This is a genomic window from Nonomuraea sp. NPDC048892, from assembly GCF_040649735.1.
GTDB lineage: Bacteria > Actinomycetota > Actinomycetes > Streptosporangiales > Streptosporangiaceae > Nonomuraea > Nonomuraea maheshkhaliensis.
Window position 1 is genome coordinate 138,050 of the sequence record NZ_JBEZFZ010000008.1, and the last position, 55,009, is coordinate 193,058.

The window sequence follows — 55,009 nt, forward strand, 5'->3', positions numbered from 1 at the left end:
CAGCGGCCGACCCAGCGGCCGACCCAGCGGCCGACCCAGCGGCCGACCCAGCGGCCGACCCAGCGGCCGACCCAGCGGCCGACCCAGCGGCCGACCCAGCGGCCGACCCGGCAACCGGCCCGCCGTCCTGCCCGTCGCCTGGCCCGCCGCCCAGCTCGCCGGCTGCTCGGGCGCCCGGTCCGCCCAGCCGGGCGCGGTGGGTCTCCCATCGTTGCCAGAGCGCGGGCAGCTCTCCCTCCAGGAACCGGTACAACTCGTGCACGTTCTCCAGCCGTTCCCGCCGGACGGGGGAGCCGCCGGCGAGCACCCGCAGCCCGTTCTCGGTGATCTGCCGGAACGCGGCCGTCTTCGCGTAGCGGGCGGCCAGCATCCGGCTCCAGCCGTCGGCGGCGATGCGGAAGTACTCCTGCCGGTCGCCCCGCCGCCGCACCCCCTCGACCAGCCCGCTCGGCGTCAGCAGCCGGGTGGCGCTGCTGATCGAGCTGCGGCTGGCCCCCAGCGCGTCGGACAGCTGGGCCGCGCTCTGCTCGGGAGGGTCGCTGATGAGCAGCCAGCCGATCATCCGGCCGGGGATCAGCGGCATGCCCTCACGTGCGAAGAACACCGCGACGTCGTCGACGAACTCCAGCTCTGCTTCCGTGGCCATATCTCCACATTACGGTCATTGCAGTCATAACTGCAATGACTGCATCAACGGTCAGGAAGTCCCGGTACGATCCCGCGACCGCGTCCATCGTCGAGGCGGCCGCGCGGACGATCGTCAGGCGGCCTCGCGGGCGGTCGCGCCCCAGGACAGCAGCGCCTGCGCGGTGTCGAAACGCCGGCTGGAGACGGACTCGTCGAGCAGCACGCCGACCAGCGTCCGCCCGTCCGACTCACCGGCGAACGCCAGGCAGTAGCCCGCCGCCCGGGTGAACCCGGTCTTGAGCCCGATCGCCCCAGGCGTGCGGAGCAGGCGGTTGGTGTTGCGCCACTCGTAGTACCGGTGGCCGTCGCCGGCGTCGAGCTCGTGCCAGCGCGTGCCCGCCACCTGCTTGATCAGCGGCACCCGCAGCGCGGCTGCCGCGAGCACGGCCTGGTCCCTGGCGGTGGAGAAGCCGTCGCCGCGCGGCGTGGGCAGGCCGTCGGCGTTGACGTACTCGGTGTCGTTCATGCCGAGCTCGCGGGCGGTGGCGTTCATCTTGGCCACGAAGCCCTTGACGCCGGGGCCGTACGTGCGGGCCAGCGCGTGGGCGGCGTCGGCGCCGGAGGGCAGCATCAGGCCGTACATGAGCTCGCCGACCGTGATCCGGTCGCCGGGGCGCAGGTCGGCGGTGGTGCCGCCGCCGTCTTCCGCGTACGCGACGTCCTCGCGCTTGATCCGTACGACGTCCGTGGGCTTGGCGTTCTTCAGCACCACGTACGCGGTCATGGTCTTGGTGAGGCTGGCGATCGGCATCCGTTCGCCGCCGTGCTTGTTGAGGAGTACGGCGCCGGAGGAGGCGTCCATCAGGTAGGCGGCGCGGCCGCGTACGGTGGGGGCGTCATCGAGGGTGACGGCCCCCGCGGCGGTTCGGCCGATGGTCGGGGTGGCATGCGCGGGCGCGGTGAGTCCTGTGACCAGGGCAAGTGCGCCTGCCATGGCAGCCAGAAAAGCTTTCCGGTAACGCATCAGCCCAGAGTGCCGCCGGATTTGGCGTGCTCTTGCCACAATGTACGACATTTCGTGACAAATCACATGAAAAGGCCTATATAGCCGTGTAAATCCGTACGGTAAATCTTTTGCCGCAGAGGACAGTGGTGACGCGAATGTGCCCCCGGCGCGCACGTGGCGCGGGCACGCGAGATGATCAACACGACTAGCCTGGCAGGTGTCGAGGGATCGCGACCGAGGGGTGGGGCATGGACGGCGTGCGGCCGGCGGACGACATGGTGCTCGGTATGGTCGCCGGACGCCTGAGCGCGGCCATGGGCCGGCCGTGGGAGGTCCGCGACGGCCTGGCCAAAGGCCCCGGCAGGGTCGCGGTGCGGCTCGGCGGCGACGGCCACCCCGGCACCCCCGGCCATCTCGACCTCGACTTCATCCTCGACGTCGAGCACCCGGAGCGCGCCACGATCGCCGACTCTGTGGCCGGCTACGGCGTCACCACCGAGGAGGCCGTCGAGCGGGCCGTGCAGGTGTGGCTGGGCACCACCGGCAGCGCGCTGCTGGAGCTCCTCGTCCACGACGGCTCCCACGCCGGCCACTTCGCCTCCGGCGACCCCGACGGCTTCCCCGGCCGGCACGCCATCCACGGCGGCATCACCGGCTGGGGCACGGGCGACGACCACGACGCCGTCCAGCGGTGGGCGGTCCAGCACGTGCTGCTGCCGCACCTGGCCCCGGCGCTGAAGGGCGCGTTCGAACGGGAGGAGCTGGTGGGCGTCAAGGCGTTCTTCGGCGGCGGTGAAGGCGGCGAGACCGCCGAGATCCGGGTCAACGGCGACCACCACGAGGCGGGTTCGCGGGCGCTGGCCGAGCTCGACTGGCCGCGCCCGGCGAGCGGCGTCTCCTACGCCCGCACGTTCGTCCTGCTCGTCCACGAAGACTGAGCTTTCGCCGCGCCGGACGCACGTTCGCGGCCGCGCATATTGATCGCGCGCGAGCCCCCTCCGCCTGTTAGCGTTACCGCTGAGGGGGTGAGCCGCGGTGAAAGCCAAACCCGGCCGGCCGGCGGTGCTCATGGACGTCGCCGTACTCGCCGGAGTCTCCACGATGACCGTCTCGCGGGTGCTCAATTCGCCCGACCTCGTCCGCGCCGAGACCAGGGCCCGGGTGCTGGCCGCCGTGCGCGAGCTCGACTACCGGCCCAACCAGGCCGCCCGCCAGCTCGTCACCGGCCGTTCTGGCGTGCTCGGCGTGGTCAGCATCGACACCACGCTCTACGGCCCCGCCTCCACCCTCTACTGCATCGAGCAGGCCGCCAGGCACGCCGGCTACAACGTCAGCATCGCCAGCCTCAGCTCGCTCAACCGCAGGTCGATGGAGGAGGGCGTGCAGCGGCTGCGCACGCAGGCGGTCGACGGTGTGATCATCGTCGCGCCCCACGAGTCGGCCGCCGACGGGCTGCGTCACCTGCCGCCCGAGATGCCGGTGGTCGCGGTGGACGCCGGCGACGACATCCCCGTGCCCGTGGCCAAGGTGGACCAGGCGACCGGCGCCGCCCGGGTCACGCGACACCTGCTCAGCCTCGGCCACCGCAGCGTCTGGCACGTGGCCGGGCCCGCCGACTGGCTCGACGCCAACGACCGCATCGAAGGCTGGCGCGGCGTCCTGGAGGCGGCCGGGCGGCCGGTGCCCGACGTGCTGCGCGGCGACTGGAGCGCCCGCTCCGGCTACCAGCTCGGCCGCCGCCTGGCCGAGGACACCGAGGTCAGCGCCGTGTTCGTGGCCAACGACCAGATGGCGCTCGGCGTGCTGAGGGCGCTGCGCGAGGCGGGGCGGCGGGTGCCTGAAGACGTCAGCGTGGCCGGGTTCGACGACATCCCCGAATCGGCGTACTTCTGGCCGCCGCTCACCACCGTGCGCCAGGACTTCGGTGCGGTCGGCAGGCACGCCTTCCACATGCTGCTCGACCGGATGGCGGGCGCCGAGCCCGAGGCGCGGCGGCTGATCGAGCCCGAGCTGGTCGTCCGCGAGAGCACCGGCGCCGCTCCCGGCAGTACGGGCGCCGCCCCCGGCGCGGTCCCAGCCTGATCACGTCCGTCGAGCCCGAGCCGGTCGTACGGGAGATACGGGAGAGCCCCGGCGCTTACCCCAGCCTGATCACGTTCCAGGAGACCGGGGGCAGCAGGACGCGCGCCGGGTCGTGCTCGACGTCCGGGTTCGGCCTGGGCGCGATCCGGGCGGGGTCGTCGGCCGTGTTGCGGGCGTAGACGTCGGCGTCCGTGAGCGTGGTGGCCTCGACGATCCGCACCCCGCTGAGCGCCCGCGCGTCGATCTCCAGGGACATGGGCGCGTCGATCGAGCGGTTGACGGCGAACAGCGTTGTGCTCTGCCCGTCGTGCGTGGCCACCGCGTCCATCAGCGGCACCTCGCCGTACACCTTCGTCTCGTACGCCGGCGCGACCGGCTCGATCCGCAGCACGTCGCCGGCGGCGTACCGGGACGCCTGGGCGAACGGATGGAAGGTCGTCTGCCGCCAGGCCCGCCCGCCCGGCTCGGTCATGATCGGCGCGATCACGTTCACCAGCTGGGCCAGCGACGCGGCGGTCACCCGGTCGCTGTTGCGCAGCAGCGAGATCAGCAGGCCACCGAAGGCGACCGCGTCGGCCAGGTGGTACTGGTCCTCCAGCAGCGGCGGCGCCACCGGCCAGTCCTCAGGGGTGCCGGTGTCGTGGAAGCGCGACTGGTACCAGACGTTCCACTCGTCGAAGGAGATGTTGATCTTCTTGCGCGACTTCAGCCGGGCCCCGACGTGGTCGGCGGTGGCCACGACCGAGGCGATGAAGTAGTCCATGTCGGTCGAGCAGGCCAGGAAGCTGCCGAGGTCGCCGTCCTTCTCCTGGTAGTAGGCGTGGCAGGAGATGTGGTCCACCAGCTCGTACGTCTCCTCCAGCACCTCCGCCTCCCACGCGCCGAACGTGGGCATGCTCGAACTCGAACTGCCGCAGGCGACCAGCTCCAGACCCGGGTCCACCATGCGCATGGCGCGGGCGGTCTCGGCGGCCAGCCGGCCGTACTCGCGCGCCGTCTTGTGACCGGTCTGCCAGGGGCCGTCCAGCTCGTTGCCCAGGCACCACATTTTGATGCCGTGCGGCTCCTTGGCGCCGTTCGCGATCCGCCGGTCCGAGAGCGCGGTGCCGGAGGGGTGGTTGCAGTATTCGAGCAGGTCGAGGGCCTCGGCGATGCCGCGCGTGCCGAGGTTGACGGCCATCATGGGCTCCACGCCCGCCCGTCGGCACCAGCGGACGAACTCGTCCACGCCGACCTCGTTCGTCTCGGTGCTGTGCCAGGCCAGGTCGAGCCGGTGCGGGCGCTCGGAGACCGGGCCGACGCCGTCCTCCCACCGGTAGCCGGAGACGAAGTTGCCGCCGGGGTAGCGGACGGTGGACACGCCGAGCTCCCTGGTCAGGTCGAGCACGTCGCGGCGGAAACCGTCCTCGTCGGCCGTCGGGTGGCCCGGCTCGTAGATGCCGGTGTACACGCAGCGCCCGAGATGTTCCACGAACGTGCCGAAGGTGCGCCGGTGCACAGGAGCGACCTTGAAGGCGGGATCGAGGGTGAGCTTGGCCTGATGCACGGAGGCGTCTCCCGGAGTTTCGCGGCCGTTACGTGGTCCCGATTGTTAGCGTTATCACAGACCCGGGTCAAGGGGCCCGAGGCGCGGTCCGGGTCCCCGCAACCGGTTGCGAGCAGGCCCTTGACAGCCTGCTTGTTACCGCTAACACTCGGGTAACCCCGCTGAAACAACGGGGTCCGCGCGGCGACCTCCGCGACCCGGAGTGCTCGCCCACCAGCGCCTCCGTGAGAGAGGCGCCGATCACGCCTGCCTTGAATCCTCCGGTGTCAACGAGAACATAGCTGGTGCAGGAAGAGGCCCCCAGTGCACGGTCCCCCCGACATCACCCGACGGCACCTCCTCGGCGGCAGCCTGGCCCTGCTCGGCGCCGCCGCCACGGGCTGCGCCATCCCCATGGGGCTCGGCTCGTCCCAGACCCGCGTCAAGTACTGGCACTTCCTCGGCGCGAGTGACGGCATCATCATGAACAAGATGGTCGGGGCGTTCGCGAAGGACAATCCCGGCATCTTCGTCGAGGAGAACGTGCTCCAGTGGGGTGAGCCCTTCTACACGAAGGTCGCGATGGCCGGCGCGGGCGGCCGCTCTCCCGACCTGGCCACCTTCCACCTGGCCCGGCTGGCGGGGATCGGCGCCGGCCAGATCCTCGACCCGATCGACGTCAAGCTGCTGGAGGAGGCCGGCCTGCGCGGCGCCGACTTCAGCCCGCCCATCTGGGAACGCGCCCACCTCGACGGCGTCCTCTACGCGATCCCGTTCGACGCCCACCCGATGGTCGAGTACTACAACACCGACATCTGCCGGCAGGCCGGGCTGCTCGGCCCCGACGGCAAGCTCGCGCCCACCAAGGGCGTGGACGAGCTGATCGCCCGGCTCACCAAGGCCAAGGACGTGATGGGCGGCAAGCCCCCGCTGGCCTTCGACGCGCTCGGCCTGGGCACCGTCGGGCCGTGGCGGGTGTGGTATTCGCTCTATCCGCAGAGCGGCGGCACCCTTGTGTCCGACGACGGCACCCAGGTCACCATCGACGACGCCAAGGCGCTGGAGGCGCTGCGGCTCATGCAGCGGCTCGGCAAGGAAGGGCTGTGCGACTGGCGTACCGACTACGGCGCCTCCGTCGCCAAGTTCACCAACGGCGAGGCGGCGTTCCTGTGGAACGGCGACTGGGAGACCACCGGGCTCAAGGAACGCGGGACGCCGTTCAGCATGACCCGCTTCCCCAGCGTCTTCGGCACCGGCGCGGCGCAGGCCGACTGCCACGCGTTCGTGCTGCCGCACCAGCGCTCCCGCGACCCCGAGGTCGAGCGGGCCACCTACCGCTTCATCGCCTACCTGGTCAAGAACAGCGCCGACTGGGCGGTGGCCGGGCACGTGCCCGCGTACCTGCCCGCGCTGGAGGAGCCCGACTACCTGGCGCTGCAGCCGCAGTCGGAGTACCGCTCGGTCATCACCGAGGTCGCCCTCGACCCGCAGGTGTGGTTCACCGGGTCGGCCTCGCGGCTGTGGATCGAGTTCGGCGAGGCGTTCTCCCCGGTCATCGCCGGGACGCGTACCCCCGAGGAGGGGCTGGCGGCGGCGAAGGCGTCGCTGAGCCGGCTGATGTCCGCCCCGAACCCCTTCCCCGACGAGGCGCGGTCATGACCGGCCCCTTTCTCCGACGAGGAGCGCTCATGACCGCGCCGGCCGTGGAACCGACCAGGAGAGGCCTCATGACCGGGCCGGCCGTGAAACCGACCACCAAGGAGGGCTCATGACCACCACCGTCGCGGCCCCCTCGACCGCCGCCCCCGCCCCCGCGGCCAAGGCCAAGGTCCGGCGCGGCTGGACCCAGCACGGGCTGCTCTTCGTGGGGCCCTTCCTGCTGATCTACCTGGCCTTCCTGGTCTGGCCGACCATCCTCGGCTTCCAGATGAGCCTGTCGAGCGTCAACATCGCCGGCGGCAACAACCACTTCATCGGGTTCGACAACTACGCCGAGGCGTTCGCCGACCCGCGCATGTGGCGCTCGCTGTGGAACACGCTCGTCTTCACCGTGCTGAGCACGATCCCGCTGGTCCTGCTCGGCCTGGTGCTCGCGCTGCTGGTGCACAACGTGCGCTTCGTGCAGTGGCTGTGGCGGCTGTCGTTCTTCGGGCCGTTCCTGCTGCCGTCGGCCGTGGTCTCCATCCTGTGGCTGCAGATGATCTACCCGCCCGACTACGGCCTGCTCAACGGCACGCTCGGCACCGACGTCCTGTGGCTGGGCGACCCCGCCACGGCCATGTGGTCGGTGGTGCTCACCACCGTCTGGTGGACGGTCGGCTTCAACTTCCTGCTCTACCTCGCCGCACTCCAGTCGATCCCCACGCACCTGTACGAGGCCGCCGCCATCGACGGCGCCTCCTCCTGGGACAAACTCCGCTCCATCACCCTGCCGCTGCTGCGCCGCACCACAGTGCTCATCGTGGTGCTGCAACTGGTCGCCTCACTCAAGGTCTTCGACCAGATCTACCTGATGACCGGCGGAGGCCCGCAGGACGCCACCCTGCCCATCATCGAGTACGCCTACGACGTCGGCTTCACCGGTTACCGCGTCGGCTACGCCTCGGCCGTCTCGTACATCCTGTTCGTCCTGATCGTCATCGTCTCCCTGGCGCAGCTCCGGCTGTTCCGCAAGCGCGAGGAGGTCGCGTCGTGACCAAGCGGTTCAGCTTCAGCCAGCTCGTCCTGCTGGTGGCCGCTCTGGTGCTGGCGGTGATCTGGCTGGCCCCCATCGCCTGGGCCGTCGCCACCTCACTCAAGCCCGAGTCCGAGACCACCAAGCTGCCCCTGGAATGGATCGGCAGCCGGATCACCTTCGACTCCTACGCGCTCGTCCTGGAGACCGGCGGCATCGTCAAATGGGCGATCAACTCGACCGTCACCGCCGTGATCGTCACGTTCCTCACCGTGCTGTTCTCGGCGATGGCCGCATACGGGTTCGCGCGCACGCAGTTCAAGGGCCAGCGGGCGCTGCTGGGCCTGATCCTCGCCGGCATCATGATCCCGCCCCAGGTCCTCATGGCCCCGCTGTTCGCCGAGATGGTCGCCCTGGGCCTGGTGGACACGTGGTGGGCGATCATCCTGCCCCAGGTGGCGGCCCCGCTCATCGTCTACATCCTCTTCAAGTTCTTCCAGGACGTACCCCCCGAACTCGAACAGGCCGCCTTCGTCGACGGGGCCGGCCGCTGGCGGGTCTTCTTCACCATCGTCCTGCCCCTGTCGCGCCCGGTCCTGGCCGCCGTGTCGATCTTCACCTTCATCAACACCTGGAACAACTTCCTCTGGCCGTTCCTCGTCTCCACCGACCCGAACACGATGACCCTCCCGGTCGGGCTGGCCAACGTCGTCCAGGGCACGTTCGGCCTGCGCTACGCACAGATCATGGCCTCGGTGGTCCTGGCCGGCCTGCCGCTCCTGGTGGTCTTCGTCCTGTTCCAACGCCAGATCGTCCGAGGCGTGGCCCACACGGGCTTGGCCGGCCAGTGACCCTCAACACCTCACCGGGTCCGCCGGCCGGCGGCGGCAGTCGAAGGCGAGGGCCTCAAGCTCGCTCGGGCTGATCAAGAGCATCGACTCGGCAGCGAGCTGAGCGGGATGCTGTCAACCTCGGACAACAAGAAGCCCCAGCTCCCGGCGTCCGCCGTGAGCTGGGGCCTTGACTTCTGGTGGACGATACTGGGATTGAACCAGTGACCTCTTCCGTGTCAGGGAAGCGCTCTCCCGCTGAGCTAATCGTCCTTGGAGGTGGCGACGGGATTCGAACCCGTGTGGACGGCTTTGCAGGCCGCTGCCTCGCCTCTCGGCCACGCCACCGAGCTGAACCTCATCTCCGAGCGGAAGACGGGATTCGAACCCGCGACCCTCACCTTGGCAAGGTGATGCTCTACCACTGAGCCACTTCCGCGTTGCCTCGTGGACAACTCTAGCGGTTTTTTCGAGCGGATGCTGCCGCCTGACCGGGGTCAGGCGTGGAGGCGGCGGGCCAGGCTGTGTTCGGTGGCGGGGAGGCTGAGGAAGATCTCCAGGATTCTGGTGAGGCGGTGGACCTCGATGCGGTGGAAGGCCGGCCCCTCCGAGCGGGCCAGGACCAAGGAGAGGCCCAGCGGGGGCAGCGGGGCGTGGATGGCGTGCAGGCCGTCGTCCAGGGTCAGGGCCTCGGGGCGGGCCGGTGTCTCCAGAGGGAGGGCCGGATCGCGGGGGGCGCGCCAGCTCGCGTGGACGACGCGGTGGCCGGCGACGGCGGCGGCCCAGTCGGCGCTGAAGAGGGCCGGCAGTGAGTCCACCAGCGTGGTGAGCGCCCGGTCTCCTGCCGTGGTGAGGTATTTGAGGATCTCCAGCTCCGGGTAGGTGCCCGGCGCCTCGCGGGTGGGCCAGACGCTGACCGCCGTCACGCCGTCCACGCCTTGCAGGCTGCTGACCAGGGTCTGCGTGGGCGTGCCCGCCGGGCAGCAGACCGTGATGTCGTCGACGGCCCGGCCGTCGACCCGGTCGAGGACGGTCACCTGGGTGATGTCGGCGCCCGCCGCCCCCAGCACCTTGGTCACCTGAGCCAGGGACCCGGGCCGGTCGGGCAGTTCGACGCGGACTCGAAGAAGCATCCGTCCCCCTCACCGAAGATGCCGGATCACAGACTATCGGCCGAATACCGTTCACAGCCTGACCTGCGCTACAACTGACGGGGTGAAGATTGGGCCGATTGGGGTGTGGCCGCCCGTGGTGCTGGCGCCGATGGCGGGCATCACGAACGCGCCGTTCCGGGTGCTGTGCCGTGAGCAGGGCGCCGGCCTGTTCGTGTGCGAGATGATCACGACCAGGGCCCTCGTCGAGCGCAATCCCAAGACGTTGCGGATGATCAGGTTCGCCGAGTCCGAGCGGCCCAGGAGCATCCAGCTGTACGGGGTGGATCCCGACATCGTGGGGCGGGCGGTCCGGATGATCGCCGAGGAGGACCTGGCCGACCACATCGACCTCAACTTCGGCTGCCCCGTGCCCAAGGTGACCAGGCGCGGGGGCGGGTCGGCGCTGCCGTACAAGCGGAATCTGCTGCGGCGGATCCTGCGTGCGGCGGTCGCGAACGCCGGGTCGCTGCCCGTGACGATGAAGATGCGCAAGGGCATCGACGACGACCACCTGACCTACCTGGACGCCGGGCGGATCGCCGTCGAGGAGGGCGTCGCCGCGATCGCGCTGCACGCCCGCACGGCGAAGCAGCACTACGGAGGCGTGGCCGACTGGGAGGCCATCGCCCGGCTGAAGGAGGCCGTCCCCGAGATCCCCGTGCTGGGCAACGGCGACATCTGGTCCGCCGACGACGCCGTCGCCATGGTGCGGCGCACAGGGTGCGACGGCGTCGTCGTCGGGCGGGGCTGTCTCGGGCGGCCGTGGCTGTTCAAGGATCTCGAGTACGCCTTCGACGGCAGCCCCGAGCGGGTACGGCCGACACTCGGCGAGGTGGCTGACGTGATGGCCAGGCACGCCGAGGGGCTGACCGAGTGTTTCGACATCGAGCGGTACGCGGTGGCCGACTTCCGCAAGCATGTCGGGTGGTATCTGAAGGGGTTCACGGTCGGGAGCGAGCTGCGGCGCGAGCTGGCCACGGCCGAGTCGCTCGACGGGTTGCGGGAAGGGCTGGCCAAGCTGGAACGCGACCAGCCGTGGCCGCCGAACACCGACACGCCTCGGGGCAAGTCGGGCGAACGGTCGAAGGTGCTGCTGCCTGACGGGTGGCTGGACGATCCCTGGGACTGCCCCATCCCTGAGGAGGAGTCGGACGTTTCCGGCGGCTGACCCACTCTTGAGCCGCGTTAGTGGGGGCCGGTGATCTCCGTGCCGCAGGGGCCGCCGCCGACCGACGCTTCGAGCCGTACGGGCTCGCCCGTCATCGTCAGCGTCGGGTAGTACTCGGCGATCCGCTCCGCCGAGCGGCCGGTGTAATGACAGATGAAGCTGCGGCGGAAGCGGTCCTGGGTGCCGTTGGGCTCCGAGCCGTGCACCAGGCTGCCGTTGAAGAACAGCACGTCGCCGGGGTTCATGTCCACGGGCACCTTCTCCAGGCCCGGCGGCGGCGGCACGTACTCCCTGGTGAAGGAGACTCCCTCGTCGGCCTCCTCCGGGCAGAACAGGTCCATCAGATGCGTACCGGGAACGACCTCCAGACCGCCGTTGGCCCGGTCGACCCGGTCGAGCGCCACCCAGGCGGCCACGCAGGTGCCCGGCTCGACCCGGAGGTAGAAGTTGTCCTGGTGCAGCGCCTGCCCCCTGGCGCCCGGCGGCTTGAAGTAGAACATGCTCTGGGCTGCTATCGGCTCCTCCCCGAGCAGCTCGCGCAGGATCGCGCCGACGCGGGCGTCGAGCAGGTAGCGCAGTGCCACGTCGCTCACCTGGTGCGGGTGCATGATCCGGGGATAGTCGCGCAGGATGTCGTACGGCCGCCCCGGCTCCTGCGGCTGCGGCGTGAAGTGGCCCGGGATAGGGCCCCTGGCGTGCATGCCCATGAACTCGTCGCGCAGCTCGGCCACCTCCTCGGGGGAGAGGAGTGCGGGCACGATCGTGTACCCCTGCTCGTGGAAGTCGTTGTAGCTCATGTCTGTCACGGTAGGCGGCCGGGATGTGCCACGGTATGCCCATGACCGCTGAGGACATGTCTGTTCCTGCTGCCGAGCTGATGATCGTGGGCCACTACGACAGGGCGCCCGGCTACGCGACCCGCCGCCCCGGCGGCTCGCCGAGCTGGCTGCTGCTGTGGACCGAGGCCGGGGCCGGAGCCGTCGAGCAGGGCGGGGCGGCGTTCGCGGTGGGGGAGGGGGATCTGGCGGTGCTGCGGTCGGGGGTGGCCCAGCACTACCGGGTACGGCCGGGGGCGGGGCGGTGGCGGTTCTGGTGGGTGCACTTCCAGCCCCGGGCGAGCTGGGCGGCCTGGCTGGGCCCGTACGCGAGGGAGGGCGGGTGTCACCTGGTGGCGGGCGTGCCCCGGGCCGTGCATCCCCGGATCGACCTGGCCTTCCAGCGGGCCCTCCAGGACGCCCGCTGGACGCCCGACACGACGCCGGCCGCTCCGGCCGGCGACCTGGCCGAGGCAGGGGTGAGCGTCCCTTCGGACGGTGATGCGGGCGTGGCGCGGGGGTCGGCCGGTCCGGATGGTGGTGCGGGTGAGGTGCGGGGGTCGGCCGGTCCGGACGGTAGGGCGGGTGAGGTGCGGGTGCCGGCGGTGGTGGTGGGCAGGGCGGCGCGGGAGCTGGTGCTGGGGGCCGTGGAGGAGGTGCTGGTGCTGGCCACCGCCTCCGCGCGGCCCGAGGGGAAGGGCGAGGAGGGGGACGAGCGGGTACGCCGCGTGCTGGCGAGGATCGCGGCCGAGCCCGGTGCGCCGCATTCGGTGGCCTCGCTCGCCCGTACGGTCGCGCTCTCCCCGTCCCGTTTCGCCCACCTGTTCGCCGAGGAGACCGGCCAGACGCCGATGCAGGCGGTGCGCCGGGCCCGGGTGCGGCACGCCGCGAGCCTGCTGGAGGTGACGGACATGGACGTCGGCCAGGTGGCGGCGGCCTCGGGTTTCGTCAGCCCGTTCCACTTCAGCCGCGCCTTCAGACGGGAGTACGGCCTCCCGCCCCGCGACTACCGCGCCCGCCTCCGCCCCATCACCGACTGAGCAACGCCGCCACCTGCCCCGTCGGCCTGCCGGAGATGTGGCAAGGGTTCATCCGGGCTTCAGCGGAATGTCCCCTTCTGAACGCTCTCCGCAACCCGCCGCACGTCAGGCTGTCCGCGCCGGCACCCCAGCCGCACACCCCACCCCTGCGTAAGGACCCCCATGCTCACCCGGCGTGCGCTTCTCGCCGGGGGCGCGAGCCTGGCTGTCTCCGCCGCGACGGGCCCGAGTCCCGTCCGTGCGGTCGCCCGGCGCGCCCCGCTGCGCGATCTCTTCCGGCTCGGCGTCGCCTCCGGTGAGCCCGCGCCCGACGGCGTCGTGTTGTGGACGCGCCTGGCGACGGACCCGCCGGCCCTGGACGGGCTGGGCGGGATGCCACGACGCCACGTGCCCGTGGAGTGGCAGCTCGCCAGGGACGAGCACTTCCGCCACGTCGTACGCCACGGCACCGAGATCGCCCGCCCCGAGGCGGCGCACAGCGTCCACGTCGAGCTCGAAGGACTGGAACCGGGCGCCGAGTACTTCTACCGGTTCCGCGCCGAAGGCGACCTGTCGGAGACCGGCCGCACCCTGACCGCCCCCGCCCCGGGCAGCCGCAGCCGCGCGCTGAACCTGTCGTTCACCTCCTGCGCCGACTACCAGACCGGCTGGTTCACCGCCTACCGCCGGATGGCCGATGACCACCCCGACCTCATCGCGTTCCTCGGCGACTACATCTACGAGTACGGCGACTATGAGCACCGCGTCCGCGACCAGGCCGGCGGCGAGTGCCTCGACCTGGCCGGCTACCGCCTGCGCCACGCCCAGCACAAGACCGACCCAGACCTGCGCGCGGCCCACGCCATCGCCCCCTGGGCCGTGGTCTGGGACGACCACGACGTCAGGAACGCCTGGGCCGGCGACGTCCCCAGGAGGCGCAGGGCGGCGGCGTTCCGCGCGTACTACGAGAACATGCCGCTGCGCCGCGCGCAGCGGCCGCACGGGGCGGCGCTCAGGCTGCATCGCAGCATCCGCTGGGGCGCGGTGGCGAACCTGCACCTGCTCGACACCCGCCAGTACCGCGACCCGTACGCGTGCGCCGGCCACAGCGGCACCGTCGGCCCCGACTGCGTGGAACGCCTCGCCCCCGGCCGCACCATCCTCGGACAGGAGCAGCAGACCTGGCTCGACGCCCAGCTCAGGGACTCGCGCGCCACCTGGGACCTGCTCGGCCAGCAGGTGTTCATGATGGAGATGGACTGGGCCCGCGGCCCGGCCGAGGGCTGGTCCAACGAGGGCTGGGACGGCTACGTCGCCTCCCGCGACCACCTGGCCGCCACCATCCACGCCCACCGGCGCAACGCCGTCGTGCTGACCGGCGACGTGCACTCCCACTGGGCCGGCCAGGTCAGCCGCGACCACCGCGACCCCGGCGCCGAACCCGTGGCCGTCGAGCTCGTCACCACCTCGGTCACCAGCGCCGGCGACGGCCTCGACGAGTATCCCGACACCCGGAACCTGCTCGCCGAGAACCCGCACGTCTCGTTCTTCGACGGCCGCCGCGGCTATGTCAGGACCAGGATCACGGAGCGGGAGATGACGGTCGACTTCCGTTCACTGGCCTACGTCACGCGACCGAACGCACCCGTCCGCACCTCCGGCTCGTTCGTCATCGAGCCGGGCGACCCGACGCTCTACCCCGCCTAGCCGGGCCGAACCCGCCGGAATCCGCTCAGATCTCCACGTGGCCGCCGCTGCGCCAGTAGACGTTGCCCTCGCGCGACAGCAGCTCCTCGTCCACCAGGTAGCGGCGCAGCGCCGCGTAGTCGTCGTGGAAGGCCCGCAGCGCCACGTTCACGTCCTTCTCCGCGTAACGCACGCCGGGCTCGAAGACCGCCGCGATGTAGTTGAGCACGATGAGCCGCTTGTCCCGCCGGATCGCCGTGGTCGTCAGCCGCCCGTCCACGAGGAAGGCGCGCAGCACCCGCTCCTCGGCGCTCAGCTCCTCGGCCGGCTCGGCGTGCGCCCGCAGCAGGTCGCGGAAGCGTTCGGGGGTGGCGCGCCACGTGCCGCTCTCGTCGCATGCGGCGAGTCCGCCGCTGGCGAGCTTGTGCAGGGACTTGGGGGAGAGCCCGTCGGTGGTTCCGAGCACCAGGGAGGCGAACGTCTTGAGCGTGTCGTCCTGGTAGAGGAGTCCGAGAACGCGCCTGATGTCTTCGTCGTTCACTCGTACCATTTTGTCCCATGATCACAGCACTGTTGCTCGCGGCCGCCGTCGCCGTCCCGAACAACTTCCTCCTGTACGAGAAGGCCGCCGCCAAGAAGGACGCCAACCCCGAGACGAGCTGGTCGGTCAGCGGCAAGAGAACGGCCCGGCTCGTCGTCAACCCGTGCCAGAAGACCGCATTAGGCCAGCGCGGCCGGACCTCGGCCAGGACGCTCATCTACACGGCGGTGCCCGACTACGCCAAGTCCGAGCAGGTCGTCCTCTACCGGTCCGCAGCCGCCGCGGGCCAGGCTCTACGTGACCTGCGGGCGGCCGTGAAGTCCTGCGGCACGTCCGGCTACCGCTACTCCTCCGCACCGATCGCCCTCGGCGAGACGGGGCTGTCGGTCACCGGGCAGGCGTACCAGGACGGGAAACCGGCCATCGGCGGCGACCGGGCGATCGTGACCCGGCGCGCGAACGCCCTGATCCTCTACACCGTGTCCGGCGAGTGGGGCAAACCGGCCAAGGCCGACTTCAGGCAGCAGACGAAGGACACCAAGCGCATGCTCGCCAAGATCTGCGCCATCGCCGCATGCTGACGCCGGCGCCGGCGTCAGGGCCGAGGCGAGTGCCGGTGAGGGGGCCTGTGACGAGGGAATGTCTCGATCTTGAGACATGGTCATGACACGACCTCGACGTTCGGCGAAGGAGAATCAATCGACAGGCCTGTGCCGGGGCGCCCTTGCCAGTCCGTTCCGGCACAGGGCTTGTCGTTTCTTCTTCAGAGCCGGTCTTCTTCAGAGCCGGTTGAGCCCCTGGACGTACAGGACCGCGCGGCCCTCCTCGTCGGACGCGGCCAGGTCGACCTGGGCGTCGATGCCCCAGTCACCGTCGCCGGCCGGGTCCTTGACCGTCTGGCGCACCTTCCACAGCCCGCTCTCCTCCTCGATGCGCAGCAGCGCGGGCCCGCGCGCGTCGGCGTCGGTGTGGATCTCCTCGTGCTCGTCGTAGTAGGCGTCGAGTGCCGCGCCCCAGTCGACGTCGGGGGCGAGCTCCTCCAGCTCGGCCTCCTTCTCCAGCGCGCACAGCTCGACCAGCCGGAACATGGCGTTGCGCACCAGCACGCGGAAGGCCCGCGGGTTGGCGGTGACCGGCCGTACCTTGGCCTCCAGCTGCTGATGCTCCTCCAGCGCCGCGGCCGGGTTGGTGAGCTTCTCCCACTCGTCGATCAGCGAGGAGTCGACCTGGCGGACCAGCTCGCCGAGCCACTCGATCAGGTCGACCAGGTCGTCGGTCTTGAGGTGCTCGGGCACCGTGCGCGACAGCGTCCGGTAGGCGTCGGCCAGATAGCGCAGCACCGTGCCCTCGGAACGGGCCAGCTCGTAGAACTGGATGTACTCGCCGAACGTCATCGCCCGCTCGTACATGTCGCGCACCACGGACTTCGGGCTGACCGTGTAGTCGCCCACCCACGGGTGGCCGCGCCGATACGTCTCGTACGCCCCGAGCAGCAGGTCGTCGAGCGGCATCGGATACATGACCTCGGCGAGCTGCTCCATGCGCTCTTCGTACTCGATCCCGTCGGCCTTCATCTGCGCGACGGCCTCGCCCCTGGCCTTCTTCAGCTGGGCGGACAGGATCTGGCGCGGGTCGTCGAGGATGGACTCCACGATCGAGACCATGTCGAGCGCGTACGCCGGCGACTCGCGGTCGAGCAGTTCGAACGCGGCCAGCGCGAACGTCGACAGCGCCTGGTTGAGCGCGAAGTCCTCCTGCAGGTCGATCGTCAGCCGGGCCCGGCGGCCCTGCTCGTCGGGCTCGGCGAACTGCTCGACGATGCCGCCGGCCAGCAGCGAGCGGTAGATGGCGATGGCCTGGCTGATGTGCCGGCGCTGCCACTTGCGGTCTTCGTGGTTGTCGGTCAGCAGGTGTTTCATCGCCTGGAAGCAGTCGCCCGGCCGGTTGATCACCGCGAGCAGCATGGCGTTGCTGACCTTGAACCGGGAGTTGAGCGGCTCCGGCTCGGCCTCCTGGAGCTTGGTGAAGGTGTCCTCGCTCCAGCCGACGAAGCCCTCCGGCGGCTTCTTACGGGCGTAGCCGCGCCGCCGCTTGGGATCGTCACCGATCTTGGCCAGCGCCTTGGCGTTCTCGATGTCGTGCTCGGGGGCCTGGCAGGCGACGTAGCCGATGGTGTCGAAGCCCGCCCGGCCCGCGCGGCCGGCGATCTGGTGGAACTCGCGGGCGCGCAGCCGCCGCACCTTGTTGCCGTCGTACTTGGACAGGGCCGTGAACAGCACCGTCCTGATCGGCACGTTGACGCCGACGCCCAGCGTGTCGGTGCCGCAGATGACCTTCAGCAGCCCGGCCTGGGCCAGCCGCTCGACCAGGCGCCGGTATTTCGGCAGCATGCCCGCGTGGTGCACGCCGATGCCGTGCTTGACCAGCCGCGACAGCGCCCGGCCGAAGCGGGTGGTGAAGCGGAAGCCGCCGATCATGGCGGTGATGGCCTCCTTCTCGGCCTTGGTCGCCATGTTGATCGACATCAGCGCCTGGGCCCGCTCCATCGCCGCGGCCTGGGTGAAGTGCACGACGTAGACCGGCGCCTGGCCGGTCGAGAGCATCTCCTCCAGCGTCTCGTGCAGCGGGGTCATCCGGTAGGAGTAGATCAGCGGCACCGGCCGCTCGGCGTGCTTGACCACCGACGTCGGCCGCCCGGTGCGCCTGGTCAGGTCGCGCTCGAACATGGACACGTCGCCGAGCGTGGCCGACATCAGCACGAACTGTACGTTGGGCAGCTCCAGCAGCGGCACCTGCCAGGCCCAGCCCCGGTCCGGCTCGGCGTAGAAGTGGAACTCGTCCATGACGACCTGGCCGATGTCGGCCGCGGCCCCGTCGCGCAGCGCCACGTTGGCCAGGATCTCGGCCGTGCAGCAGATGATGGGCGCGCCCGGGTTGACGCTGGCGTCGCCGGTCATCATCCCGACGTTCTCGGTGCCGAAGATGGCGCACAGGTCGAAGAACTTCTCCGACACCAGCGCCTTGATCGGCGCCGTGTAGAACGTACGCAGGTCGCGGGTCAGCGCGGTGAAGTGGGCGCCCGCGGCCACCAGTGACTTGCCCGAGCCCGTCGGCGTGGCCAGAATCAGGTTGCTGCCGGAGACCACCTCGATGAGGGCCTCCTCCTGGGCGGGATAGAGCGTGAGCCCCCGCTCGGCGTTCCAGGCGACGAACGCGTCGAAGATGGCGTCCGGATCGGCGTCGATGTCGTCGGGCAGGCGGTCGATGAGAAGGCTCACACTCCTATCCTGCCGAAGTTTGCCGGGTGGTCGAACCGCTCGCGGCCAACTCGGTCAAGCGACCTCGCCCCCGCAGCCCTCAGGTGCGGGCGCGGGGCACGGTCGGTAAGCCGTCAGGCGCGGGCGCGGGGCACGGTCAGCAGCAGGCCGCCGAGGAGGGCGAAGACCGCCAGGAACGGGCCGCCGCCGGGCGCGAAACCGCCCACGGTCAGCGTCAGCACCCCCGCGCCGACCAGTCCGGCCGCCGTGAGCGCGCCCCGCCAGCCGCCCGCGCCGAACGGCAGCGCGGGCGGCGTCTCGAACCTGGCGAACCCCTTCAGCAGCGGCCACAGCACCAGGCAGAGCAGCCCGAACCAGATCGGCCAGCCGAGGAACCACAGCACGCTGCCCGGCCGCGGCGTGTCCACGCCCAGCAGCACCACCACGACCCCGGTCACCGCGAACAGGGCCGGCATGTGCCACAGGTACACCGTCATGATGCGCGGGCTCGCCCAGTCCAGCAGGCGGGCCGGCGCCAGCCGTACCAGCACCGGGCGCAGCAGCGCGGCCAGGCCGATCTGGCCGAGGCCGACGGCGAGCATGGCCAGCGTGGGCGGCGCCATGTTGGACACCTCCGCGCCCGGCAGGCCGATCATGCTGCCCGGGTAGGGGCCGTGGGCCACCAGCAGCGCCGCCGCCCCGAAACCGCCTGCGGCGAGCAGCCACGGGTGCCGCAGCCGGCCGCCGGCGTAGAAGAAGCCGAGCTGGTGCACGGCCAGCCAGACGAACAGCACGTTCACATAGCCCAGGGCGTCGATCCCGGAGGAGAAGCGCACCACGTCCGTCAGCACCGCCCCGGCCGACAGCAGGACGGGCACGCGCCAGCCGTGCCGCTCGTGCAGGCGCAGCGCGTACGGCGTGACCGTGACGGCGATCAGGTAGACGGCCAGGAACCACAGCAGCTGGCCCGTCAGCTGCGCGCCCACCCCGAGCGGCTGCGCGGGCACCCCCAGGCTGAGCAGCACGTGCGGCAGCGGGATCCACACCGCGGCCAGCGGCAGCAGCGGCCAGGCCAGGCGCCGCAGCCGGATCGCCAGCCACAGGGGAGCGGGCTTCGACGAACGGCCGAAGCTGATGGCGTTCGCCGCCCCGCCCGCGAAGAACACCAGCGGCATCACCTGGCTGATCCACGTCACCACCCACACCCCGGGCGTCGACAGCGCGTTGCCCGTCGTCAGCCGCCCGCCCTCGTACGTCAGCACCGGGATCGTCCAGTGCTGCAGCACGATGAGCGCCATCCCGGCCACCCGCAGCAGGTCGATGAAGGGGTCGCGGCCCGCCGGGCGCGCGTCCGCCGGGCCGCGCGGCCTCGCGGGCGCGGCAGTGGGGCGGTCCAGCAGGGCGGTCATGGGGAGCCTCGATTCCTGGGGGAGCGGATGGCTCAAGGCTCCCGTCCAGGGCGCTCGCGCACATTGCCGCGAGCCGCCGTCCTGGGGTCGAGATCGCACCACCGGCCCGGGTAGGGCTGGCCCTACCCCCATACACCGGCGCACCCGCTCGTCCGCGCGAGCGGCCCGGCATACGGTGGTGGCCATGCGCTCCCTGACGAGGCGTGTCCTTCTCGACACCCGCTACACGCTGGTCGGTTTCCCGACCACTCTCATCGGCTTCGTGCTCATGATCGCGGGATTCGCGGCAGGGGTGGGCACGGCGGTCGTGTGGATCGGCGTGCCGCTGCTGGCCGGCACGCTGCTGGTGGCGCGGGGCTTCGCCGACGCCGAGCGCGGCTGGCTCTCCGACGTGCTGCGCAGGCCGCCCGTACGGCCGCGCTACAAGCCCGCGCCGCCCGGCGCCGGCCGCTTCCGCCGCCTCGTCAACCCGCTGACCAGCGGGCAGTCCTGGCTCGACCTGCTGCACGGCATACTCAACCTGCCGTTCGCGATCATCGCTTTCGTGCTCACGGTGGTGTTCTGGGCGATCCCCATCTCCGGGCTCACCTATCCCCTGTACGGCCTCATCACCTCCCGCATCCCCGGCAACACCGAGCTGCCCGAGCTGCTCGGCCTGGGCGACTCCTACGGCATCAACGTGCTCTTCTACGTCTCGGTCGGCCTGGTCTTCACGCTGCTCATGCCGTTCGTGGTCCGCGGCGCCGCGCTGCTGCGCTCAGGCCTCGGCCGGGCCCTGCTGACCGGCGTGGCCGAGCTGCAGGAGCGCATCGACGACCTGGCCCAGGGCCGCGCCGCCGCCGTCTCCGCCGAGGCCAACGCGCTGCGCAAGCTGGAGCGCGACATCCACGACGGGCCGCAGCAGCGGCTGGTGTCGCTGGCCATGGAGCTGTCCAGGGCGCAGCGGCAACTGGCCAAGGATCCCGAGGCGGCGCGGGCCACGCTCAGCGCCGCGATCGGCGCCACCCGCGAGACGCTCGACGAGCTGCGTGCGCTCTCGCGCGGCATCGCCCCGCCGATCCTGTCCGACCGCGGCCTCGCGCCCGCGCTGGCCGCACTCGCTGGCCGCTGCACGGTCCCCGTCGACCTCGACGTGCAGACCGTCGAGCGCTACCAGGCCGCCGTCGAGAACGCCGTCTACTTCGTCTGCGCCGAGACCCTGACCAACGTGGCCAAGCACAGCCGCGCCACCATCTGCACCGTCCAGCTCATCCGCATCGATGACGTGCTCATGCTGACGATCGGGGATGATGGGGTCGGCGGCGCGCACGTCGCCAAAGGACATGGGCTCGCCGGGCTGGCCGACCGGCTCCGCGCCGTCGACGGGGAGCTGACCGTGCAGTCGCCCGACGGCGGGCCCACGATGATCGTGGCGGAGGTGCCGTGCGGGTAGTCGTGGCCGATGACGCTGTTCTGATCAGGGAGGGCCTGGTCAGATTGCTGGAGGAGTTCGGCTGCGAGGTGGTGGCCACGGTCGGTGACGGTGACGCGCTCGTCGCCGCGGTCGCCGAGCACAGGCCGGACGTCTCGGTGGTGGACGTACGCATGCCGCCCTCGTTCACCGACGAGGGGCTCAAGGCGGCGGTCGAGGCCAGGCGCCGGGTGCCCGGCGCGCCGGTGCTGATCCTCTCCCAGTACGTCGAGGTCTCCTATGCCGACGACCTGCTGGCCGACGCCCGTGGCGCGGTCGGCTACCTGCTGAAGGACCGGGTCGTCGACGTGGAGGAGTTCCTGGAGGGCCTGCGGCGGGTGGCCGCCGGTGGAACCGTCTTCGATCCTCAGGTGGTGTCGCAGTTGATGGTGCGCAGACGCAAGGACGACCCGCTGGCCGAGCTCACGCCGCGCGAACGCGAGGTGCTCGGCCTGATGGCCGAGGGGAAGTCGAATCCGGCCATCGGGCGGCAGCTCGTGATCAGCGACGGGGCCGTGGAGAAGCACATCAGAAGCATCTTCAGCAAGCTCGGCCTCTACGCGGAGGACAGTGACCAGCATCGCCGGGTGCTCGCCGTCCTGACCTACCTGCGTTCGTGATCCCGTTCCCGGCCGCCCTGACCTGACGTTCACGCGAACCCTCCCGGGCCTGGCCCGCCGGCCGAGCGGGGCGGCTCCGCCCGCCGGTCCCTCCTGCCAGTGAGAGGGTCGCTGGCCGGTCCGCGCGCCGCTACGCGCGGACCTGGCCGCTCGGGGTTCTACCCGAGCGCGTCGACCAGCTTCTTGCGCTGCTGGGCGCCCAGGCCGCCGAGGCGGCGCTTCTCGTCGACGCCCGCCTCCTCCATCAGCGCGGTGGCCTTGGCCGGACCGACGCCCTTGACGGCGCGGAGCGCCTGCGACACCTTGATCTTCTTCGCGATGTCGTCGTCGCGCTCGAGCAGCTGGGCGAACGTCAGCTCGCCGGCCTTGACCTTCGCCAGCAGCGCCGTGCGCGCGGCACGGGCCTCGGCGGCCTTGGCCAGAGCCGCCTGACGCTGCTCGGGGGTGAGAGTGGGAAGTGCCATCTCTGTTCTCTCCTCGGGGAGTTGAGCGTTCGGGTTCTGTTACCCGTGGTGCAGTGGCTAATCATGGCGGATACCAGCGGTTCGTGTTGCGGAAAGTGCGTGGTCAGCGTCCGGACCACGCTGATGCGCCCGCTTCCGCGCACGCCACGTCCTGCGCGACCGTGCCTCCGCTGACCCCTATGCCACCGACCACGCGTCCCGTCTCACCGTAGCCCGACCAGAGCGGCAGGCCGCCGCCGAAGCAGACGAAACCCGCTCCGGCCAGGCCCGCGAGCTCGCCGTCCGCCGCGGTCAGCGGGGACAGCTCGGAGGTGGGCCTGCGCAGGGCCACCGACGTGTACGCCTTGCCCCGCGCGAGGACGGGCCCGGAGATCTCCGCACCGTCCATACGCTGGAACGACACCAGATTTCCCCCGTCGTCCACGATCGCCACGGAGATCCGGGCGCCCTCGCGGTACGCCTGCTTGACGGCCGCCTCCGTCATGCGGAGCGCGAGTTCGAGATTCACGCGGTTCGCCCCTCGGATCATGATTCTTTCGCGCCTTGGCCCTCCCCATGCGTACCCGTGCCGGCCGGGCCCGTGCAAGATCGCCTATGCGGGTGCGCAGCCGTGGGCTCACAGTGGCTTATGCCGGTCCAGGGTGGAATACGTCACACTTTGTCGGTCGGGCGTGTCGCGAGCCTGGTCAGGGTGGTTTTTGCGCCAGAGTTCCAGCCCCTCGGGTGTGAGGAAGCTGTCGAAGACCGACTCCATCGCACCCAGGAGCGCGCCGCGCCAGCCGAGGGCCGAGCCCTCGATCCGCGGCGGCCGGTCGCGGCGGATCGCCATCAGGCCGGGCTCGCAGGCCGCCATGAGGGCCTGTCCGGCCCGCTCAAGCAGTTCCACGCCGTGGCCTGACAGCGTCACCACCTCCGGGTCGTGCGCGTTCACCAGGGCCGCCACGCCGCGTCCCAGGGCCCTGGCGTTGGCCTCCACCGCCTCCCCGCCCGTCGCCAGCACCCGCTCGGCCTGCTCGCGTCCCCTGCCGCCGCCGTGGGCCAGGCCGGCGTGGCGCAGCAGGGCGTTCGCGCCGACGTCCATGCCCCAGCAGCCGGTGGCGCCGCAGGGGCAGGGGCGGTCGTTGCCGGACAGCGGCATGTGGCCGAACTCGGCGCCGGCGCCGCTCGCCCCGGCGACCGGCCGGCCGTCCACGACCAGCACGCCGCCCAGGTCGAAGTCCACGTGCAGGTGCAGGCCCACCCGGACGTCACACAGGTGTCCGCGCCGCGCCTCCGCCAGTGCGGCCAGGACGGTGTCGTTGCCGATCACGGGCATGTCGGGCTGGTCGAAGGGCCCGCCAGGGTGGGTGGCGGGCGTGCCGGGTCCGGTGGGCGTGCCGGGCAGGTTCAGCAATGCGGGGACGTCCACAGAGCGCCAGCCCAGGTGGGCGATGTCGACCAGGCCGCCGTGGCGGATCGGGCCGGCCAGGGCCACCCCGACGCCGACGACGCGGTGGCCGAGCCGCCGCCGGTGCTCCGCCACGGCCTCGCCCAGCGGCCCCAGTGTGCCCTGGGGCGTGCCGTCGTGCGGCCGTACGTCTAGCACCGTGACCCGGCCGCCCAGCTCGCACGCCGCCAGCTCCCAAGCGTCCTCGCGCACGTCGGCGGCCAGCGCGACCGGCCCGTCCGGATGCGGCCCAGGCACCAGCGTCGGTCGGCCCCGCGCGTGCCCGGGGGCCGGCTCCTCGTGCAGCAGGCCGGCCTCGGCGAGGCCGGCCACCAGCACCGAGGCCGTGCCCCTGGCCAGCCGCAGATCGCGGGTGAGCTGGGACCTGGTGCGCACGGCACCGGAGTCGTGCACGGCGCGCAGCAGCCTGACCCGGTTGTGCGCGCGAAGCTCGCCACTCGTCGTAGCTCCATTCACGAGGACAGTTTATGCTCTAGCCGTGAACAAAAGTCTCACTGAAGCACAACGGGCACGTGTCGGAGTTTTCGGATTCTTCTTTCTCGCCGGTCTTGTCATGGGTTTGTGGGCGGCCGGGCTGCCGTCGCTGAACGAACGGCTCGACCTCGGCCCCGCCAGGCTCGGCAGCGTTCTGCTGCTGATCTCCGGCGGGGCGCTGGCGTCGATGCTGGTGGCCGGACCGCTGGTGGACCGGTGGTCGAGCCGCCGGGTGTGCTGGATCGCCGGGCCCTTCTCCGGCCTGGTGCTGCTCGGGCCGGCGCTGGCGTCCTCGTACTGGATGCTGGCGGTTCTGGCCGTGCTCTTCGGCGTGGGACTCGGCGTGACCGAGATCGGGATGAACGCCCATTCCGTCGAGGTTGAACGCGTCTACCGGCGGCCGATCATCTCCGCCTTCCACGGCACCTGGAGCCTCGGCGGCGCCACCGGCGGCGGGATCACCGCTCTCGCGCTGGACGCCGGGGCGGACCCGCAGGTGCTGCTGATCACGGCGGCGATCGTGGTGCCGTTCCTGTACCTGCCGGCCGCGCGGCTGCTGCTGCCCGGCACGCCGGGGGACGGCTCGGCGGCCGGCTCTTCCGGTTCCCCGGACGCGCCCGGGGAGTCGCTGCGCTGGGGGCTGATCGCGCTGCTCGGGGTGGCCGCCTTCGCCGGGCACCTCAGTGAAGGGGCGGCCATCGACTGGAGCGCGCTGCACGCCCGCTGGGTGCTGGAGGTCGATCCGGAGATGGCGCCGCTGGCGTACACGATCTTCTCCGTCGCCATGACGGCCGTGCGGCTGCTGGGCGACCCGATCAGGGGCAGGCTCGGCTCCGTGCGGACCATCCAGCTCGCCGGGCTCTTCGCCACCGCCGGATACGTCCTCGTGCTCGTCTCGCCGCTCACGGGGGAGGCCGTACGGGTCGCGTGCGCCTGGACCGGGTGGGCGCTGGCCGGCGTCGGGCTGGCCACGGTGGTGCCGGTGCTGTTCAGCGCGGTCGGCGCGGCCGGGGGCCGGGTCGGGCGGGCGCTGGCGATGGTGACGGCGTTCGGGTACAGCGGGCTGCTGCTGGGGCCGGCCGTGCTCGGGTACGTGGCCGAGGCGACGTCGCTGCCGGTGGCCTTGTTCATCCCGGCGGTGCTCGCGGCGGTGGTGACGCTCACCGGCTCCCCGGCCATCCGCGCCCTGCTCCGCCTCTCGGCATCCCCTGTCCAGAACGCCGCCCCCAGTGCCGCCGGCGGAGCCGCCCCCGGCGCTGCCAACGGGGACGGGGCCGGTCCGGCGGGGGAGCGCGGGTACGAGCCGGAGCCCGAACCCGCCCGCGACTGATCCTCGTCCCGCCATGTCCGCCATGTCCCGTCATATCCGCGCGGTCCGCTTCGCGGGCCGCTTGAGGTGAGGGCGCCGGCGCAATACGTCCGTCATGTCCGGCCCGCGCGCGGCCGGACGTGACGGATTTGTGCTCAAGGCCGCTGACCTGGTGTTATGTGATCGTGACTTGACCTGCAAGTTACATCCAGGTTTCATGTCCTCCACACGGTAAACGTTTACAGGCGGATGGCCGTAAACGTTTACGCACGATGGAAGGACAGCCTTGGCCGACGGACCCACGATCAACACGATCGCCGAGCGCGCCGGTGTCTCGATCGCCTCCGTATCGCGGGTCCTGAACGGCCTGCCGACCAGGCAGGAGACCGTGCGCAAGGTGATGGCCGCCGCGGACGAGCTCGGCTACGTGCGCAACGCCGTGGCCAGGTCGCTCAAGTCGCGCCGCACCCACCAGGTCGCCTTCGCCATGGCCGACGTCGGCAACCCCGCCTACCTGGCCATGCTGCGCCAGATCCAGCCGGTGCTGAAGGCCGCCGGATACCGGCTCGTGCTCCACTCGACCGACGCCGTCGTGGAGGACGAGATCGCCGTGCTGCACAGCCTGGGCGAGCGCTACGTGGACGGGCTGATCATGGTCCCGCTGCGGGTCACCGAGGCTCATCTGCGGATGCTGGCCACGGCCAGGGCGCCGGTCGTGATCATCGGCTCGGTGCCCGACGGCACCCGCGTCGACAACGTACGGGCCGACTCGCGCACCGGCGTCAGGCTGGCGCTCGACCACCTCCACGCGCTCGGCCGCCGCCGCATCGCCCTGGTCAACGGCCCGCTGGACACCGTGCCCGGCGCCGCCCGCGGCGCCGCGTACCGGGAGGCGCTGGGAGACCTGGACCTGCCCTACGACGAGGACCTCGTCCGGATCGGCGACTTCTACCGCGCCGACGGGGCCCGCGCTGTGGCCGAGCTGCTCGCCGCCCGGCCCGACATCGACGCGCTGATGTGCGCCAACGACCTGATCGCGCTCGGCGCGCTCGACGTGCTGCGGGCCGCGGGCCGGCGGGTGCCCGAAGACGTGGCGGTGGTCGGCATGGACGACACCGACCTCGCTGCGGCCTCCTGGCCGTCGCTGACCAGCGTCTCGCTCGGGTCGGCCGAACGCGGCAAGGCCGCCGCCGAGCTGCTGCTCGAACGGCTCCAGGGCGGCGAGAGCGATCCCCGGGTGGTCACCGTGCCGCCCCGCCTCGCGGTCCGGGCCTCGACGGCGGGCCCGGCGTACGGAAAGTACACAGACGGAAAGTACACGGGCGAAATGCACGCGGGCGGGAAGGAGGGCGGGGCGTGACCGCGACCGAGACGAGAGCGGCGCCGCCCCGGCGGTCGCCCGCCAGGCGCCGAGGCCCCTCGCGCCAGACGCGGGAGATGTGGCTGCTGATGCTGCCGGCGATGGTGCCGGTGCTGCTGTTCAGCATGGGCCCGCTGCTGTACGGCATCGGCCTGGCCTTCACCGACGCCCGCAACACCCGCGTCCACCAGACCGAGTTCGTGGGCCTGGAGAACTTCACCGCGCTGCTGGCCGACGACGAGTTCTGGTCCTCGTTCCGGATCGGCGCGATCTGGTCCGTCTCGGTGACCGTGCTGCAGTTCGTCGCCGCGCTCGGCCTGGCGCTGCTGCTCAACGAGAAGCTGCGCGGCCGGGCCGTGGCCCGGGTGCTGTCGGTGGTGCCGTGGGCGATGCCGCCCGTGGTCATCGGCCTGATGTGGAAGCTCGTCTACCACCCCGACGCCGGCATGCTGAACGACCTGCTCGGCACGCACGTCAACTGGCTGGCCGACTTCTCGCTAGCCCTGCCCGCGATCATCGTGGTGGGCGTCTGGGCTGGCATGCCGCAGACCACGGTCGTGCTGCTCGCGGGCCTGCAGAACGTGCCCAAAGAGCTCTACGAGGCCGGCGAGATGGACGGCGCGGGCTCATGGCGGCGCTTCTGGAGCATCACGCTGCCGCAGCTCAGGCCGATCATCGTGGCGATCACCTCGCTCGACTTCGTGTGGAACATCAACCAGTTCGGGCTGGTCTACGTGCTCACCCAGGGCGGCCCGGGAGGGCGCACGCGGCTGCCGATGCTGTTCGCGTACGAGGAGGCGTTCCGCTACCGCATGGCCGGTTACGCCTCGATGCTCGGCCTCGCCATGGCGATCGTCGTGCTCGCGGTGCTCGGGCTGTACCTGTGGCGGCAGATGAGGGAGGTCAGGTGAAACGCGTTTCACAGTACGTGGCGCTGGTCGCGTACGTCGTCTTCCTGGCGTTCCCGCTGCTGTGGCTGCTGTCCACGGCGCTGAAGACGCCCCAGGAGATGGCGCTGACGGAGCCCACGTGGATCCCGGGCGAGCCCACGCTGGCCAACTTCTCCGACGCGTTCGGGGAGCAGGACCTGGTCGGGGCGGCGACGCGCAGCCTGGTGGTGGCGCTGTTCGCCAGCGTGATCACCGTGGTCATCTCGCTGCCCGCCTCCTACGCCATGGCGCGCTACCGAGGGCTGGTCAACAAGATCGCGATCGGATGGGTGCTGGTCAGCCAGGTGTTCCCGTTCATCCTGATCATCATCCCGCTCTTCATGATCCTGCGGGACCTGGACCTGGTGAACACGCTGCCGGGCCTGGTGCTGGTGCACGTGACGTTCACGCTGCCGTTCGCGCTGTGGATGTTGCAGGGGTACGTCCGCGCCGTGCCGCCCGAGCTTGAGGAGGCCGCGTCGGTGGACGGTGCGAGCCGGGTGCGGGCGATCGTGAGCGTGGTCGCCCCGCTGCTCGCGCCGGGCGTGGTGGCCACGCTGCTGTTCTCGTTCATCTCGTCCTGGAACGAGTTCATGTTCGCACTCGTGATCTTGCAGGACCCCGACGTCATGACACTCCCGCTCACGCTGGTGAGGTTCACCGGCCCCGAGGGGGTGGCCAGGCTCGGGCCGCTGGCCGCGGCGTCGCTCATGGCGACGATCCCCAGCCTGATCTTCTTCGCAATCATCCAGCGGCGCCTGAAGTCCGGCCTGATGGCCGGCGCCGTGAAGGGCTAGGAGGCCTCATATGCGAATCAAGTCCGCTCTGGCGGCGGTGGCCGTCCTCACGCTCGCCGCCGCGTGCGGCGGGGGCGGCGGCGAGTCGTCGTCCTCGCCCGGCGCGCCCGTCAAGCTCGACTTCCTCAGCCTGGCCTGGCAGAAGGAGTCCGTCGCCGCGAACAAGCAGATCGTGGACGAGTGGAACAAGGCCAACCCCGGCATCCAGGTCACCTACGTCCAGGGCAGCTGGGACAACGTCAACGACCAGCTCGTCACCCAGTTCGCCGGCGGCACCGCGCCCGACGTCATCCACAACGACTCGCCCGCGCTGGCCGGCTTCGCCTCCGACGGCTACCTGCTCGACCTGAGCGACAAGCTGCCCGCCGAGCTGAAGAGCGACATCCCGCAGGCCGCCTGGGACACCGTCACCTTCGACGGCGGCAAGGGCGAGCAGGGCGTGTACGGCGTGCCGTTCCTCCAGGAGTCGCAGGTCATCATCGCCAACAAGAAGCTGCTCGACGAGTCCGGCGTGCGCGTCCCGGCCCCGGGCGAGCCGTGGACGTGGGACGAGTTCTCCGCGGCGGCCAAGAAGATGACCAAGGGCGGCACGTTCGGCGTGGCCTGGCCGATGAAGTCGCCGGTCAACAAGACGCTCAACCTGGCGCTCAACTTCGGCGGCACCTTCTTCCAGACCGCCGGCGGCAAGACCACCGTCAAGGTCGGCCCCGAGGAGCGCGAGGTGCTCCAGCGCATCCACGACCAGCTCTACAAGGACAAGTCCGCCGACCCGGCCGCGCTCGGCCAGGGCACCGCGGACCCGCTGCCCGCCTTCTACAAGGGCAAGTTCGCGCTGCTGCCGGCCGGCGTCTATCTGCGCCAGCAGGTCGCCGAGCAGGCGCCCGACGGGTTCGAGTGGGTGACGCTGCCCGCGCCCAAGGGCACCAGCGCCCAGCAGGGCGCGGTCTCGCAGACGCTGTCGGTCGCGCAGGAGAGTAAGCACCCGGACGAGGCGCTGAAGTTCATCTCGTTCTTCCTGAACGGCACCAACCAGGCCAAGCTCGCCAAGGGCGACTGGCTGCTGCCGACCTCCCAGAAGGCCGCCGCCGACCCGGCCATGACCACCAAGGAGAACGGCTGGGACGTGGCCACCGCCTCCGCCAAAGACCTCGTCGTGGCGCCGTTCCTGAAGGTGAACGGGTTCGACGAGTGGAAGACCAAGGTCGCCACGCCCGCGCTGCAGGAGTACTTCGCCGACAAGATCACCCTCGACCAGGCGGCGAGCAAGCTCGTCGAGGACGGCAACAAGGTGCTGGAGCGGTACCAGCGGTGACTTCCTTGCGGGACAGGGCCCGGGGGTGCCTGCTCGGCCTGGCGGCCGGCGACGCCCTCGGGGCCCCGGCCGAGAACCTCACGCCGGCCGAGATCCGGCGGCGGTGGGGACGGCTCACCGAAATCGAGGGCGGCGGCACCGACGACACCGAATACGCGATCTACGCGGCCTCCCTCCTCGTCCGCCACGGGCACGGCCTGAGCGCGCAGGATGTGGCGGCCGCGTACCGGGCGGAGATCATCCCCCGGGTGGCCGGGCCCATGCGCGGAGCCGGGTTCTCCGAGCTGGGCACCGTCGAAGCGCTTCGCCGGGGGCTGGAGCCCCCGCTGACCGGGCTCGTGCACGCGCACGGCTGGTCGGACGGGCTGGCGATGCGCGCGGCGCCGTACGGGATCTTCTGCCCGGGCGATCCAGCGGAGGCGGCGCGGCTGGTGGAGCAGGACGGGCTGGTCAGCGGGTCGGGCGAGGGCATACTCGGCGGCCGGGCGGTCGCCGGGGCGGTGGCCGCCGCGATGGGCGGGGCCACGCCGGACGAGGTGGTCTCCGCGGCGCTGTCGGTGATCCCGGCGGACTCGTGGACGGCCAGGAATGTCGTACGGGTACGTGAGGTCCTCGCGGCCTTCCCGGACTCGGCCGATCGAGACGCAGGCGACCGAGACGTTGGCGGCCCGGAGCACGGCGACGCGGACCTCAACGGCTCGGACCCCGGCGAGCCGGGCCCGGACGGCATGGAGCTCGTCGAGGCGTTGCACCGGGCCGTCGTCGTCCGGCACTACCCGTGGACCGACGTCGCGCCCGAGGCCGTGGCGCTGGCCCTGGCCGCCTTCCTGGCGGGAGACGGCCAGGTGGAGGCGTCGGTGACGTTCGGGGTGAGCCTGGGCAGGGACGCCGACACGATCGGCGCCATCGCGGGAGCGATGGCCGGGGCCGCGCGGGGAGAGCGCGGCGTGCCCGCCCGCTGGGCCGCCAGGATCGGGCCGGTGACGGGCAAATGCCTGCCCGTCGTGGCCGGAAGACACGTGCTGGACGTCGCCGACGAACTGGCGGAAGGACTGTAGAACACCATGTCGGGGGACAGAATCAGGGGGGCCGTCGCCGGGCTCGCCGTGGGTGACGCCGTGGGCTGGCCCGCGGCCAGGCACCGCGCGGCCCTGCACGCGCCCTGGGGCCGGCGCCTGCACCGCGAGCTGGACGCCTTCGCCGAAGAGCACCAGGTGACCACGCTGCCGGTGCCGTTCGCGCTGAACCAGCCCGTCGCGCCGCTGCGGATCGGGCCGTCCGACGACGCCGAGTGGCTGGCGTGGACGCTGCTGACCATCGACCGGCCGCGCGCGGACGCGTTCAGGGACCTCATCCCGTCGCGCCCAGGCACCGGCCCGCCAGGCGCGCCTGCGCCGATCAGGGCGCGGATCTCCGTGGCCACCGCGCTGGACAACCTGGCCAACGGGGTCGAGCCGCCCGCTTCGGGGCACGACAATCCCCATCATTTCGACGACGCCGCCGCCATCAGGGCCGTCGCGTTCGGGGTCCTGGGGAGGGATCCCACCGAGGACGCGCAGGTGACGAACGCCGGAGACGGCGTGCTCGCCGCCCAGGCCATGGCCGCCGCGGTGAGCGCTGCCGTGACCTCAGGCCCGGCGTCGGGTGCGGAACCCGGTGCAGGTCCCGGCGCGGGGCCGGTGACGGGGCCGGTGACGGGTTCGGCGGCGAGGGCTGTGGCGGCGGCGGTCGAGGCGGCGCTGGCCGCGCTGCCCGAAGACACCGCCATCGGGCACAACGCCCGCCTGGCCCTGTCCGTCGCCAGGAAGGCGGGCGACCCGTTCGCCGCCGTCCCGGCGCTGGACGCCGCGCTGCTCGACCACGTCTACAGCTACGGCGTCGGCGCCGCGCAGACCGTGCCCGTGGCGCTGGCGCTGGCCGAGGCGGCGGGGGGCGAGCTCACCAGGGCCGTGCCCGCCGCGGCCTGCCTGGCCTCACTGTCCGACTCGGCGCCCGCGCTGACCGGCGCGCTGACCGGAGCCTGCGGCGGTTACGGGGCGATCCCGGAGGGGTGGACCGCCACGGCCCGTACGCTGTCCGGTTGTTGCCTGCCTGATCTGGCGGGCCGAGATCTGATCGAACTACTGGAGGGAATCGCATGACGCCGCTTGAGGACAGGGCGACCGGCTGCGTGGCGGGGGCGGCGGTCGGTGACGCGCTGGGCGGCGCCACCGAGGGCTGGACCTCCGAGCAGATCGTCGAACGGTACGGGGGCCGCGTCGAGGGCATCGTGCCCCCGTACAACGACGACTGGCGCAACGCCAGGCCCATCGCGCCGTACCACAAGGGCGACGGCCACATCACCGACGACACCCTGATGACGCACGCGCTCATCCGCGTGTACGAGAAGACCGGCGGCCACCTGGACGCCTACTCCATGGCCGAGCACCTGGTGCCCGAGCTGATGAACGAGCGGCGCTGGATCCCCGAGCTGGAGGCCGAGGCGCTGCCGCTGCAGCGGATCTTCCTGGCCGAGAAGTGGATCGTGGCCAGGCTGCACTACGGGCACGTCGACCCGCGCGAGGCCGGCGTCGGCAACATCGTGAACTGCGGCGCCGCCATGTACGTCGCCCCCGTCGGCATCGTCAACGCCGCCGACCCCGACGCCGCCTACGCCGAGGCCGTCGACCTGACCGGCGCGCACCAGTCCAGCTACGGCCGCGAGGCGGCGGGCGTGATGGCCGCCGCCGTGGCCGAGGCGATGCGGCCGGGCGCCACGGCCGACTCCGTGGTGTCCGCCTGCCTGCGCCTGGCCAAGGACGGCACCAGAGCCGCCATCGAGGCGGTCTGCGAGGCCGCGGCCGGTCTCGGGCACTGGGAGGGCTCGTTCGAGGCGCTGCGGGCGGCGATCAGGCCGTACGACACGGTCGCCGACACCTACCGTGACCAGGGGCTGGGCGCGCGGCGGCCGAGCCGGGTGCACAGCATCGAGGAGCTGCCGCTGGCGCTGGGGTTCCTGGTGATCGCCAAGGGCGACTACCGGGACACCGTGCTGGGCGGCGTCAACTACGGGCGCGACGCCGACTCGATCGCCTCCATGGGCGGGGCCATCGCGGGCGCGCTCGGCGGGCTGGGCGGCGTGCCGAAGGAGTGGGTCGAGCAGGTGGCGGCGGCCAGCCGGACGGACCTCGTGGCTCCGGGGCGCGCGATCGCCGCCGTGGCACGCCGGGTGCACGAGGGCGACCTGCTGCGCCGCCGCGCCCACGAGTCCGCGTTCGCCGAGCTCGACGGCGCATGATCCGGCTCACCTGGGTGCAGCCGGAGGACCTCGTCGGTCACGAGCTGCGCCAGGCCGCCGAGGACGGCCGCGACGCGAGCGAGATCGCCGCCCGCTGGCACGCGGCCGGCGGCCACGACGCCCCGCCGCGCGCCGGCGCCTCCGAGCCGGGGGCCGTCCGGCTGCGCGGGCTGGCCGAGGAGCTGCTGGACGAGCTGGCCGCCGTCCCCTCCCCGCTGCCCGAGCCGTCGGACCTGGCCGGCATCATCGCCGCTTGCCCCGACTGGCCTCGGCGGCGGCCCCGCGCCGACGTGGACCCCGCGCGGGTGCTGGGGGCGTGGCTGGGCCGGGCGGCTGGCTGCGTGCTCGGCAAGCCCGTCGAGAAGATCCCGCGCGAAGGCATCAGGCAGATCGCCGAGGCCACCGGCAACTGGCCGATCCAGGCCTGGTTCACCGCGAAGGGCCTGCCGGACGACGTCGCCCGCCGCTGGCCGTGGAACCGCCGCAGCGCCGTCAACTCCCTGGCCGAGAACGTGGACGGCATCCCCGAGGACGACGACCTCAACTACCCGCTGCTGGCCCTGTCGGTCCTTGAACGTCACGGCCGCGGGTTCACCACCGAGGACGTGGCCAAGCTGTGGCTGGACGAACTGCCGGCGGGCCGTACGTTCACCGCCGAGCGCGTCGCGTACCGCAACCTGCTGGACGGCGTCGAGCCGCCGGCCACCGCCACCTACCGCAACCCGTTCCGCGAGTGGATCGGCGCGATGATCAGGACCGACGTCTACGGCTGGGTCAACCCGGGCGACCCCGCCACGGCCGCCGAGTACGCCTGGCGCGACGCCCGACTCACCCACACCGCGAACGGGATCTACGGCGCCATGTTCGCGGCCGCCATGTGCGCCGCCGCGCTGGTGGCCGATTCGGCGGAGGAGGTCGTGCGGGCGGGCCTGTCCGTGGTGCCGCGCGGCTCGCGCCTGTACGCGGCGGTCCGCCTGGCCGTCGCCGACGCCGCCCGTGAGGACGACTTCGAACGCGTCGTCGACCTGCTGCACGAACGCCACGGCGACCTGCACTGGGTGCACACGATCCACAACGCCGCCCTCGTCGCGGCCACCCTGGTCCACGGCGGCGGCGACTTCACCGCGACGATCGCCGGGGCGGTGGCGGGCGGCTGGGACACCGACTCCGCCGGCGCCACCGCCGGGTCCGTCGCGGGCGCGCTCAACGGCGGCGTACCGGAGCGCTGGCGGCTGCGCGACAGCCTGGCCAGCAGCCTGACCGGGTTCGACGGAGTGAGTCCGGCCGAGCTGGCGGCCAGGACACAGGAGATGATGAGGGCATGATCTCGGTTTTCGGCAGCGCCAACATGGATCTCGTCGCCTACGTCTCCCAGGCCCCGCGACGCGGGGAGACGGTCACCGGGCACCGGTTCCGCACCGTGCCCGGCGGCAAGGGCGCGAACCAGGCGATCGCCGCCGCCCGCGCGGGCGGCGAGGTGACGTTCCTGGGGGCGGTGGGCGACGACGGGTTCGGCGCGGAGATGCGCGCCACGCTGGCGGAGGCCGGGGTGGGCGTGCGCGGCCTGCGCCAGGTGCCCGGCCCCAGCGGCATCGCGCACATCGTGGTGGACGACGACGGCGGAAATTCGATCATCGTCGTCCCCGGCGCGAACGGCACCGTCACCGGGCCCACCGGCGAGGACCTGGCCGCCATCGCCGGCTCACGGGCGCTGCTGCTGCAGCTTGAGCTGCCCATGGAGGCGGTCGTACGGGCCGCGCAGGCCGCCCGCGTGTCCGGCGTGCCCGTCTTCCTCACCCCGGCGCCCGCCCAGCCGCTGCCCGCCGAGCTGCTTGAGGCGGTCACGACCCTCGTCCCGAACGAGCACGAGGCCGCCGCCATCACCGGCGTGACGGGCCCGGACGCGGCCATGGACGCGCTGCTTGAGCTGGTCCCCGAGGCGGTGATCACGCTGGGCTCCGAGGGGGCGCTGTACGGGTCGCGGTCGGGGGAGCGGCTGCGGGTGCCGGCGGTGAAGGTGAACGCGGTGGACACGACGGCGGCCGGCGACACGTTCGTGGGAGCGCTGGCGGTGGCGCGCACCGAGCGGATGCCCATGGAACGCGCCCTGCGCTTCGCCTCCGTGGCGGCGGCGCTGTCGGTGCAGCGCGAGGGCGCCAGCACCTCGATGCCGACCCGCCGCCAGATCGAGGACGCCCTCGACTGACGCTCAGGACGAGCCGGAGCCCGACGACGACGTCATCCGCCCGGACGCCGGCCCGATCAGCCGAGCGCAGCGGGTCAGTGGGTGTGCAGGTGGGTGAGGGTCTGGCGGAGCTCGGTGCGCAGGATCTCCTCGGCCGCCGCGCCGTCGCCGTCCCTGATGGCCGCGACCAGCGCCTCGTGCGTGTCGTGCCCCGGATTACGATCGTGCTCCCGCAGCCCCAGCAGCTCGACCAGGTCGATCAGCCGCTCCCGCAGGGCGGGCGCGAACTCGGCGAACAGGTCGGACAGCACCGGGTTGCCCGCCGCCGCCACCACCGCCGCGTGCAGCGCGATGTCGGCGTCCACGAACGCGGCGTCGTCCTCCCCGGCCGCCCGTGACCGGCCCTCCAGCGCCGCCTCCAGGGCCGCGACGTCCTCGCCGGTACGCCGTCCGGCCGCGAGCGCCGCGGCCTGCGTCTCGACGATCATGCGTACCTCGTAGACGTCGGTGATGGCGGCCCGCCGCAGCCGGGCGGCCCACCCCTCGGCCGGGCCCGCGGCGGCGACTGTGGCGATCACGAACACCCCCGACCCCTGCCGCGCCTGCACCAGCCCCGCCCCGGCCAGCGCCCGCAGCGCCTCGCGCACCGTCGAGCGCCCCACTCCGAGGGCCTTGGCCAGCGCGTTCTCCCCGGGCAGCCGGGTGCCCACCGGCCACTCGCCCTGGGTGATCTGCTCGCGCAGGAGCTCGGTGGCCTGCTCGACGAGCGGGCTGGGCCGGAGTGAGCCGAGGGGCATCGCGTTTCCTCTCAGGTTGTCTGAGGACCTGTGGTGTGGTTAGTCTAGCGCCCATGACGTCGTACGGTCGCCTCCTTCTCGGCCGCCGCGGCGGGGCCTGACCGGACCGGCACCCCGCCGCGGCGGTCGGTGTGCCCAGCCGGTCTCCCCTCCGAGCACCGAGAAGGACGAACTCATGTACGACTGGAACAGGCAGCGCCCGAGCGCCATGCCGTACCACCGCTACCGGCCCGCCCACGAGCGCGTCGAAGTGCCGCTCGCCGCCGAGCGCGCCTGGCCGGGGCGGCGCATCACCGCAGCACCCCTCTGGGTCCCCGTGGACCTGCGCGACGGCAACCAGGCGCTGGCCGAGCCGATGGACCCGGCCCGCAAGCGCCGGATGTTCGACCTGCAGACGGCCATGGGCTTCAAGGAGATCGAGGTCGGCTACCCCTCGGCCAGCCAGACCGACTTCGACTTCGTCCGCGAGCTGGCCACGCCGGGCGCCGTGCCCGACGACGTCACCGTGGTGGTCTTCACCGCCGCCAGGCGCGACCTGATCGAGCGCACGTTCGCCGCCGTCGAGGGCATGTCCCGCGTGGTCGTGCACCTCTACGCCGCCACCGCCCCCACCTGGCGCGAGGTGGTGCTCGGCCACGACAGGCGCGAGCTGCGCGCCCTGATCAGGGACGCCGCCGGCCACGTCGCCCGCCTGGCCGGCGCCCGCGACATCCGCTTCGAGTTCTCGCCGGAGGTGTTCAACCTCACCGAGCCTGACTACGTGCTGGAGGTCTGTGACGACCTGACCGCCCTGTGGGACGCCTCGCCCGACCGGCCGGTGATCCTCAACCTGCCCGCGACGGTCGAGGTGGCCACGCCCAACGTGTACGCCGACCAGATCGAGTACATGCACCGCAACCTCGCCCGCAGGGACGCGGTGATCCTGTCCGTGCACCCGCACAACGACCGCGGCACCGGCGTCGCCTGCGCGGAGCTGGCTCTGCTGGCGGGGGCGCAGCGGGTGGAGGGCTGCCTGTTCGGCAACGGGGAGCGCACCGGCAACGTGGACCTGGTCACGCTCGCGCTCAACCTGCACGCGCAGGGCGTCGATCCCATGATCGACCTCTCGGACATCGACGAGGTGCGGCGGGTGGTCGAGCACTGCAATCGCCTGCCGGTGCCCGACCGCCACCCGTACGCGGGCGACCTCGTCTACACCGCCTTCTCCGGCACCCACCAGGACGCCATCGGCAAGGGCCTGGCCCACCACGCCAAGCGGGCCGCCGAGCTGGGCGTGCCGCCGGAGCGGGCGCCGTGGGAGGTGCCGTACCTGCCGATCGACCCGGCCGACGTCGGCCGCGACTACCAGGCCGTCATCCGGGTCAACAGCCAGTCGGGCAAGGGCGGCGTCGCGTACCTGCTCAACACCCGCTACGGCCTCGAACTGCCCCGCCGCCTGCAGATGGACTTCTCCCGGGTGGTGCAGCGGGCCACCGACGGCAGCGGCGCGGAGATCGCCGCCGAGCAGCTCTGGGAGCTCTTCCACGCCACCTACCTGGCGCCGGGGGAGGCCGCCCCGCTGGCGAGCTGGAGCACGGTGGAGACCGGGCCGGGCGTGCACACGTTCGAGGGGACGCTGACCAGCGGGCGCACCCTGAGCGGCACCGGCAACGGGCCGCTGTCGGCGCTGACCGCCGCGCTGACCGCCGACGGTCTCGACGTGGACATCCTGCACTACGCCGAGCACGCCCTCGATCCCGGCAGGGGCGGCCGGGCCATCGCCTACGTCGAGGTCCGCGCGGGCGGCGTCACCCGCTGGGGCGCGGCCACGGACACCTCCGTCCTGACCGCTTCGGTCCGCGCCGTGCTGGCCGCGGTCAACCGGGCCATCGATCGGGCCATCGACCCGGCCGCGCACGCGATCGGCTGAGCGCTCGCGTACGATCACAGCCTCTGAGAACGATCACCCGGTGGAGAGGACACGGATGTTCGAGGCGGGCGCCGTCCTGGAGGTGCTGCGGGCCCTGCGCGCGGCGGGCTGCGCGGTCTGGATCGCCGGCGGCTGGGGCGTCGACGCGCTCGTCGGGCGCGTCACCAGGACGCACGCCGACCTCGACCTGCTCCACCGGGTGGAGCAGGAGCCCGCCGTGATCGCGGCCCTGGAGGCCTTGAGGTACGCCGAACAGCACGAAGGCGTCGTCCCCGGCAGGCCCGCCCGTTTCGTCATGGCGGAGCCCGGCGGGCGCGAGCTGGACCTGCACCCGCTGAGCTTCCGCCCCGACGGCTCGGCGCTGCAGCGGCTCGACGACCACGGCGGCGCCTTCACCTATCCGGCGGACGCCTTCGCCTCCGGCGTGATCGAGGGCGTGGCCGTGCCGTGCCTGTCGGCCGCCCAGCAGGTGACCTTCCACCAGGGCTATGAGCCGAGGGAGCGCGACCTGCACGACATGGCCAGGCTGCGGGAGACGTTCGGGATCTCGACCCACTTCTGAACGGGTGGTCAGCCCTGGGCGACGACCCCCGACAGGTGCGCGGCGCACTCGTCGCGGTAGAACAGCGTACGGCTGCGCAGCCGCTTCGGGTCGGCCAGCACGGCCCGGGAGACCGACGGCAGCACCGCGTGCCGTACCGGCCCGAACAGGCGGGCCACGTCGGCGGGCGTGCCGCCCTGGGCGCCCAGCCCAGGGGCCAGGATGGGCCCGTTGAGGTCGGTCAGCGAGTCTTCGAGCTCCGGCAGCGTGGCACCCATCACCAGCCCGACCGGCCCGAACGGGGAGTGCCCCACGTTGGCGGCGGTGGCCCCGGCCAGCACCTGGCCGGCCACGAGCCGCTGCAACCCGGCCGCCTCCGGGTTGGAGGTACGGGCCAGCACGAACACGCCCGCGTCGTTGGCCACCGCCGACGTGATCGCCCCCTTCAGCGAGGCGAACCCCAGGTAGGGGCTCAGCGTCACCGCGTCAGCCGCCAGCGGGCTGCCCCGGTCGAGGTAGGCCTCCGCGTACGCGGCCATCGTGCTGTCGATGTCGCCCCGCTTGACGTCGAGCAGCACCAGCGTGCCCGCCTCGCGCAGGTCGGCGATGGTGCGTTCCAGGACCGCGATGCCGCGGCTGCCCCAGCGCTCGAAGAAGGCCGACTGCGGCTTGACCACGGCGACCACGTCGGCCACGTTCTCGACCACGGTGCGGCTGAACCGTTCCAGCCCCGCGGGCGAGTCGTCCAGCCCCCAGGCGGTGAGCAGCGCCGGGCTCGGATCGATGCCCACGCACAGGGGTCCCCGGTCGTCGAGCCTGGCTCGCAGACGCGCCCCGAACGAATCGTTCATGTGACAAAGCTCCCTCACGACCACGGGTAGGCGGCCCCGCGGGTGCCGTGGGCATGAATCGTACTCCCGCGACATTATGGTGCCGAGGCACCGATGCCCATCCGGTGCGGGGCCGAGTCTTCCACATGCGGTCGTGCGGGTAGATCAGCAGACATGTACGAGATCGCCCATCGGGTGCTGGCGCTGCATACCGATCCGCCGCGTGACGTGGTCGTCACGCTCGGCCTGCCGTACGAGGAGGTGACGGGCGAGTGGTCGTGCCCGTACCGGATCGACGGGCTCGACGGATGGGAGCACGAGCGGAAGGTCACCGGGCTCGACTCGCTGGAGGCGGTCGAGCTGGCCATGGTCATGGTCAGGGCGGCGCTGGCCGGCTCTCACGAGGCCAAGGAGGGGCTGCTGGCCGACGACGACCGTCCAGAGGGGATGCGGCCGCGGACGGTGTACGTGAGCGTCGACGACGACCGCAACATCGCCTATATAGCGATGAAGCATGAGATCGCGCCCGGAGAGGCGGCGGACCAGACGGTGGCGGGGGACGTCGTGCTCGACTTCGGCGACTCGGGGCAACTGCTGGGCGTGGAACTCACCGACGCGGCCAGGCGGCTCCCGTCCGAGATGCGGGTCTGACGGCACGGCGGTGGCCCTTCCGGGATGCAGGGCCGAAGACGCGCGGGCGGTCTGTCCGCGATGTCCGTCTAACGCGTCAGGAGCCACCGCCAGCGCGGCAGTTCCAGCACCACCGTCACCACGGCCAGCACCGAGACCACGGCGGCGGCGACCGCGTGCCAGGCCGACCACGCCGCCGCCACCGCGGCCACGACGTGCAGGACGACCAGCAGGATCGTCACGTAGCCCGGCACCGCGACGATCACCTGCCGCTTGTCGCCCGGGGTGGCGAAGAGCGTCGGCAGCCCGATCAGCACCACCACGGCGAGCACGGCCAGCGGAACGGAGTGCGGGGCGAGCGCCCACGGGGTCGCCACCCAGGCGACCAGCTCCGTGGCGAAGCGGAACACGGACGCGAGAGCGTCGGCCGGACGATCCTCGGAGAGCATTTGCGTAGGTTATAACCGATCCGTCCCAGACCCTGTCGGAGCCGTCCCGACCGGACAATCGCCGTATTTACCCCGCCGCAGGCTTGTTCGCGCTGGTCAGGGGAAGTGCACCCAAAATGGGGTGAGGCTGGAGCACCGGAAGAGGTGGCCGCTGTGCTGGGTGTCCATCGAAGGCGGGACGCCGTGGGATCGTCTTGACCGGCCTGCTCCGGCGGGTCGCAGGCTTCGGATCGCGGACGGCCGCGCGCATCACGCGTGCACCGTGGTCCATCCGGGCGCGCATGATGCTGCTGACCACCTTGGTAACGCTCGTCCTGTCCGTGATCATGGCGGTGCTGGTCCTGGACCACCAGCACCGCGACGAGACGGACCTCAGGCTCAAGACCGTCTACCGGGCGCACCTGGAGATGGTGCACCGCTACGCGCACCGCCCGCCGCCGCCGCTCATCCACGTCGAAGGGGTGGCCGCGACGCAACTGGTGAATGCCGCCGGGCGGGTCGTCTCGGCGACCGAGCGGGTACGGGGGCAGCCGCGGATGGCCGCCTTCGTGCCCGCACGCCGCCCCATGACCGTGGACCGGCGGCTGTGCGACGTGCCCGGCGTCCCGTGGAGGCCATGACCGCCGAGCTCGCGGAGATCACCGAGATCGATCTCGCCCACCGGGTCCCCGTACCGGCGCACCACGACGAGCTCCGCTACCTGGCCACGATCGTGAACCGCACCCTGGAGCAGCTGGAGGCGGCCGTGCACCGCGAGCGGCGCTTCACCACCGACGCCTCGCACGACCTGCGCTCCCCGATCACCGGCGCCCGCCTGCGCCTGGAGGAGGCGCTGATGGACCCGGACGCGGTGGACTGGCCGGACATGGCCAAGGACCTGCTCGGCGACGTGGAACGCCAGCAGGCCATCGCCGAGGAGATCCTCACCCTGGCCCGCCTGGACGCCGACCGGTCGGCCCAGCACCAGCGCACCGACCTGGCCGAGCTCGTCCGCACCGAGCTCCAGCGCCGCACACCCGGCCGTGTCCCGATCCGCGCCGACCTGCGGCCGGACGTGTTCGTCACCTGCGACCCGCTGCTGATGTCCCGGTTGCTGCACAACCTGCTGAACAACGCCGAGCGCCACGCCGCCACCGGCGTCACCGTCGCGGTCAGGGCCGAGGACGATACCGGAGTCCTGGAGGTGTACGACGACGGCGCGGGCATCGCGCCCGAACACCGCGAACTCGTCTTCGAACGCTTCGCCCGGCTGCCGGAGTCACGCGCCCGCGACCCCAAGGGCACCGGCCTGGGCCTGCCCATCTGCCGCGAGATCGCCCGCGCCCACCGCGGCACCCTCACCATCGAGGACTCCGGCCAGGGCACGAGCCTGGTGCTCCGCATGCCCCTGCCCGCCTGATAGCCGGGTCACGGACCCTGGTGGCGCAGAGCCGCGCCCGCGAGGTCCTGGGGCGTGAAACTCGCCGCCGCCACCCGGTATCGCGGATCAAGCGCCTCCCACAGCTCGTCCAGGAGCTCGTGCTGATCGGACGCCTCGGTCACGGCTTCGAGGAACGGCTCTCCGGTCTCCACGCGCCCGCCGTCGGACACATAGGTGGTCATCAGCACGGCATCGCCGGGAGCCAGATCCCGGACGGAGAGCGTCAGCAGATCGGTCGAGGTCCGGTCGCCGGAGCTGCGACGGGCGGCGCCGAACCAGGCGTCCGCGGGGGAGTCCACGTTCACGACCACGGTGACGCGCGGCGTGAAGATCGGCGGATCAGGTTCGTAGTCCAGGTCGTCCAGAGCGATGACCGGCGGCCGTCCGGCCCGCAGGCGATCGGCCACGGTCGCCACCTGCTCCCCGTTCCCGAACACCAGCCAGCCGTCACGTCGCGTGGCGGCGATGTAGTGCCGCAGCGGGTCGTCCGGGGCCGGATCGGTCGGGCCGACGACGAGCTCGTGACCGGCCGGGCGCAGAGCACGCGCCTTCGACGCCTCGCTACGGCCGGTCAGGACGTAGCCGCCGCACATCGCACCATCTAGGGTCCTGGCCCACACCACGATCCGTCCCGGATAGGGGTTGGCCTGGAGAGTTTCCCGCAGCGGCGGCATGGACACCCGAGCTCCCTTTTGCGATCCGGCCGCTCGTCGATCCATCGGCGGCAGCCGCGCCAGCCTACAGCTCCGAGGCGAGGCGGACGTGATCGCGTGGTCGCCGGAGACCGTTCGCGTACGTCATGACCTCGCGGGAGCCCGGACGGACGGGATAATCGCCTGGTGAGCACCGTGACCTTCCCCCGCATCGTGGCCACCGACCTCGACGGCACCCTTCTCAGCTCGACCGGCTCCGTCAGCCCGCGTACCAGGAAGGCGTTGCGCGCCGCCCGCGCGGCCGGCGCCGAGATCGTCTTCGTCACCGCCAGGGCGCCGCGCGGCGTCAGGGAGATCGCCGCCCAGGCGGAGGTCACCGGCACCGCGATCTGCAGCAACGGCGCCGTCGTCTACGACCTGGCCACCGACGAGATCACCGCCAGCAGCCCGCTCGACCCGCAGGCCGCGCGCAAGGTCGCCGAAGCGCTCGCCCTCGCCCTGCCCGACGTCGGGCTGGCCGTCGAGACCGGCAGGAACATGCTCACCGAGGCCGCCTACACCCGCAGGATCGAGCAGGACGCGGCCTTCTACCGCGAGGTCGACTCGGTCTTCGGCGCGGACCGGCCCATCGTCAAGCTGCTGGCCATGTCGCCGTCCCGCACGGCGGACGAGATGTACGCGGCGGTGTCGGAGACGATCGGCGATCTGGCCGAGGTGACGTACTCGGGCCTGGAAGGGCTGCTGGAGATCAGCGCCCCCGGCGTCACCAAGGCGGCCACGCTCGACCGGCTCTGCCAGGAACGGGGCGTCGGGTCCTGCGACGTGGTGGCCTTCGGCGACATGCCCAACGACCTGGCCGTGCTGCTCTACGCGGGCGCCGGATACGCGATGGCCAACGCCCACGAGCTGGTGCTGGCGGCGGCGGAGCACCGGACGCTGTCCAACGACGAGGACGGCGTCGCCGTGGTGCTGGAGGAACTGCTCGGCCGCGCCGCCTGACGCCCGTTCGCCGGGATCGCGCCGTCGTGCCCGCCCACCCCCGCGGGCGGGCACGTACGGACTCACGCGTCGTCGTCCGACACGCGCGACGCGCCCTCACAGGAGGACGGCGCCGCGCTGAACACCGGCAGCAGCCCTCCGCACGTGCTCAGCGGCAGGGACACCGGCTCGACGATCTCGTCGTTGAAGATGATCACATCGCCGATCAGCGGGGCCGGGCCGCTCTTCGCGGGGGCCTCGTCCCCCGCGTACGCGCCGGGGCAGCCGAGCAGCGCCGACGCCACCGCCGCCAGCCCCGCGACGACCGCGTGTCCGACCCGCATCACTCCGCCCGCCAGGAGCACCGCCACGCCGCTAGGCGGCCAGGCGCTCCTGCGACGTCGCGGCGGACTGCTCCCCGTCGCCCGTGCCATGCTGCGGACGCCCGCCCTCCATCATCCGGTCGATCATGGCGAGCGCGATCGCGGAGACGACGAAGGTCAGGTGGATCAGGGTTTTCCATATGAGCTCCCGGTCGGTGATGGTGGGTTTCGCGGCGTTGATGAAGATCTGGAGGAGATGGATGGAGGAGATGCCGATGATCGCCATGGCCAGCTTGACCTTCAGCACGTTGGCGTTGACGTGCGAGAGCCATTGGGGCTGGTCGGGATGTCCTTCGATGCGCAGCCGCGAGACGAACGTCTCGTAGCCGCCGATGATGACCATGATGAGCAGGTTCGAGATCATCACCACGTCGACGAGCCCGAGGACGATCAGCATGACGGTGGTCTCCGCGGGCGTGCCGCCGAAGCCCAGCTGGATCAGGTGGAGCAACTCCATCATGAAGCGCCAGACGTAGACGACCTGCGCGACGATCAGTCCCAGGTAGAGCGGCACCTGGATCCATCGGCTGAAGAACATGAAGTAGCCGACCCGTCGGAGCGGTGTCCGTGGCCCGGTCGGCGTCTCGGCCACGGACAGCTGCGCTACCCGCACTAGGACGTCAGGACGTTGATGTGCTGGATGTAGGTCTGGATGTCGACGAGCTGACGGTCGCTTGTGCCGAGCTCGTCGAGGATGAACGGCGGCGCGCCGGCGGCCAGCGCCAACGCGGCGGCGGCGGTCAGGACTCGGACCTTCAACGGAACTCCTTGCTGCGGCTCTTCGTGCACCCGCTGGTGGCGCGAACGGTTGGCTGGGACCGGGCGGCGTCCGGCGTGCGGCCGCCGCCCGTTACTGGTGTCGAGGGGTGGTCCCGTGCCGGAAGCCCGCGTGGTCAGGGAGCGAGGCAGTTCGTCGCGGGGAGCTCGGGCGGCGCGAGCAGGGACGCCGGGTCCATGGCGGCGGCCGGATCCACCACCCCGAGCGCGGCGTTGGGGGTCTCGGCCAGGCAGGCGAGGGTGACGACGGGATCGACGACGGCGTGTGCCGCAGGGGCGGAGAGCAGGGTCAGGCCGCCGGCGACGAGCGCGGTGACGGCGATCCGACGGGGGGCGAAACGCATGTGACCTCCTGGGTGACGGTGTTGGACAACCGTCGATTAGCTACCCAGAGTAATGGCTCGGTAACACTCCGTCTAAGAAAGTTGTTCGCGAGGCCGCGTTGACCCAGGCTCACCGGCGGGGGACAGCGGGTCCGCCATGATCCAGCGGTCCTGCGCGGCCATCACCTCGTCGGCGTGGTCGGCGGCCCACTCGCCGAACGCCTCGATCGGGCCCAGCAGCGTACGGCCCAGGTCGGTCAGCTCGTACTCCACCCTCGGCGGGGCCTCGGCGTAGGTGTGGCGCGTCACCAGCCCGTTGTACTCCAGGCGGCGCAGCGTCTCGGTCAGCACCTTGCTGCTGATGCCGCCGATCTCCGTACGCAGCCGTCCCGGCCGGCGCGGGCCGTGCCGCAGCGCCCACATGACGACCGCGTTCCACGTGTTGGCGAGCAGGTCGAAGGCCAGCCGGGTCTGGCAGTCGGCGAGGAACAACGCGGGCCTTCCGATAGGAACCGAATGGTGTGCGACGGACTTCCTACAGTCCTGCTGTCAAGTAAAGCCCCTCATTCGGAGGACGGAACATGCGGATCGGGATCCTGGGCGCGGGCAACATGGCGGACGCGCTGGGCACGCAGTGGGCGGCGGCGGGACACGAGGTGATGGTCAGCGGGCGGGACCCGGGCAGGAGCGCGGAGCGCGCGGCCCACATGACCGCCCAGGCAGCCGGGACGGGCGGCGTTCCGGCAGGGGGAGTTTCTGGAGAGGTGCGGAGTGGGAGTTTCGCGGAGGTGGCCGGGTTCGGGGACGTCGTGGTGGTGGCCGTCAGGGAGGCGGGGCTGGTCGACACGCTCCGGGCCGCCGGCCCGGCACTGCGCGGCAAGCCGCTCATCGACGTGACGAACGGCGCCGCGCCCGACCGGTATGACCCCACGCGTCCCCTCGCCCACCTGATCGCCGACCTCACCGGCGGGCATGTCGTGAAGGGCTTCAACCTGTGCCACGTGGACGTCTGGCGGCTCACGCCTCCGGTCTTCGACGGCCGCCCGCTGGCCGTACCCCTGTGCGGGGACGACCCGGCCGCCATGGACGCCGCGCGCACGCTGGTCGCCGACCTCGGCTGCACCCCCGTGAACGGCGGCGGCCTGGCGCGGGCGATGCAACTGGAGGCGACGGCGGCGTTCATGATCGGGCTGTGGTTCGGCGGCGCCGACGCCCAGGCCGTCCTGCCGCCCCTGCCCTCCTCGGGAGAGCACCAGCCGGCCTGATCGGGTACGACCGCTGATGTAGCGCGGATCGCGACCGGGGGCGGATGCGGCCATCGCCCGCCGGGCGGATCCTGAAGGCCTTTCGTCCTAGGTCAAAGGAGAGGCCAGTGGTCACCGAGGTCGCCAAGGGCAGCGGGTACGCCACCGCGTTCAAGGTCGTCACCGCGCTCAGCACGTTGTCGGTGCTCGTCCAGGCCGTGACAGCCGGGCAGCTGCTGAGCGGGGGAGCGGCGGGCGCGCACGGAATGGGCGCGACCGCGGTGCACGCGCTGGCGCTGGCCCAGCTCGTCGTCGCCGTCCTGCTGTGGCGACCGGCCCGGGGTCCGGGCTGGCCCGCGCTGGTCAGCCTGGTGATCCTGCTGCTCGGGTTCGTCCAGTCGATGCTGGGTGGGTCGGGGGCGGTGGCGGCGCACGTGCCGCTCGGGATGACGCTGTTCGGCCTCAGCGTCTGGCTCCTGGTCTGGTCCCTGCGCCGCTGACCCGACCGGGGACGGGCTACGGCCCCGGGGCCGGCAGACGGGGGCGCCGGTCCCGCGGCCGTACCGGCTGGCCGGTCGGCCGGGGCGGGGTCGGCCAGGATGGTCGCACAGGACGGGCGGTCGGCCTGGGGGGCGGGGTCGGCCAGGACGATTGACTGGCCCGGGGCGGGCTCAGGACGGGTGGCGGGCCAGGTGGTCGGCGTGGCGGATCGGCTCGGGGAGGCGGTAGCGGGACGCCAGCCGCAGCACCTCGCCGGTGGCGGTGCCGAGTGAGATGCGGTGGCCCTGCGACACGTACACCGGCCTGACCCCGCGCCGCGTGCGCAGCGCCCGTCCCACGACGGCGCCCTCGTGGACGATCGGCGTCCAGGCGCCGCGTTCCTGGCCGGGCGGCTCGTGCGTCCCGACGAACGGGGTCTTGCCCACCCCCACCGACGGCAGCCCGGTCAGCACGCCCAGGTGGCAGGCCAGGCCGAAGCCGCGCGGATGGGCCAGCCCGTACCCGTCACAGACCAGCAGGTCGGGCGTCACCGTGAGCCGTTCTAGCGCCTCCACCAGCGCGGGCAGCTCTCTGAAGGCGAACAGGCCGGGCACGTAGGGGAAGGCCGCCTTCCCGTGCGACACCGCCTGCTCCACCGGCTCCAGCGTCGCGCCGTCCAGCACGACCACCGCGGCCGTCACCTCGTCGTCGCCGTGATAGTGCACGTCCAGGCCCGCTACCAGCGCGAACGTATCGGGTCCCGTCAGCTCGACCTGCCCGCGGAGCCGGTCCTGGACGGCCTCCGCCTCGGCGACACTCGTGGGCCAAGAGTGAAGCTGATTCACACGCACCCGCCCTAAGGTATCTCCGTATGAGGGTGGATCCTGACGAGATCGTGGTGGCCGTCGGCCCCGGCCTGGTGGCGGACGCGGGGCTGCTCGCGGAGATCGCCGACCGCGAGTTCACCCGTCTCGGAGTGAGTGGCACGGTCGTGCACGCCCGCGACACCGCCCACCTGCTCTCGTCGGTACGGGAGCACGAGGTGGCGGTCGTCCTTCCCGGACCGGGGGAGGAGGCACGCTCATCACTCGGAGAGCCACTCGGCCCCTCGGTCGTGGTGTGGGTGGACATCGACCGGGTCGACGGGGCCACGCACCTCCACGGGCGCGGGATCGCCGGCCTGGCCTGGGGAATCCGGCACGCCGTCCACCGGGCGCGTCACTCCGGCATCCGTCGCATCGCCTACGGCCCTTCGCCGGAACAGTGGGGTGACCTGTACCTCCCCACCATCAGCACCACTAGCTCGGCGGGCTCAGCGGGCACCGCCACCGCGGCCGTCGCCTTCAGCGTTGCGGCTACCGGTACCGACACCGTCGCAGACAGCGCGACCGCCGACACCAGGGCCGCCGACACCAGGGCCGCCGACACTGCGGCCACCGGCGCTGCGTTCACTGGCACTGCGACCGCCGGCATCGCCGCTGCCAGCGCGGCCACCGGCATCGCCGCCCGCGCCTCCGACGGAGCGGTGCCGGTGGTGGCGTTGATTCACGGTGGCTATTGGCGTTCGATCTGGGCGGCCGACCTCATGGAGGAGCTCTGTGAGGATCTGGCCGGGCGTGGCTTCGCGGTGTGGAATCTCGAATACCGCCGCCCCGACCTGCACGGCTGGGCCGCGACCACCGCCGACATCGCTACCGGCCTGGCCACGCTGACCACCCTCCCGGCCCTGGTCGGCCAAGGGGCGGCGGTCGCGCTCGACCTGGATCGGATCGCCGTCGCCGGACACTCGGCCGGCGGGCAACTCGCGCTGCGGGCGGCGGCCGACGGATCGCGGATGGCGCTGGCCGTGTCCCTGGCGGGCGTGCTCGACCTCGTCCAGGGAGATCGCCGCAAACTCAGCGCCGGCGCGGTCGCCGCCGCCCTCGGCCAGACCTCGGCCCAGCCCGGCGACGAAGACCCCTATGCCGCCTCGTCCCCCCTCCACCGCCTCCCTCTCGGCACCCCGCAGCTCATCGTGCAAGGCCGGGACGACGATCTCGACCTGGTCGACTTCGCCCGCCGCCACGCCGCGCTGGCCCGGCAGATGGGCGACGACGTGACGTACCTGGAGCAACCGGGCGACCACTTCGACGTCATCACTTCCACCGCACCCATCTGGCACGCCACCGTCAAGGCCATCGCCGACGCCCTCGCCTAGACAGGTCCCGCGCGCCGCCGTACGAAGAGAAGATGGAGGTCACGATCGTCGGCGCCGGCCTCGTCGGCTGCCTGCTCGCCTGCTTCCTGGCCCGCCGCGGCCACCGCGTCACCCTGTACGAACGCCGCCCCGACCCCCGCGAGCACGGCCCCGACCAGGGCAGGTCGATCAACTTAGCCATCTCCGAGCGCGGCATCGACGCCCTGCGCCGCATCGGGCTCGACGGCAAGGTGCTGGGCGCGGCGCTCCCCATGGCGGGCCGGATGATGCACGCCCCCGACGGCGCCCTCACCTTCCAGCCCTACAGCGCCGACCGCACGCAGGCGATCAACTCGATCGGCCGCGCCGACCTCAACAGGGAGCTCCTGGACGCCGCCACCGCGTTGCCGGGCGTGGAGGTGCGCTTCGGGCACCGCCTGACCGGGCTGGACGAGCGGACGGGCACGCTGGAGTTCGCGCACGGGGAGCAGACCACGGCCCGGGTCGTGATCGGCGCGGACGGGGCCCGCAGCGCGGTCAGGGACCGGCTGCGACAGTTACCCGGGGTCAACTTCAGCCAGGACTACCTGGACTACGGCTACAAGGAGCTGACGATCCCGGCCAGGGACGGCGCGTTCGCCATGGACCCGGGCGCGCTGCACATCTGGCCCCGAGGCCGCTCCATGATGATCGCCCTGCCGAACCAGGACCGCTCGTTCACCTGCACCCTGTTCTGGCCGCACGGCACGCTCGACGCTCTGGACACCCCGGAGCGGATCAGGGCGTACTTCGCCGAGCACTACCGGGACGCGTTCGAGCTGATGCCCGGCCTCGTCCCGGCCTACCGGGCCAATCCGGTCGGGCATCTGGTCACCGTGCGCTGCTCGCCCTGGAACGTCAGCACCGGGCCCGTCGTGGTCGGGCTGGTCGGGGACGCCGCGCACGCCATCGTCCCCTTCTACGGGCAGGGCGCCAACTGCGGCTTCGAGGACTGCGTCGAGCTGGACCGGTGCCTGGACGAGGCGGGCGACGACTTCGCACGGGCGCTGGCGCTGTTCGAGCGGCGCAAGACCGACACCGACGTGATCGCCCGGCTGGCGCTGGAGAACTTCGTGGAGATGCGCGACAGGGTCGGCTCGCGAGCGTTCCTGGCCGGCAAGCGCCTGGAGCACGCGCTGGAGCGGGTGCTGCCCGGCTATGTGTCCCGGTATGAGCTGGTGTCGTTCTCGACGACGCCGTACGCGCGAGTGGAGCGCCGCATCACCCGCCAGCGCCGGCTCGCGGCGGCCGGCGCCGCGCTGGTGGCGCTCGCCCTGGCGGCCCGCCTCGGCCGCGCCAGGCTCACGAAGCCCAAGCGGCGCCAACACGCGTAGCGGGGAGACACAGCGGGTGGCGGAGCGGCGGTGTCACGAAGCCCTGGCGGCGGGGGCGCGGGAGGTGACGAGGGCGGCGAAGCGGGTGGTCACCCGGTGCCAGATCGGCGTGGAGACCGGCTCGTCGGCCACCGCCCGCGCGTAGACCTCGGCCGGGTCGAACCCGTCGGCCTGCCACGTCAGCATGCGCTCGGGCACCACCTCGGGATGGAACTGCACCCCCCACGCCCGCTCGCCCACCCGGAACGCCTGGTACGGGCACGCCTCGGTCTCGGCCAGGTGGACGGCCCCGCCGGGCAGCCGGGTGACGGCGTCTTTATGGTGCTCGACGGCGGGCACCACCTGCGGCAGCCCGTGGAAGAGCGGGTCGGCGGCGGCCTCGGGCCTGATCGTGACCGGCAGGCTGCCGTTTTCCGGCGTGCCCGTGTCGCCGGTCACCTCGCCCCCGGCCACGTGGGCCAGCATCTGCCCGCCGAGGCAGATGCCCAGCAGCGGCACGCCGTCGTCCAGCGCCTGACCCATCAGCCGCCGGGCGTCGCGCAGCCACGGCGCCCGCTCGTCGTCGCCGGGCAGGTAGCCGCCACCGAGCATGATCATGGCGTCGTGGCCGAGGCGGTGGGGCAGGGGAGCGCCGTCGTGGGCGAGCACGACGTCGAGCCGGTGCCCGGCCTTCTCCAGCCAGCCGCCCACGCGGCCGGGACCTCCGCTCCTGCTGTTCTGGACGATGAGAATGTCAGCCAAGACAGGCCTCCGCCTGATGATCGGTCATGGTCATGGCAGGTTGGCCGCCCGCGCGACGTGGCGCAGCAGCAGGGCGGTGGTCACCGGGCCGACCCCGCCGGGCACGGGGGTGAGCGCGCCCGCCACCTCCGCGACCGCCGGGAAGTCGACGTCGCCGGTCAGGCCGCCCTCGTCGGTCGGGTTGGTGCCGACGTCGATCACCACCGCTCCCGGCGCGACGTGATCGGCCCCGATCAGCCCCGCCCGGCCCACTGCCGCGACCAGCACCTCGGCCTGGGCGGTGACGGCGGCCAGGTCGCGGGTGCGCGAGTGGCAGACGGTGACGGTGGCATGGCGGTCGAGCAGCAGGTGCGCCAGCGGCTTGCCGACCACCGTCGAGCGGCCGACCACCACGGCCCGCCGCCCCGCGAGCTCGACCTCGTAGTGGTCGAGCAGCGCCATCACGGCCGCCGCCGTCGCGGGCGGGAACGCGGGCAGCCCGGCGGCCAGCCGGCCGAGCGAGAGCGGGTTGGCCCCGTCGACGTCTTTACGCGGGTCGATGGCCGCGGCCAGCTCCTGGGCCGAGGCCCCTTCCGGCAGCGGCGTCTGCAGCATCACGCCGTGCACGCCGGCGTCGGCGCTCAGCCTGATCAGCGTCTCGCCGATCTGCTCGGGCGCGGCCTGCGGGCCCAGGTCGACCAGGTCGCAGGCGATGCCGACGGCGGCCGCCGCCTTGGCGATCGAGCGCACGTACCACAGACTCGCCTCGTCGGCCGTGGCCACGACGACGGCCAGGCGCGGCTGCGCGCCCGAGCCCGCCTCGGCCTGCGTCTGGGTCCTGATGGCGGCGGCCAGGTCCCGGCCGGTCAGCGTCTTCACGGCTTGATCTCCTCGCGTACCTCTGCGGTCACCCAGTCTGCCCTGGCCACGGCCGAGTCGACGCCGGACAGGCGGATGTTCAGCTCCGCGCGTAGCCGTTCGTCCTGTACGCCGCCCAGGTTGACCTCCACGTTGACCCGGCCCGTGGTGAGCGCGGCGCGGGCGGCCTCGGCGGCGGCGGCCACGTCGGTGACCACGTTGCGGTTGCAGATCGGCAGCATCAGCTCGCACAGCTCGATCACGCGCGCGGCGGCCTCGACGACCCTGGCGGGCGGCTCGGCGGCGCCGGCCAGCGCCCTGGCGATGGCGCCGCTGCGCTCCTCGCCCTTGGGCAGCCGGTAGGCGTCGGTGACCGCGGTGAACGCCGCGGCGTCCTCCTCGGCGAGCCTGAGCGAGCGCGCCCGCAGCGTGTCGGTCTCGGCGATCACGGCGACGACCGTCTCGGCGTGGGCGGTGTATTTCTCGCCGGTGGTGTAGCGGGCCACCATGCCGAGCAGGGCGGCGGCCTGCGCCGCGTGCAGGGCCGCCGTGGCGCCCCCGCCGGGCGCGGGCACCCGGTCGGCGAGTTCGGACAGGAAGTCGACGATCGTCAAGTCGCGCATGGCGGCATTCTGCCAGGCCGCCCGCGGCTCACTCGCGGTACATCGGCCGCGTGGCGTCCTCGGGCCCCTGATGCGGCGGCTGCGGCGGCAGGTACGGAGACTGTGCCGGCGACTGGGCCGGCTCCCATGCTCCCGCGTATTCGGGCTGCGCCACGTACTCGGGGCGCTGCCTGGCCCGCCACCGCGACGGGAACATCGACGCGACCAGCAGCGCCACGCCGAGCAGCAGCTGCAGCCCCGAGTAGCTGAGCGTCAGGAAACCCGACGACAGCGAGGTGGGCAGCAGCTCGTTGGGGATCAGCCGGACGCTGGTCGTCATCTCCACGAACGGCAGGGCGCCCACGCCGGTGAACGCGAGCCCGCCGAGCAGCGAGGCCACGGGCGACAGGCGGGAGGCGATCAGGAACGCGAGCAGGATTCCCGTCGCGACGAGTGCCCCCAGCCCGATCCACGAGAGCCGGAACGATTGTGCGGCCTGGACGGACAGTTCGCCGACGCCGTACCAGAGCCCGGCGGCGACCAGGGGAGGGAGAAGCAGTCCTGCGACCACTCCCAGAGCGTGACGGGTACCGTTTGACATGACTCACCCCGTTTGTTTGGCTCTGTCCCAACCTACTCGCTGGGTCACTCCAGCGGGGGTGCCGGTCCGTAACCGGTCCTGAGTCCGGACATTTCTGAGAAATGTGTGAGAAGCCGGTCGTGGGTCTTTGCCGGGCCCACCCCCTTGGGCATCGTGGGCCGCATGAGATCCGCGATCCTGAAGACCGCACTCAGCGCTCTCGTCGTGGTCCTGCTCGGCAGTGTGCCGGCGCAGGCCGCCTCGAAGCCCGACACCTTCCCGCTGCCGAACGGGTTCCAGCCGGAGGGCATCGAGATCGGGCCGGGCCCCCACGCCTACTTCGGCTCACGCGCCACCGGCGACATCTACCGGGCCGACCTGCGCACCGGAAAGGGCTCCGTCGTCAGCAAGGGACCGGGAACGCCGTCGCTCGGGCTGAAGACCGACGGGCGCAGGCTGTTCGTGGCCGGAGGCAACGCCGGCAACGCGCGGGTGGTCGACCTGCGCACCGGACGGGTGCTCAAGTCGTACCAGTTCGCCACCGGGACGTCGTTCGTCAACGACGTCATCCTCGTCGGAGGCGCCGCCTACTTCACCGACTCCTCCAACGCGGTGCTGTACAAGCTGCGGCTCGGCCGGGGCGGCGCGCTGCCCGAGAACTTCACCACGATCCCGCTCACCGGCGCCATCCAGTACGGGACCGGCATCAACGCCAACGGCATCGCCCCGAGCCCCGACCGGCGTTCGCTGCTGATCGTGCAGTCGAACACGGGCAAGCTGTTCGAGGTGAACCCCTCCTCCGGCGCCACCACCGAGGTGAACCTGGGCGGGGAATCGCTGGTCAACGGCGACGGCCTGCTGCTGTCGGGCCGCACCCTGTACGCCGTGCTGAACCGCGACAACACGATCGCCGTCGTCGGCCTGTCGCGCGACGGCTCGTCAGGAAAGATCGTCAAGCGCCTGACCGACTCCAGGTTCGACATCCCCACGACGGTCGCCGCCTACGGCCACCGCCTCTACCTGCCCAACGCCCGCTTCAGCACCACGCCGACGCCGGACACGCCGTACGACGTGGTCGCCGTCAAACGCTGAACCGCTTTCCCGTGAGGACGCGCCTGCCGGGGCGCGTCCTCACTTCTTGATCGTGTAGCGGTCGCCGTAGACCTTCCAGGTCAGCGGCGGCTTGAGGTCGAGGTTGCGGTTCTTCAGGAAGACCCGCTGCATCGTGTCGACCCGGGTCGTGTCCTCGTGGGCCTCCTCGGCCCGCATCGCCGCCTTGCGGGCGTCGAGGAACGCGTTCAGGTACGTCACCTCGTTCCCGCCACGCGCCGGCGGCCTGGCCTTGGCCATGGCCGCCTTCCTGATGCCGCCGAAGCTGAGCCGGTCGGCGCCGGGCCCGTGCATGACCATGGCGTCGTAGTAGACGAACTGGCCCAGCGCCCGCAGCCCGTCCTGCTTGGCCCGGCGGACGGCCGGGTCGAAGTAGACCCGGTCGCGCTCGTCGTTCTGGGCCCGTTGGAAGGCCGGATCCTTGGCCGCCCTGCGCCAGTCGGCGGGGAAGCGCGGGGCCAGGCCCTTCAGCGAGGCGGTGCCATTGACCCGGCGCAGCGCGGGCAGGTATTTCGCCAGCACGTTGCCGGGTTTGCGCCTGGTGTAGAGCTCGACCAGCTTCAGCATGTCGCCGGTGCCCGAGCAGAAGCCGATGATGCCGGCCGTGTAGCCGCGATCGTCCTTGATGTCCTCGATGTAGCCGTACTGGGCCTTCCAGTCGAGCGAGGAGTTCTCCGCGCTGGACACCAGCCGCATGGCGATGTCCTTCTTGTGCGCGCCGGCCAGGCCGGCCGCCGGGGCGGTGGCGGCGGGGCCGGC

General features: G+C 72.0%; 58 protein-coding genes and 3 tRNA genes (1 of these 61 only partly in view). 32 read left to right on the plus strand and 29 right to left on the minus strand.

All coding sequences use genetic code 11. The features are described from left to right. Together AB0C28_RS27160 and AB0C28_RS27165 are read right to left on the minus strand one after the other, a co-directional pair. On the minus strand, positions 1-646 hold a 646-nt coding region (locus AB0C28_RS27160; RefSeq protein ID WP_358078322.1), incomplete at its 3' end, for a hypothetical protein. A gap of 114 nt (positions 647-760) precedes the next feature. Continuing rightward, positions 761-1,621, minus strand: a complete 861-nt coding sequence (locus AB0C28_RS27165) for a serine hydrolase (protein ID WP_357850637.1) — start codon at positions 1,619-1,621, stop codon at positions 761-763. A 260-nt stretch (positions 1,622-1,881) separates the two neighbouring features. Here AB0C28_RS27165 and AB0C28_RS27170 point away from each other — a divergent pair, with 260 nt between their 5' ends. Beyond that, complete coding sequence (locus AB0C28_RS27170; RefSeq protein WP_357850640.1) at positions 1,882-2,571, plus strand: DUF6348 family protein; 690 nt, start codon at positions 1,882-1,884, stop codon at positions 2,569-2,571. Positions 2,572-2,701: 130 nt separating this feature from the next. Beyond that, on the plus strand, positions 2,702-3,715 hold the full coding sequence (locus AB0C28_RS27175) for a LacI family DNA-binding transcriptional regulator (RefSeq protein WP_357851395.1): 1,014 nt from the start codon (positions 2,702-2,704) through the stop codon (positions 3,713-3,715). A gap of 55 nt (positions 3,716-3,770) precedes the next feature. Here the strand turns inward: AB0C28_RS27175 and AB0C28_RS27180 are convergent, their stop codons facing one another. Next, positions 3,771-5,261, minus strand: coding sequence for an alpha-N-arabinofuranosidase (locus AB0C28_RS27180; protein ID WP_358078325.1), 1,491 nt, complete (start codon positions 5,259-5,261; stop codon positions 3,771-3,773). A gap of 303 nt (positions 5,262-5,564) precedes the next feature. Between AB0C28_RS27180 and AB0C28_RS27185 the strand changes: the two genes are divergently transcribed. The 3 genes from AB0C28_RS27185 to AB0C28_RS27195 all read left to right on the plus strand — a co-directional run bounded on the left by AB0C28_RS27185 (position 5,565) and on the right by AB0C28_RS27195 (position 8,765). Beyond that, positions 5,565-6,899 carry an extracellular solute-binding protein gene (locus tag AB0C28_RS27185; protein WP_358078327.1) on the plus strand — a complete coding sequence of 445 codons (1,335 nt, stop codon included), beginning with the start codon at positions 5,565-5,567 and terminating at the stop codon, positions 6,897-6,899. A 109-nt stretch (positions 6,900-7,008) separates the two neighbouring features. Continuing rightward, a complete protein-coding gene (locus AB0C28_RS27190) occupies positions 7,009-7,935 on the plus strand; it encodes a sugar ABC transporter permease (RefSeq protein ID WP_357850649.1) in 927 nt (308 codons plus the stop codon). Then, positions 7,932-8,765 carry a carbohydrate ABC transporter permease gene (locus AB0C28_RS27195; protein WP_346113535.1) on the plus strand — a complete coding sequence of 278 codons (834 nt, stop codon included), beginning with the start codon at positions 7,932-7,934 and terminating at the stop codon, positions 8,763-8,765. Before AB0C28_RS27190 ends, AB0C28_RS27195 begins: the two co-directional genes overlap by 4 nt. Before the next feature lie 177 nt (positions 8,766-8,942). Here the strand turns inward: AB0C28_RS27195 and AB0C28_RS27200 are convergent. From AB0C28_RS27200 to AB0C28_RS27215, 4 genes are all read right to left on the minus strand, one after another. Beyond that, positions 8,943-9,017, minus strand: a tRNA-Val gene (locus AB0C28_RS27200). 1 nt (position 9,018) lies between these two features. Further along, a tRNA-Cys gene (locus AB0C28_RS27205) sits at positions 9,019-9,092 on the minus strand. A 19-nt stretch (positions 9,093-9,111) separates the two neighbouring features. Beyond that, positions 9,112-9,183 (minus strand) — tRNA-Gly (locus AB0C28_RS27210). A gap of 58 nt (positions 9,184-9,241) precedes the next feature. Next, on the minus strand, positions 9,242-9,877 hold the full coding sequence (locus tag AB0C28_RS27215) for an ACT domain-containing protein (RefSeq protein ID WP_357850652.1): 636 nt from the start codon (positions 9,875-9,877) through the stop codon (positions 9,242-9,244). 82 nt (positions 9,878-9,959) lie between these two features. Here AB0C28_RS27215 and dusB point away from each other — a divergent pair, with 82 nt between their 5' ends. Then, the gene (gene dusB, locus AB0C28_RS27220; RefSeq protein ID WP_358078330.1) at positions 9,960-11,066 is read left to right on the plus strand and encodes a tRNA dihydrouridine synthase DusB; all 1,107 of its coding nucleotides are present in this window, start codon (positions 9,960-9,962) and stop codon (positions 11,064-11,066) included. A 17-nt stretch (positions 11,067-11,083) separates the two neighbouring features. Here dusB and AB0C28_RS27225 read toward each other — a convergent pair whose 3' ends face one another. Then, a complete protein-coding gene (locus AB0C28_RS27225; protein WP_357850658.1) occupies positions 11,084-11,863 on the minus strand; it encodes a phytanoyl-CoA dioxygenase family protein in 780 nt (259 codons plus the stop codon). Positions 11,864-11,904: 41 nt separating this feature from the next. Here AB0C28_RS27225 and AB0C28_RS27230 point away from each other — a divergent pair, with 41 nt between their 5' ends. Both AB0C28_RS27230 and AB0C28_RS27235 read left to right on the plus strand, forming a co-directional pair. Then, a complete protein-coding gene (locus AB0C28_RS27230) occupies positions 11,905-12,921 on the plus strand; it encodes a helix-turn-helix domain-containing protein (protein WP_358078333.1) in 1,017 nt (338 codons plus the stop codon). 162 nt (positions 12,922-13,083) lie between these two features. After that, positions 13,084-14,607: an alkaline phosphatase D family protein gene (locus tag AB0C28_RS27235; RefSeq protein WP_358078336.1), complete on the plus strand. Its 1,524-nt coding sequence runs from the start codon at positions 13,084-13,086 to the stop codon at positions 14,605-14,607. Between the two features lie 25 nt (positions 14,608-14,632). On the opposite strand, the gene AB0C28_RS27240 is transcribed toward AB0C28_RS27235, so the two are convergent. Then, positions 14,633-15,127 (minus strand): DUF2087 domain-containing protein, encoded by a 495-nt coding sequence (locus AB0C28_RS27240; protein ID WP_358078339.1) that lies wholly within the window; start codon positions 15,125-15,127, stop codon positions 14,633-14,635. Positions 15,128-15,144: 17 nt separating this feature from the next. On the opposite strand from AB0C28_RS27240, the gene AB0C28_RS27245 reads away from it, so the two are divergent. Then, positions 15,145-15,708 (plus strand): hypothetical protein, encoded by a 564-nt coding sequence (locus AB0C28_RS27245; protein ID WP_358078342.1) that lies wholly within the window; start codon positions 15,145-15,147, stop codon positions 15,706-15,708. A gap of 198 nt (positions 15,709-15,906) precedes the next feature. On the opposite strand, the gene AB0C28_RS27250 is transcribed toward AB0C28_RS27245, so the two are convergent. Then, complete coding sequence (locus AB0C28_RS27250; RefSeq protein ID WP_358078345.1) at positions 15,907-18,405, minus strand: DUF3516 domain-containing protein; 2,499 nt, start codon at positions 18,403-18,405, stop codon at positions 15,907-15,909. Between the two features lie 113 nt (positions 18,406-18,518). After that, positions 18,519-19,793: an acyltransferase gene (locus AB0C28_RS27255; protein ID WP_357850673.1), complete on the minus strand. Its 1,275-nt coding sequence runs from the start codon at positions 19,791-19,793 to the stop codon at positions 18,519-18,521. Positions 19,794-19,977: 184 nt separating this feature from the next. Here AB0C28_RS27255 and AB0C28_RS27260 point away from each other — a divergent pair, with 184 nt between their 5' ends. Together AB0C28_RS27260 and AB0C28_RS27265 are read left to right on the plus strand one after the other, a co-directional pair. Beyond that, positions 19,978-21,225: a sensor domain-containing protein gene (locus tag AB0C28_RS27260; protein WP_357850675.1), complete on the plus strand. Its 1,248-nt coding sequence runs from the start codon at positions 19,978-19,980 to the stop codon at positions 21,223-21,225. Continuing rightward, positions 21,216-21,863, plus strand: coding sequence for a response regulator transcription factor (locus AB0C28_RS27265; protein WP_357850678.1), 648 nt, complete (start codon positions 21,216-21,218; stop codon positions 21,861-21,863). The genes AB0C28_RS27260 and AB0C28_RS27265 overlap by 10 nt, the downstream gene beginning before the upstream one ends. Positions 21,864-22,021: 158 nt before the next feature. On the opposite strand, the gene mihF is transcribed toward AB0C28_RS27265, so the two are convergent. The 3 genes from mihF to AB0C28_RS27280 all read right to left on the minus strand — a co-directional run bounded on the left by mihF (position 22,022) and on the right by AB0C28_RS27280 (position 24,230). After that, complete coding sequence (mihF, locus tag AB0C28_RS27270) at positions 22,022-22,327, minus strand: integration host factor, actinobacterial type (RefSeq protein ID WP_043641121.1); 306 nt, start codon at positions 22,325-22,327, stop codon at positions 22,022-22,024. A 103-nt stretch (positions 22,328-22,430) separates the two neighbouring features. Further along, positions 22,431-22,835, minus strand: coding sequence for a heme-binding protein (locus AB0C28_RS27275; protein ID WP_357850681.1), 405 nt, complete (start codon positions 22,833-22,835; stop codon positions 22,431-22,433). A 108-nt stretch (positions 22,836-22,943) separates the two neighbouring features. Then, positions 22,944-24,230: an ROK family transcriptional regulator gene (locus AB0C28_RS27280; protein ID WP_358078348.1), complete on the minus strand. Its 1,287-nt coding sequence runs from the start codon at positions 24,228-24,230 to the stop codon at positions 22,944-22,946. A gap of 22 nt (positions 24,231-24,252) precedes the next feature. Here AB0C28_RS27280 and AB0C28_RS27285 point away from each other — a divergent pair, with 22 nt between their 5' ends. The 10 genes from AB0C28_RS27285 (at position 24,253) to rbsK (ending at position 35,438) form a co-directional block, all read left to right on the plus strand. Continuing rightward, positions 24,253-25,578 (plus strand): MFS transporter, encoded by a 1,326-nt coding sequence (locus tag AB0C28_RS27285; RefSeq protein ID WP_358078351.1) that lies wholly within the window; start codon positions 24,253-24,255, stop codon positions 25,576-25,578. A gap of 265 nt (positions 25,579-25,843) precedes the next feature. Continuing rightward, positions 25,844-26,917 (plus strand): LacI family DNA-binding transcriptional regulator, encoded by a 1,074-nt coding sequence (locus AB0C28_RS27290; RefSeq protein WP_358078354.1) that lies wholly within the window; start codon positions 25,844-25,846, stop codon positions 26,915-26,917. Further along, the gene (locus AB0C28_RS27295) at positions 26,914-27,828 is read left to right on the plus strand and encodes a sugar ABC transporter permease (protein WP_358078357.1); all 915 of its coding nucleotides are present in this window, start codon (positions 26,914-26,916) and stop codon (positions 27,826-27,828) included. Before AB0C28_RS27290 ends, AB0C28_RS27295 begins: the two co-directional genes overlap by 4 nt. Beyond that, positions 27,825-28,643, plus strand: coding sequence for a carbohydrate ABC transporter permease (locus AB0C28_RS27300; RefSeq protein ID WP_358078360.1), 819 nt, complete (start codon positions 27,825-27,827; stop codon positions 28,641-28,643). The genes AB0C28_RS27295 and AB0C28_RS27300 overlap by 4 nt, the downstream gene beginning before the upstream one ends. A 10-nt stretch (positions 28,644-28,653) precedes the next feature. Next, complete coding sequence (locus AB0C28_RS27305; RefSeq protein ID WP_358078362.1) at positions 28,654-29,955, plus strand: sugar ABC transporter substrate-binding protein; 1,302 nt, start codon at positions 28,654-28,656, stop codon at positions 29,953-29,955. Then, the gene (locus tag AB0C28_RS27310; RefSeq protein ID WP_358078365.1) at positions 29,952-31,013 is read left to right on the plus strand and encodes an ADP-ribosylglycohydrolase family protein; all 1,062 of its coding nucleotides are present in this window, start codon (positions 29,952-29,954) and stop codon (positions 31,011-31,013) included. Before AB0C28_RS27305 ends, AB0C28_RS27310 begins: the two co-directional genes overlap by 4 nt. A 6-nt stretch (positions 31,014-31,019) precedes the next feature. Then, the gene (locus AB0C28_RS27315; RefSeq protein ID WP_358078368.1) at positions 31,020-32,096 is read left to right on the plus strand and encodes an ADP-ribosylglycohydrolase family protein; all 1,077 of its coding nucleotides are present in this window, start codon (positions 31,020-31,022) and stop codon (positions 32,094-32,096) included. After that, entirely contained in the window at positions 32,093-33,232 is a 1,140-nt protein-coding gene (locus tag AB0C28_RS27320) for an ADP-ribosylglycohydrolase family protein (protein ID WP_357850704.1), read from the plus strand. Before AB0C28_RS27315 ends, AB0C28_RS27320 begins: the two co-directional genes overlap by 4 nt. Beyond that, on the plus strand, positions 33,229-34,557 hold the full coding sequence (locus AB0C28_RS27325) for an ADP-ribosylglycohydrolase family protein (protein WP_358078371.1): 1,329 nt from the start codon (positions 33,229-33,231) through the stop codon (positions 34,555-34,557). Before AB0C28_RS27320 ends, AB0C28_RS27325 begins: the two co-directional genes overlap by 4 nt. Further along, the gene (rbsK, locus tag AB0C28_RS27330) at positions 34,554-35,438 is read left to right on the plus strand and encodes a ribokinase (protein ID WP_357850710.1); all 885 of its coding nucleotides are present in this window, start codon (positions 34,554-34,556) and stop codon (positions 35,436-35,438) included. Before AB0C28_RS27325 ends, rbsK begins: the two co-directional genes overlap by 4 nt. A gap of 74 nt (positions 35,439-35,512) precedes the next feature. Here rbsK and AB0C28_RS27335 read toward each other — a convergent pair whose 3' ends face one another. Next, entirely contained in the window at positions 35,513-36,214 is a 702-nt protein-coding gene (locus AB0C28_RS27335) for a FadR/GntR family transcriptional regulator (RefSeq protein ID WP_357850713.1), read from the minus strand. 175 nt (positions 36,215-36,389) lie between these two features. Between AB0C28_RS27335 and leuA the strand changes: the two genes are divergently transcribed. Further along, on the plus strand, positions 36,390-38,123 hold the full coding sequence (gene leuA / locus AB0C28_RS27340) for a 2-isopropylmalate synthase (RefSeq protein ID WP_358078374.1): 1,734 nt from the start codon (positions 36,390-36,392) through the stop codon (positions 38,121-38,123). Between the two features lie 40 nt (positions 38,124-38,163). Continuing rightward, positions 38,164-38,685: a hypothetical protein gene (locus AB0C28_RS27345; RefSeq protein ID WP_357850719.1), complete on the plus strand. Its 522-nt coding sequence runs from the start codon at positions 38,164-38,166 to the stop codon at positions 38,683-38,685. 8 nt (positions 38,686-38,693) lie between these two features. Here AB0C28_RS27345 and pyrF read toward each other — a convergent pair whose 3' ends face one another. Continuing rightward, positions 38,694-39,515 (minus strand): orotidine-5'-phosphate decarboxylase, encoded by an 822-nt coding sequence (pyrF, locus tag AB0C28_RS27350; RefSeq protein ID WP_357850721.1) that lies wholly within the window; start codon positions 39,513-39,515, stop codon positions 38,694-38,696. Between the two features lie 153 nt (positions 39,516-39,668). Here pyrF and AB0C28_RS27355 point away from each other — a divergent pair, with 153 nt between their 5' ends. After that, positions 39,669-40,145: a DUF2283 domain-containing protein gene (locus AB0C28_RS27355; protein WP_358078377.1), complete on the plus strand. Its 477-nt coding sequence runs from the start codon at positions 39,669-39,671 to the stop codon at positions 40,143-40,145. 68 nt (positions 40,146-40,213) lie between these two features. Here the strand turns inward: AB0C28_RS27355 and AB0C28_RS27360 are convergent, their stop codons facing one another. Further along, positions 40,214-40,573: a hypothetical protein gene (locus tag AB0C28_RS27360; RefSeq protein ID WP_357850727.1), complete on the minus strand. Its 360-nt coding sequence runs from the start codon at positions 40,571-40,573 to the stop codon at positions 40,214-40,216. Between the two features lie 281 nt (positions 40,574-40,854). Between AB0C28_RS27360 and AB0C28_RS27365 the strand changes: the two genes are divergently transcribed. Together AB0C28_RS27365 and AB0C28_RS27370 are read left to right on the plus strand one after the other, a co-directional pair. Continuing rightward, complete coding sequence (locus AB0C28_RS27365) at positions 40,855-41,193, plus strand: hypothetical protein (protein WP_357850730.1); 339 nt, start codon at positions 40,855-40,857, stop codon at positions 41,191-41,193. Then, the gene (locus AB0C28_RS27370) at positions 41,190-41,972 is read left to right on the plus strand and encodes a HAMP domain-containing sensor histidine kinase (protein WP_358078380.1); all 783 of its coding nucleotides are present in this window, start codon (positions 41,190-41,192) and stop codon (positions 41,970-41,972) included. The genes AB0C28_RS27365 and AB0C28_RS27370 overlap by 4 nt, the downstream gene beginning before the upstream one ends. 8 nt (positions 41,973-41,980) lie before the next feature. Here the strand turns inward: AB0C28_RS27370 and AB0C28_RS27375 are convergent, their stop codons facing one another. Continuing rightward, the gene (locus AB0C28_RS27375; RefSeq protein ID WP_358078610.1) at positions 41,981-42,667 is read right to left on the minus strand and encodes an IMP cyclohydrolase; all 687 of its coding nucleotides are present in this window, start codon (positions 42,665-42,667) and stop codon (positions 41,981-41,983) included. 165 nt (positions 42,668-42,832) lie between these two features. Between AB0C28_RS27375 and AB0C28_RS27380 the strand changes: the two genes are divergently transcribed. Further along, on the plus strand, positions 42,833-43,645 hold the full coding sequence (locus AB0C28_RS27380) for an HAD family hydrolase (RefSeq protein WP_358078383.1): 813 nt from the start codon (positions 42,833-42,835) through the stop codon (positions 43,643-43,645). 62 nt (positions 43,646-43,707) lie between these two features. Here AB0C28_RS27380 and AB0C28_RS27385 read toward each other — a convergent pair whose 3' ends face one another. The 5 genes from AB0C28_RS27385 to AB0C28_RS27405 all read right to left on the minus strand — a co-directional run bounded on the left by AB0C28_RS27385 (position 43,708) and on the right by AB0C28_RS27405 (position 45,599). Continuing rightward, on the minus strand, positions 43,708-43,995 hold the full coding sequence (locus tag AB0C28_RS27385; protein ID WP_358078386.1) for a hypothetical protein: 288 nt from the start codon (positions 43,993-43,995) through the stop codon (positions 43,708-43,710). A gap of 4 nt (positions 43,996-43,999) precedes the next feature. Next, positions 44,000-44,620 carry a TIGR00645 family protein gene (locus AB0C28_RS27390; protein WP_358078389.1) on the minus strand — a complete coding sequence of 207 codons (621 nt, stop codon included), beginning with the start codon at positions 44,618-44,620 and terminating at the stop codon, positions 44,000-44,002. Further along, complete coding sequence (locus AB0C28_RS27395; RefSeq protein ID WP_357850745.1) at positions 44,620-44,766, minus strand: hypothetical protein; 147 nt, start codon at positions 44,764-44,766, stop codon at positions 44,620-44,622. Before AB0C28_RS27395 ends, AB0C28_RS27390 begins: the two co-directional genes overlap by 1 nt. A gap of 134 nt (positions 44,767-44,900) precedes the next feature. Next, positions 44,901-45,128, minus strand: coding sequence for a hypothetical protein (locus tag AB0C28_RS27400; RefSeq protein WP_358078392.1), 228 nt, complete (start codon positions 45,126-45,128; stop codon positions 44,901-44,903). Between the two features lie 72 nt (positions 45,129-45,200). Then, a complete protein-coding gene (locus tag AB0C28_RS27405) occupies positions 45,201-45,599 on the minus strand; it encodes a helix-turn-helix domain-containing protein (RefSeq protein ID WP_357850751.1) in 399 nt (132 codons plus the stop codon). Between the two features lie 89 nt (positions 45,600-45,688). Between AB0C28_RS27405 and AB0C28_RS27410 the strand changes: the two genes are divergently transcribed. Further along, positions 45,689-46,372: an NAD(P)-binding domain-containing protein gene (locus tag AB0C28_RS27410; protein ID WP_358078395.1), complete on the plus strand. Its 684-nt coding sequence runs from the start codon at positions 45,689-45,691 to the stop codon at positions 46,370-46,372. A 107-nt stretch (positions 46,373-46,479) separates the two neighbouring features. Beyond that, on the plus strand, positions 46,480-46,851 hold the full coding sequence (locus AB0C28_RS27415) for a hypothetical protein (protein WP_357850756.1): 372 nt from the start codon (positions 46,480-46,482) through the stop codon (positions 46,849-46,851). A gap of 171 nt (positions 46,852-47,022) precedes the next feature. Here AB0C28_RS27415 and AB0C28_RS27420 read toward each other — a convergent pair whose 3' ends face one another. Beyond that, positions 47,023-47,682 carry an endonuclease V gene (locus AB0C28_RS27420; RefSeq protein WP_357850759.1) on the minus strand — a complete coding sequence of 220 codons (660 nt, stop codon included), beginning with the start codon at positions 47,680-47,682 and terminating at the stop codon, positions 47,023-47,025. Between the two features lie 20 nt (positions 47,683-47,702). Between AB0C28_RS27420 and AB0C28_RS27425 the strand changes: the two genes are divergently transcribed. Continuing rightward, the gene (locus AB0C28_RS27425) at positions 47,703-49,028 is read left to right on the plus strand and encodes an alpha/beta hydrolase (protein WP_358078398.1); all 1,326 of its coding nucleotides are present in this window, start codon (positions 47,703-47,705) and stop codon (positions 49,026-49,028) included. Further along, positions 48,986-50,380, plus strand: coding sequence for an NAD(P)/FAD-dependent oxidoreductase (locus AB0C28_RS27430; RefSeq protein ID WP_357851401.1), 1,395 nt, complete (start codon positions 48,986-48,988; stop codon positions 50,378-50,380). Before AB0C28_RS27425 ends, AB0C28_RS27430 begins: the two co-directional genes overlap by 43 nt. 33 nt (positions 50,381-50,413) lie before the next feature. Here AB0C28_RS27430 and AB0C28_RS27435 read toward each other — a convergent pair whose 3' ends face one another. The 4 genes from AB0C28_RS27435 to AB0C28_RS27450 are packed head-to-tail and all read right to left on the minus strand — an operon-like array spanning position 50,414 to position 53,131. After that, complete coding sequence (locus tag AB0C28_RS27435; RefSeq protein WP_358078401.1) at positions 50,414-51,121, minus strand: type 1 glutamine amidotransferase; 708 nt, start codon at positions 51,119-51,121, stop codon at positions 50,414-50,416. Between the two features lie 30 nt (positions 51,122-51,151). Then, complete coding sequence (locus AB0C28_RS27440; protein WP_357850768.1) at positions 51,152-51,979, minus strand: bifunctional 5,10-methylenetetrahydrofolate dehydrogenase/5,10-methenyltetrahydrofolate cyclohydrolase; 828 nt, start codon at positions 51,977-51,979, stop codon at positions 51,152-51,154. Next, the gene (locus tag AB0C28_RS27445; RefSeq protein WP_357850771.1) at positions 51,976-52,581 is read right to left on the minus strand and encodes a cyclodeaminase/cyclohydrolase family protein; all 606 of its coding nucleotides are present in this window, start codon (positions 52,579-52,581) and stop codon (positions 51,976-51,978) included. Before AB0C28_RS27445 ends, AB0C28_RS27440 begins: the two co-directional genes overlap by 4 nt. 28 nt (positions 52,582-52,609) lie before the next feature. Beyond that, a complete protein-coding gene (locus tag AB0C28_RS27450) occupies positions 52,610-53,131 on the minus strand; it encodes a hypothetical protein (RefSeq protein ID WP_358078404.1) in 522 nt (173 codons plus the stop codon). A 192-nt stretch (positions 53,132-53,323) separates the two neighbouring features. Between AB0C28_RS27450 and AB0C28_RS27455 the strand changes: the two genes are divergently transcribed. Next, positions 53,324-54,232, plus strand: coding sequence for a superoxide dismutase (locus AB0C28_RS27455; protein ID WP_357850775.1), 909 nt, complete (start codon positions 53,324-53,326; stop codon positions 54,230-54,232). A 39-nt stretch (positions 54,233-54,271) separates the two neighbouring features. Here the strand turns inward: AB0C28_RS27455 and AB0C28_RS27460 are convergent, their stop codons facing one another. Further along, on the minus strand, positions 54,272-55,009 hold the 3' portion of the coding sequence (locus AB0C28_RS27460) for a chitosanase (protein ID WP_358078407.1). Its footprint extends 51 nt past the window's final position; 738 of the gene's 789 nt are visible here — the last part of the coding sequence; the start codon falls outside the window, past its right edge — the gene reads right to left on this strand; the stop codon is at positions 54,272-54,274.

Bases quoted from the DNA above. Each gene is read 5' to 3' on its own strand.
- AB0C28_RS27165 (WP_357850637.1), bottom strand. From the start codon at position 1,621: ATGGCAGGCGCACTTGCCCTGGTCACAGGACTCACCGCGCCCGCGCAT.
- AB0C28_RS27170 (WP_357850640.1), top strand. From the start codon at position 1,882: ATGGACGGCGTGCGGCCGGCGGACGACATGGTGCTCGGTATGGTCGCC.
- AB0C28_RS27175 (WP_357851395.1), top strand. From the start codon at position 2,702: ATGGACGTCGCCGTACTCGCCGGAGTCTCCACGATGACCGTCTCGCGG.
- AB0C28_RS27190 (WP_357850649.1), top strand. From the start codon at position 7,009: ATGACCACCACCGTCGCGGCCCCCTCGACCGCCGCCCCCGCCCCCGCG.
- AB0C28_RS27215 (WP_357850652.1), bottom strand. From the start codon at position 9,877: ATGCTTCTTCGAGTCCGCGTCGAACTGCCCGACCGGCCCGGGTCCCTG.
- AB0C28_RS27225 (WP_357850658.1), bottom strand. From the start codon at position 11,863: ATGAGCTACAACGACTTCCACGAGCAGGGGTACACGATCGTGCCCGCA.
- AB0C28_RS27230 (WP_358078333.1), top strand. From the start codon at position 11,905: ATGACCGCTGAGGACATGTCTGTTCCTGCTGCCGAGCTGATGATCGTG.
- AB0C28_RS27235 (WP_358078336.1), top strand. From the start codon at position 13,084: ATGCTCACCCGGCGTGCGCTTCTCGCCGGGGGCGCGAGCCTGGCTGTC.
- AB0C28_RS27245 (WP_358078342.1), top strand. From the start codon at position 15,145: ATGATCACAGCACTGTTGCTCGCGGCCGCCGTCGCCGTCCCGAACAAC.
- AB0C28_RS27255 (WP_357850673.1), bottom strand. From the start codon at position 19,793: ATGACCGCCCTGCTGGACCGCCCCACTGCCGCGCCCGCGAGGCCGCGC.
- AB0C28_RS27260 (WP_357850675.1), top strand. From the start codon at position 19,978: ATGCGCTCCCTGACGAGGCGTGTCCTTCTCGACACCCGCTACACGCTG.
- mihF (WP_043641121.1), bottom strand. From the start codon at position 22,327: ATGGCACTTCCCACTCTCACCCCCGAGCAGCGTCAGGCGGCTCTGGCC.
- AB0C28_RS27305 (WP_358078362.1), top strand. From the start codon at position 28,654: ATGCGAATCAAGTCCGCTCTGGCGGCGGTGGCCGTCCTCACGCTCGCC.
- AB0C28_RS27315 (WP_358078368.1), top strand. From the start codon at position 31,020: ATGTCGGGGGACAGAATCAGGGGGGCCGTCGCCGGGCTCGCCGTGGGT.
- AB0C28_RS27320 (WP_357850704.1), top strand. From the start codon at position 32,093: ATGACGCCGCTTGAGGACAGGGCGACCGGCTGCGTGGCGGGGGCGGCG.
- AB0C28_RS27325 (WP_358078371.1), top strand. From the start codon at position 33,229: ATGATCCGGCTCACCTGGGTGCAGCCGGAGGACCTCGTCGGTCACGAG.
- rbsK (WP_357850710.1), top strand. From the start codon at position 34,554: ATGATCTCGGTTTTCGGCAGCGCCAACATGGATCTCGTCGCCTACGTC.
- AB0C28_RS27335 (WP_357850713.1), bottom strand. From the start codon at position 36,214: ATGCCCCTCGGCTCACTCCGGCCCAGCCCGCTCGTCGAGCAGGCCACC.
- leuA (WP_358078374.1), top strand. From the start codon at position 36,390: ATGTACGACTGGAACAGGCAGCGCCCGAGCGCCATGCCGTACCACCGC.
- pyrF (WP_357850721.1), bottom strand. From the start codon at position 39,515: ATGAACGATTCGTTCGGGGCGCGTCTGCGAGCCAGGCTCGACGACCGG.
- AB0C28_RS27355 (WP_358078377.1), top strand. From the start codon at position 39,669: ATGTACGAGATCGCCCATCGGGTGCTGGCGCTGCATACCGATCCGCCG.
- AB0C28_RS27360 (WP_357850727.1), bottom strand. From the start codon at position 40,573: ATGCTCTCCGAGGATCGTCCGGCCGACGCTCTCGCGTCCGTGTTCCGC.
- AB0C28_RS27365 (WP_357850730.1), top strand. From the start codon at position 40,855: ATGATGCTGCTGACCACCTTGGTAACGCTCGTCCTGTCCGTGATCATG.
- AB0C28_RS27370 (WP_358078380.1), top strand. From the start codon at position 41,190: ATGACCGCCGAGCTCGCGGAGATCACCGAGATCGATCTCGCCCACCGG.
- AB0C28_RS27375 (WP_358078610.1), bottom strand. From the start codon at position 42,667: ATGCCGCCGCTGCGGGAAACTCTCCAGGCCAACCCCTATCCGGGACGG.
- AB0C28_RS27400 (WP_358078392.1), bottom strand. From the start codon at position 45,128: ATGCGTTTCGCCCCCCGTCGGATCGCCGTCACCGCGCTCGTCGCCGGC.
- AB0C28_RS27410 (WP_358078395.1), top strand. From the start codon at position 45,689: ATGCGGATCGGGATCCTGGGCGCGGGCAACATGGCGGACGCGCTGGGC.
- AB0C28_RS27425 (WP_358078398.1), top strand. From the start codon at position 47,703: ATGAGGGTGGATCCTGACGAGATCGTGGTGGCCGTCGGCCCCGGCCTG.
- AB0C28_RS27445 (WP_357850771.1), bottom strand. From the start codon at position 52,581: ATGCGCGACTTGACGATCGTCGACTTCCTGTCCGAACTCGCCGACCGG.
- AB0C28_RS27455 (WP_357850775.1), top strand. From the start codon at position 53,324: ATGAGATCCGCGATCCTGAAGACCGCACTCAGCGCTCTCGTCGTGGTC.